Source organism: Collimonas sp. OK242 (assembly GCF_900107095.1).
Lineage (GTDB): Bacteria > Pseudomonadota > Gammaproteobacteria > Burkholderiales > Burkholderiaceae_D > Collimonas.
Map to the genome: position 1 here is coordinate 114,227 of NZ_FNOR01000014.1, position 53,587 is coordinate 167,813.

Annotated in this window: 47 protein-coding genes (1 of these 47 only partly in view); 12 read left to right on the forward strand and 35 right to left on the reverse strand. The window is 54.2% G+C overall.

Going from position 1 to position 53,587, the window contains the following annotated elements:
* The 19 genes from BLV81_RS16610 to epsL all read right to left on the reverse strand — a co-directional run.
* On the reverse strand, window positions 1-975 hold the 5' portion of the coding sequence (locus BLV81_RS16610) for an acyltransferase family protein (protein WP_092358259.1). 72 nt of this gene lie to the left of the window's left edge; the window shows 975 of its 1,047 coding nt (coding positions 1-975); it begins with the start codon at window positions 973-975; its stop codon lies beyond the left edge, outside the window.
* Window positions 976-1,016: 41 nt separating this feature from the next.
* Entirely contained in the window at window positions 1,017-1,961 is a 945-nt protein-coding gene (locus BLV81_RS16615; RefSeq protein WP_143036357.1) for a DUF535 family protein, read from the reverse strand.
* A 30-nt stretch (window positions 1,962-1,991) separates the two neighbouring features.
* Window positions 1,992-3,392, reverse strand: a complete 1,401-nt coding sequence (locus BLV81_RS16620) for a phosphomannomutase/phosphoglucomutase (protein ID WP_092358263.1) — start codon at window positions 3,390-3,392, stop codon at window positions 1,992-1,994.
* A gap of 39 nt (window positions 3,393-3,431) precedes the next feature.
* Window positions 3,432-4,862 (reverse strand): mannose-1-phosphate guanylyltransferase/mannose-6-phosphate isomerase, encoded by a 1,431-nt coding sequence (locus tag BLV81_RS16625; RefSeq protein ID WP_092358265.1) that lies wholly within the window; start codon window positions 4,860-4,862, stop codon window positions 3,432-3,434.
* Window positions 4,859-6,013, reverse strand: coding sequence for a sugar phosphate nucleotidyltransferase (locus BLV81_RS16630; RefSeq protein WP_092358267.1), 1,155 nt, complete (start codon window positions 6,011-6,013; stop codon window positions 4,859-4,861). The genes BLV81_RS16625 and BLV81_RS16630 overlap by 4 nt, the downstream gene beginning before the upstream one ends.
* An 88-nt stretch (window positions 6,014-6,101) precedes the next feature.
* The gene (locus BLV81_RS16635; protein WP_092358355.1) at window positions 6,102-6,848 is read right to left on the reverse strand and encodes a WecB/TagA/CpsF family glycosyltransferase; all 747 of its coding nucleotides are present in this window, start codon (window positions 6,846-6,848) and stop codon (window positions 6,102-6,104) included.
* A gap of 99 nt (window positions 6,849-6,947) precedes the next feature.
* Window positions 6,948-8,429, reverse strand: a complete 1,482-nt coding sequence (locus BLV81_RS16640) for a lipopolysaccharide biosynthesis protein (RefSeq protein WP_092358269.1) — start codon at window positions 8,427-8,429, stop codon at window positions 6,948-6,950.
* A gap of 52 nt (window positions 8,430-8,481) precedes the next feature.
* A complete protein-coding gene (locus BLV81_RS16645) occupies window positions 8,482-9,318 on the reverse strand; it encodes a glycosyltransferase family 2 protein (RefSeq protein ID WP_092358271.1) in 837 nt (278 codons plus the stop codon).
* A gap of 85 nt (window positions 9,319-9,403) precedes the next feature.
* Window positions 9,404-10,468 carry a glycoside hydrolase family 5 protein gene (locus BLV81_RS16650; protein WP_255365287.1) on the reverse strand — a complete coding sequence of 355 codons (1,065 nt, stop codon included), beginning with the start codon at window positions 10,466-10,468 and terminating at the stop codon, window positions 9,404-9,406.
* Window positions 10,465-11,553, reverse strand: coding sequence for an acyltransferase family protein (locus BLV81_RS16655; RefSeq protein ID WP_092358273.1), 1,089 nt, complete (start codon window positions 11,551-11,553; stop codon window positions 10,465-10,467). The genes BLV81_RS16650 and BLV81_RS16655 overlap by 4 nt, the downstream gene beginning before the upstream one ends.
* 62 nt (window positions 11,554-11,615) lie before the next feature.
* Window positions 11,616-12,737 carry a glycosyltransferase family 4 protein gene (locus BLV81_RS16660; protein ID WP_092358275.1) on the reverse strand — a complete coding sequence of 374 codons (1,122 nt, stop codon included), beginning with the start codon at window positions 12,735-12,737 and terminating at the stop codon, window positions 11,616-11,618.
* A 23-nt stretch (window positions 12,738-12,760) separates the two neighbouring features.
* Entirely contained in the window at window positions 12,761-14,029 is a 1,269-nt protein-coding gene (locus tag BLV81_RS16665) for a polysaccharide polymerase (protein WP_092358277.1), read from the reverse strand.
* A 112-nt stretch (window positions 14,030-14,141) separates the two neighbouring features.
* Entirely contained in the window at window positions 14,142-15,017 is an 876-nt protein-coding gene (gene epsG / locus BLV81_RS16670; RefSeq protein ID WP_092358279.1) for a chain length determinant protein tyrosine kinase EpsG, read from the reverse strand.
* Between the two features lie 28 nt (window positions 15,018-15,045).
* Window positions 15,046-16,437 carry a chain length determinant protein EpsF gene (gene epsF, locus BLV81_RS16675; RefSeq protein ID WP_092358281.1) on the reverse strand — a complete coding sequence of 464 codons (1,392 nt, stop codon included), beginning with the start codon at window positions 16,435-16,437 and terminating at the stop codon, window positions 15,046-15,048.
* Between the two features lie 61 nt (window positions 16,438-16,498).
* Window positions 16,499-17,287, reverse strand: coding sequence for a polysaccharide export protein EpsE (gene epsE, locus BLV81_RS16680; RefSeq protein ID WP_176992870.1), 789 nt, complete (start codon window positions 17,285-17,287; stop codon window positions 16,499-16,501).
* A 51-nt stretch (window positions 17,288-17,338) separates the two neighbouring features.
* Window positions 17,339-18,289, reverse strand: a complete 951-nt coding sequence (locus BLV81_RS16685; RefSeq protein ID WP_255365288.1) for an EpsD family peptidyl-prolyl cis-trans isomerase — start codon at window positions 18,287-18,289, stop codon at window positions 17,339-17,341.
* Window positions 18,290-18,382: 93 nt separating this feature from the next.
* Complete coding sequence (locus BLV81_RS16690) at window positions 18,383-18,853, reverse strand: hypothetical protein (protein ID WP_092358285.1); 471 nt, start codon at window positions 18,851-18,853, stop codon at window positions 18,383-18,385.
* 194 nt (window positions 18,854-19,047) lie between these two features.
* Window positions 19,048-20,430 carry an undecaprenyl-phosphate glucose phosphotransferase gene (locus BLV81_RS16695; protein ID WP_092358287.1) on the reverse strand — a complete coding sequence of 461 codons (1,383 nt, stop codon included), beginning with the start codon at window positions 20,428-20,430 and terminating at the stop codon, window positions 19,048-19,050.
* Between the two features lie 11 nt (window positions 20,431-20,441).
* Entirely contained in the window at window positions 20,442-21,731 is a 1,290-nt protein-coding gene (gene epsL / locus BLV81_RS16700) for an XrtB/PEP-CTERM-associated polysaccharide biosynthesis outer membrane protein EpsL (RefSeq protein WP_143036358.1), read from the reverse strand.
* Between the two features lie 1,481 nt (window positions 21,732-23,212).
* On the opposite strand from epsL, the gene BLV81_RS16710 reads away from it, so the two are divergent.
* Complete coding sequence (locus BLV81_RS16710; protein ID WP_092358293.1) at window positions 23,213-23,926, forward strand: phosphatase PAP2 family protein; 714 nt, start codon at window positions 23,213-23,215, stop codon at window positions 23,924-23,926.
* 14 nt (window positions 23,927-23,940) lie between these two features.
* Here the strand turns inward: BLV81_RS16710 and BLV81_RS16715 are convergent, their stop codons facing one another.
* Window positions 23,941-24,636, reverse strand: a complete 696-nt coding sequence (locus tag BLV81_RS16715) for a haloacid dehalogenase type II (RefSeq protein WP_092358295.1) — start codon at window positions 24,634-24,636, stop codon at window positions 23,941-23,943.
* A 98-nt stretch (window positions 24,637-24,734) separates the two neighbouring features.
* Between BLV81_RS16715 and BLV81_RS16720 the strand changes: the two genes are divergently transcribed.
* Window positions 24,735-25,256, forward strand: a complete 522-nt coding sequence (locus BLV81_RS16720) for a thermonuclease family protein (RefSeq protein WP_092358297.1) — start codon at window positions 24,735-24,737, stop codon at window positions 25,254-25,256.
* A 130-nt stretch (window positions 25,257-25,386) separates the two neighbouring features.
* Here BLV81_RS16720 and BLV81_RS16725 read toward each other — a convergent pair whose 3' ends face one another.
* The 3 genes from BLV81_RS16725 to BLV81_RS23700 all read right to left on the reverse strand — a co-directional run bounded on the left by BLV81_RS16725 (window position 25,387) and on the right by BLV81_RS23700 (window position 28,347).
* On the reverse strand, window positions 25,387-25,752 hold the full coding sequence (locus tag BLV81_RS16725; RefSeq protein ID WP_092358299.1) for an Imm51 family immunity protein: 366 nt from the start codon (window positions 25,750-25,752) through the stop codon (window positions 25,387-25,389).
* Between the two features lie 688 nt (window positions 25,753-26,440).
* Window positions 26,441-28,090, reverse strand: coding sequence for a DUF2334 domain-containing protein (locus tag BLV81_RS16735; protein WP_092358301.1), 1,650 nt, complete (start codon window positions 28,088-28,090; stop codon window positions 26,441-26,443).
* Window positions 28,087-28,347, reverse strand: coding sequence for a hypothetical protein (locus BLV81_RS23700; RefSeq protein WP_143036360.1), 261 nt, complete (start codon window positions 28,345-28,347; stop codon window positions 28,087-28,089). The genes BLV81_RS16735 and BLV81_RS23700 overlap by 4 nt, the downstream gene beginning before the upstream one ends.
* 1,149 nt (window positions 28,348-29,496) lie before the next feature.
* On the opposite strand from BLV81_RS23700, the gene wecB reads away from it, so the two are divergent.
* The 5 genes from wecB to BLV81_RS16760 all read left to right on the forward strand — a co-directional run bounded on the left by wecB (window position 29,497) and on the right by BLV81_RS16760 (window position 36,617).
* Window positions 29,497-30,687 carry a non-hydrolyzing UDP-N-acetylglucosamine 2-epimerase gene (wecB, locus tag BLV81_RS16740; protein ID WP_092358303.1) on the forward strand — a complete coding sequence of 397 codons (1,191 nt, stop codon included), beginning with the start codon at window positions 29,497-29,499 and terminating at the stop codon, window positions 30,685-30,687.
* A gap of 63 nt (window positions 30,688-30,750) precedes the next feature.
* Complete coding sequence (locus BLV81_RS16745) at window positions 30,751-32,874, forward strand: glycosyl transferase family protein (RefSeq protein WP_092358305.1); 2,124 nt, start codon at window positions 30,751-30,753, stop codon at window positions 32,872-32,874.
* Entirely contained in the window at window positions 32,871-35,096 is a 2,226-nt protein-coding gene (locus tag BLV81_RS16750) for a bacteriophage N4 adsorption protein A (protein WP_092358307.1), read from the forward strand. The genes BLV81_RS16745 and BLV81_RS16750 overlap by 4 nt, the downstream gene beginning before the upstream one ends.
* Before the next feature lie 40 nt (window positions 35,097-35,136).
* Window positions 35,137-36,060: an alpha-amylase family protein gene (locus BLV81_RS16755; RefSeq protein WP_255365289.1), complete on the forward strand. Its 924-nt coding sequence runs from the start codon at window positions 35,137-35,139 to the stop codon at window positions 36,058-36,060.
* A gap of 272 nt (window positions 36,061-36,332) precedes the next feature.
* Window positions 36,333-36,617, forward strand: coding sequence for a hypothetical protein (locus BLV81_RS16760; protein WP_092358309.1), 285 nt, complete (start codon window positions 36,333-36,335; stop codon window positions 36,615-36,617).
* A 320-nt stretch (window positions 36,618-36,937) separates the two neighbouring features.
* Here BLV81_RS16760 and BLV81_RS16765 read toward each other — a convergent pair whose 3' ends face one another.
* Window positions 36,938-38,542, reverse strand: coding sequence for a flavin monoamine oxidase family protein (locus BLV81_RS16765; protein ID WP_092358311.1), 1,605 nt, complete (start codon window positions 38,540-38,542; stop codon window positions 36,938-36,940).
* Window positions 38,543-38,655: 113 nt separating this feature from the next.
* Complete coding sequence (locus BLV81_RS16770; RefSeq protein ID WP_092358313.1) at window positions 38,656-40,593, reverse strand: thiamine pyrophosphate-binding protein; 1,938 nt, start codon at window positions 40,591-40,593, stop codon at window positions 38,656-38,658.
* A 665-nt stretch (window positions 40,594-41,258) separates the two neighbouring features.
* On the opposite strand from BLV81_RS16770, the gene BLV81_RS16775 reads away from it, so the two are divergent.
* On the forward strand, window positions 41,259-41,726 hold the full coding sequence (locus tag BLV81_RS16775; protein ID WP_092358314.1) for a hypothetical protein: 468 nt from the start codon (window positions 41,259-41,261) through the stop codon (window positions 41,724-41,726).
* A gap of 117 nt (window positions 41,727-41,843) precedes the next feature.
* Here the strand turns inward: BLV81_RS16775 and BLV81_RS16780 are convergent, their stop codons facing one another.
* From BLV81_RS16780 to BLV81_RS16795, 4 genes are all read right to left on the reverse strand, one after another.
* Window positions 41,844-42,647: an MORN repeat-containing protein gene (locus tag BLV81_RS16780; protein WP_176992864.1), complete on the reverse strand. Its 804-nt coding sequence runs from the start codon at window positions 42,645-42,647 to the stop codon at window positions 41,844-41,846.
* Entirely contained in the window at window positions 42,616-43,716 is a 1,101-nt protein-coding gene (locus tag BLV81_RS16785) for a hypothetical protein (RefSeq protein WP_092358317.1), read from the reverse strand. The genes BLV81_RS16780 and BLV81_RS16785 overlap by 32 nt, the downstream gene beginning before the upstream one ends.
* Window positions 43,717-43,768: 52 nt before the next feature.
* A complete protein-coding gene (locus BLV81_RS16790) occupies window positions 43,769-44,131 on the reverse strand; it encodes a hypothetical protein (RefSeq protein ID WP_176992865.1) in 363 nt (120 codons plus the stop codon).
* A 92-nt stretch (window positions 44,132-44,223) separates the two neighbouring features.
* The gene (locus BLV81_RS16795) at window positions 44,224-44,535 is read right to left on the reverse strand and encodes a hypothetical protein (protein ID WP_143036361.1); all 312 of its coding nucleotides are present in this window, start codon (window positions 44,533-44,535) and stop codon (window positions 44,224-44,226) included.
* 857 nt (window positions 44,536-45,392) lie between these two features.
* On the opposite strand from BLV81_RS16795, the gene BLV81_RS23705 reads away from it, so the two are divergent.
* Entirely contained in the window at window positions 45,393-47,855 is a 2,463-nt protein-coding gene (locus BLV81_RS23705; RefSeq protein WP_143036362.1) for a cellulose-binding protein, read from the forward strand.
* 133 nt (window positions 47,856-47,988) lie between these two features.
* On the opposite strand, the gene BLV81_RS16805 is transcribed toward BLV81_RS23705, so the two are convergent.
* Together BLV81_RS16805 and BLV81_RS16810 are read right to left on the reverse strand one after the other, a co-directional pair.
* Window positions 47,989-48,540 (reverse strand): hypothetical protein, encoded by a 552-nt coding sequence (locus BLV81_RS16805; RefSeq protein ID WP_092358323.1) that lies wholly within the window; start codon window positions 48,538-48,540, stop codon window positions 47,989-47,991.
* 55 nt (window positions 48,541-48,595) lie between these two features.
* Window positions 48,596-48,787 (reverse strand): hypothetical protein, encoded by a 192-nt coding sequence (locus tag BLV81_RS16810; RefSeq protein WP_092358325.1) that lies wholly within the window; start codon window positions 48,785-48,787, stop codon window positions 48,596-48,598.
* A 111-nt stretch (window positions 48,788-48,898) separates the two neighbouring features.
* Between BLV81_RS16810 and BLV81_RS23940 the strand changes: the two genes are divergently transcribed.
* Window positions 48,899-49,069: a hypothetical protein gene (locus BLV81_RS23940; RefSeq protein WP_176992866.1), complete on the forward strand. Its 171-nt coding sequence runs from the start codon at window positions 48,899-48,901 to the stop codon at window positions 49,067-49,069.
* Here the strand turns inward: BLV81_RS23940 and yegQ are convergent.
* Together yegQ and BLV81_RS16820 are read right to left on the reverse strand one after the other, a co-directional pair.
* Window positions 49,066-50,427 carry a prephenate-dependent tRNA uridine(34) hydroxylase TrhP gene (yegQ, locus tag BLV81_RS16815; protein WP_092358327.1) on the reverse strand — a complete coding sequence of 454 codons (1,362 nt, stop codon included), beginning with the start codon at window positions 50,425-50,427 and terminating at the stop codon, window positions 49,066-49,068. The genes BLV81_RS23940 and yegQ overlap by 4 nt on opposite strands.
* Window positions 50,428-50,521: 94 nt before the next feature.
* Window positions 50,522-50,740, reverse strand: a complete 219-nt coding sequence (locus tag BLV81_RS16820; protein ID WP_092358329.1) for a hypothetical protein — start codon at window positions 50,738-50,740, stop codon at window positions 50,522-50,524.
* 838 nt (window positions 50,741-51,578) lie between these two features.
* Between BLV81_RS16820 and BLV81_RS16825 the strand changes: the two genes are divergently transcribed.
* Window positions 51,579-51,803 (forward strand): hypothetical protein, encoded by a 225-nt coding sequence (locus tag BLV81_RS16825; protein ID WP_092358331.1) that lies wholly within the window; start codon window positions 51,579-51,581, stop codon window positions 51,801-51,803.
* Here the strand turns inward: BLV81_RS16825 and BLV81_RS16830 are convergent.
* Entirely contained in the window at window positions 51,767-52,348 is a 582-nt protein-coding gene (locus BLV81_RS16830; protein WP_092358333.1) for a dihydrofolate reductase family protein, read from the reverse strand. The two genes, BLV81_RS16825 and BLV81_RS16830, sit on opposite strands and share 37 nt — an antisense overlap.
* A gap of 285 nt (window positions 52,349-52,633) precedes the next feature.
* Window positions 52,634-53,068 carry a YybH family protein gene (locus tag BLV81_RS16835; protein ID WP_092358335.1) on the reverse strand — a complete coding sequence of 145 codons (435 nt, stop codon included), beginning with the start codon at window positions 53,066-53,068 and terminating at the stop codon, window positions 52,634-52,636.
* Window positions 53,069-53,305: 237 nt separating this feature from the next.
* Here BLV81_RS16835 and BLV81_RS16840 point away from each other — a divergent pair.
* A partial coding sequence (locus BLV81_RS16840) for a transposase (protein ID WP_143036363.1) occupies window positions 53,306-53,587 on the forward strand: 282 nt, incomplete at its 3' end.

Consider the following 53,587-nt stretch of genomic DNA (forward strand, 5'->3'; position numbering starts at 1 on the left):
CGACAAAGCACTGCTGACGACACTCCATTCGATGCCATAGGCGTAGTCGTTCGGAATCGTATGCAAGGAAACCATGACGCCACGTACCAGGCTCAAGAAAATGAAATGCACCGGAAAAATTGTCAGGGTGTTTTTCGATATCCAAGCGCTTGCTCTCGACACAGGAAATAACGCGGAAACCGCAAACGTAGCGATAATCCCCAGCAAGGCGGTCGGCATATACAGCGCCGGCCATCTGCCGAAATGCATGTTGGCGAAATCGACCTTGCCGTTGAGTCCCTCCGCATAAACAAGCAGCGCTGCCGCAATGATAAAAATGAGGAACAGGTAGCCCGGCTTTATATTGCTGAAGAAATTCTTCTCGCGAACATACTGTCCAACAGCGTAAAACGATAGCGCTACCCACATGCTGTCCAGACTTAGGGGAAGTCTAAAGGGCGAATCTTTCCAGAATAGCGTAATGACAAAAGCAAGGGCTACACAGATACAGGTCGCCGCCGTCAATGTCAGGAACTTGCGTAAGGCGTGATAGCTTATCGCCGTCATGATCAGGCAAGGGAAAAACCAGAGGGGGGGATCAACAAAAAGATCGGATTCCAACCCCGTAAACAAGCCGGCGACGGGGGAATACCATGCCTGGCCGGCAGTCAGCAAAGCCTTCGCGCCGATGTTGCGCGTAGCAAGCCAGTACAGAAAAGCGAGCAAGAAAAACAGGAAATAAGGAATGGCCAGGGTTTGCAATATCTTTTTGGCATAGCGGGAAATGGCCGCATCCAGTTTGCTTGGCTTGATCAGGAATCCGGAAATGAAAAAAAACAAGGGAACGTGAAAGCCGAATATCAGCGTCACAAGATAGTCGGGCAGTCCCCTGCTGTGACCGAGAACAACCAGGACCATGCCGATGGCCTTGGCATTGTCGATAAAGCCGTAGTGATCAGATGAAGCCTGATTGCGTGGTGAAGGATAGCTCGACAAAAATGGTGCCTTTATTCAGTGTGGAAAAATACCGTTTCTTCTCATGTATTCGGGATTGAACAATGGATGGCTTGCCTGACAAGATATTGCTCAACCGAACAGGCCACCTTATCTCTGATTTCATTTTTAAAAGCGCGTTTTTTTTGCGTCCTTTTACGATGACGGGTTTTGATTGAATCCAGCGGGCTTTCTATGTACGGCAGCTGAATTTTATAAAAGTTTTTTCGCGGGACAGGATCGCCATATTTTCCAAAAAATTCATCATATGAAAAATAAAATTTTTCATTCTGCGAAATCTGGCTTTTGCTGGCAATGCCTACCATCGTCTTGAAACCGAGAGCCAACCCCACGCCATTCATTGCAGCCATCAACAACTGGGCCGGCTGAATCTCATGGCAAATTTTTGTTGCCTGCTGAATTCCCTGGAAACCGTTGATTCCCTGGACACTGGATACACACATCACATGATCGTCGGGAAGCTCAAACAAGCTGCCATCGGCTATGACAAAAATCACACGATAAATGCTCACCATATCGCTTTTGAAGATCAAGCACAAATCCCCTTCATGGTCGACCGTGTGCGGAAAAGCCATCACTATTTCAAATAAAACTCCGTCGATATATTGCCCCCAAAGCAGCACAGGAGAATGTGAAATTCTCTCTAAAAAATCAATTTTGAAATGATTCTGGAGATATGAATAATGCGAAATCAGTATCAACAAACCGGTTCTTGCAGGGATACTAAAAGAGATGTAGTTTCTCAAGTACTTGTAAGTCAGTTCCGGCTTGCTAACGATCAATTGCCTGGTTTGCTGGTGACTGAGGATGCGGATGAATTTCAAATGTTGCCGGATATTTAAAATGAGCAGCAGTCCTCGATGCCATGTCTTTAATTTCAGCATCGATCCTCTCATCAAAATATTCCGGGTAATTCTTGATGTATTGGCAATAAAAAATTTAAATGGCAGTTTTGAGATAGAGATCACGAAGAACTCCTTTTCGAATTTTTTATTTATCTAAGCAGTCATTTGAAAAGGCAGAACGGCATCCGGCTTCGCAGCCAGAATCACACGTTTGAACTCCGCCTGTATGCGCGCCAAAGCAGCTTCCGATTCAGCCTCGAAGCGCATCACCACTACCGGTGTTGTATTTGACGAGCGCGCCAGTCCAAATCCATCCGCATATTCGACGCGCAAACCGTCGATCTTGATGATGTCCTCGGCCCCTGGGAATTTTGCCTCTTCCTGCAGTTTTTCTATCAATGCGAAATTCTCGCCTTCGTGCATCTGCAGTTGCAACTCGGGCGTACTGATAGACTGAGGCAATGCGTTCAGTACCGCAGAAGGATCACTTTCGCGGCTCAGCAGCTCTAGCAAACGGACACCTGCATACAAGCCGTCATCAAAGCCGTACCAGCGATCCTTGAAGAAAACGTGGCCGCTCATCTCGCCGCCGAGCGGCGCTCCCGTCTCCCGCATCTTGGCCTTCACCAGCGAATGTCCGGTCTTCCACATCAATGGCTGGCCGCCATGCCTGTCGATCCACGGCGCCAGATGACGCGTGCATTTAACGTCGTATAAAATATCCTGGCCGGGATGGCGCGTCAGCACGTCTGCGGCAAACAACATCAGCTGGCGGTCCGGATAGATGACCTGGCCGTCTTTGGTGACTACGCCGAGACGATCGCCATCGCCGTCGAAAGCCAGCCCAAGTTCCGCGTCGCCGGTTTGCAGGGCATGAATCACATCCTGCAGATTCTCCGGATGGGCCGGGTCGGGATGATGATTGGGGAAGGTCCCATCCACTTCACAAAACAGCTCTTGCACCTCGCACCCGAGTGCGCGATACAAATCGCCGGCGAAGGCGCCCGCGACGCCATTGCCGCAGTCCACCACGATTTTCATGGGGCGAGCCAACTTGACGTCGCTCAAGATCCGTTGGAGATAAGCGTCCCTGATATCGTGGCTACGGTAGTTGCCAGGTTCCGCCAGCGCTTGCCTGGACGGGGCGGCGCTGACGATCTGCTGATACAAGGCCTGTATCGTCTCGCCATAAATCGCCTCGCCAGCCAGCACCATTTTGAAACCGTTGTAATCAGGCGGATTATGGCTGCCGGTCACCATCACACCGGATTGGGCGCCCAGGACATGTGTAGCGAAATAAACCATCGGTGTGGCGACCATTCCCAAATCAATCACATCCACGCCGGCTTTTTGTAAGCCGGCCGCCAGCGCGGCGCTCAATTCAGGGCCGGACAAACGTCCATCGCGGCCGATGACAACCGTATTTTCACCTTTTGCGCGGGCCGCAATACCGAAAGCCAGGCCGATTTTTTTCGCGATGCCGACATCTAGTGTTTTACCAACAATGCCACGGATGTCATAGGCTTTGAATATCGAGTTTTTGAGTGGAAGCATAGTTTTCATGTGAGTGAGAAATAAATGTATCGAGACGTTTCAACTGCGTTTATATATATCGTCGAAGCGAACGATGTCGTCTTCGCCCAGATAGCCGCCGGATTGCACTTCGATAAGGTGCAAAGGCATTTTTCCGGGATTTTCCAGGCGGTGCTTGACACCGATCGGTATGTAAGTTGACTCATTCTCGGTAAGAAGTTTTTCCTCGTCGCCGCGAGTAATCAGCGCCGTTCCGGTGACTACCACCCAATGCTCGGCACGGTGGTGATGCATTTGAAGAGACAGTTTTCCTCCGGGATTAACAGTAATGCGCTTGACCTGGAAACGGTCGCCGGCATCGATGCCCTCATAATTGCCCCAGGGCCGATACACGCGCATATGGTTCATGTGCTCGGTACGGCTATTTTTCTTGAGGTCTTCGACAATTTTCTTGACGCCCTGCACCTGGTCTTTGTGCACCACCAATACCGCATCCTTGGTTTCCACCACCACCAGGTCCTGGACGCCGATCACCGCGACGAAGCGATTCTCTGCACGTATCATCGAGTTCTGAACATCGTCCGTGTACACGTCCCCACGCAACACATTCCGCTCGGAATCCCCCTCGGTCTCCTCCAGTATTTCCCACAGCGCGGACCAGGAACCGACATCGCTCCAGCCTATGTCCGCCGGCAGCACTACCGCGTGGCGAGTGTGTTCCATCACAGCGTAGTCGATCGACTCCGGCGGGCAAACGGCGAAGGAGGCTTCGTTCAAGCGGCAAAAATCGAGATCGTGGTAAGCGCCGTCGAACGCTTTTTGACAACTATCTGCAATCGCAGGGCGATACTCCCGCAATTCTTCAAGGTAGCGCGCTGCCTTGAATAAAAACATGCCGCTATTCCAGCTATATGCCTTATCTGCGACAAAAGTCTCTGCGGTGGCGCGGTCAGGTTTTTCGACGAATCGTTCGACGGCATAACACCCTGCGCCACCTTGCGCCGCGGCTTTGCCCCGGCGAATATAGCCATAGCCGGTTTCAGGGCCGGACGGCACCATGCCGAATGTGACGAGTGCGCCGTTTTCCGCGGCTTGCCGCGCTTGCAGGACGGCAGCGTGGAAGGCCGCCACATCGCCGATAACATGGTCGGCCGGCAACACCAGCATCACGGCGTCTTTATCCTGTTGCAGCAGGTAATGCGCCGCGACCGCCACCGTCGGCGCGGTATTCTTGCTTTCCGGCTCCAGCAGAATATCGAGCGGGACAACATCGATTGCACGCAGTTGCTCAGCCACCAGGAAGCGATGCTCGTTACCGCAGGTCAGCAGCGGCGGCATCAGCTCCGGCCAATCCGCGAGGCGCAACAGCGCTTCTTGCAGCATGGAGTTGTCTGAGCATAGCGGCAGCAGTTGTTTCGGCAATGCCTCGCGTGAAAGCGGCCATAAGCGCGTTCCGGAACCTCCGGCCAGGATGACGGGATATATATTCATAGTTCGCTCAGTGACAAAGACGGTTTATTTTCCGAGTGCCTTTCCGGCAGCCGGTCGCGTGCATCGCCCCAGTCGTCAGTGCCGGCCTCCGGCAGCTTGCGCATGTTTCCGGCGCGGTCAACGCTATATTCCTTGACCACAATGACTTCATCCAGATGCGCGTTGTCGAGTATGCGGGTGTATTCAAACAACACACTGCGCACCACCTCCGCTCCGGAACATATGTGGCTGCCATGGCCGATCCAGGTCGGACCGACGATCTTGCAACCGGCCTCGATCTTGCATCCGGAACCGATATAGACCGGACCTTCGATGGTCGTTCCATCCCAATCTATGCTGGTGTTGAGGCCGACCCACAGGCCATCTGCGATCTGCGTGCCGGGCACTTCCAGTTGCGCGACTTCGCCCTGCAACACGCTTTGCAGCACACTCCAGAAATCGGTCACGGTACCGATATCGATCCAGTTGAAAAAGCGCTGCTGGGCATAAAACGGCATCCCCTTTTTCGCCATCAGCGGGAACAGCTCGGAACCGATATCGAACACGGTGTCGGCGGGAATCAGATCGATGACTTCAGGCTCGAATATATATATGCCGGTGCTGGCGAAATTGGAGAGAGCGTCGTTCATGTCCGGCTTTTCCTGGAACGACTGTATGCGCCCATCCTGGTCCGCCACCACGACACCGTAGTTGTGCACCTTGTCCCATGGCACTTCCTTGGTGATGACGCTGGCCAACGCCCCTTTCCGCTTGTGTTCGAACAGCGCGGAGGTAAGATCGAGATCGATCAAGGCATCGCCGCATATCACGATGGTGGTTTCGTCGAAGAAATTGGCAAACTCCTGGATTTTCTTGATGCCGCCGGCCGAGCCCAGGGGCTCCGGCACTACTTCTCCGCTGTCGTTGACATAGCCTTCGAAGGAATAGCCGATCTGTACGCCGAACTGATTGCCGTCGCCAAAATATTCTTCTATTTTTTGATGCAGGTAACTGACATTCACCATGATGTCGCGCACGCCGTAACTGGCGAGATATTCGACCAGGTAGGCCATTACCGGCTTGCCCAAAATCGGAATCATCGGTTTGGGTAGATCGTAAGTTAATGGCTGAACACGAGTGCCCTTGCCGGCAGCTAAAATCATTGCTTTCATGTTTTCTACCTCACTAATTTGCATTAAAAAATAAGATCCGGCGCTTCCGGCTGCTATCGATCTGCCGGCAAGCGCCTGACCAGTCACTTCAAGTCTGTCGAGTTCCTTCGCGATATTTGCGGCACAAAATCAGGAACGTCATGATGTCGATGGTATAGCGGCGCAACAGCCGGCGCGGCTCAAGGCACAGCCGATATAGCCATTCGAGCCGGGTGTGTTGCACCAGGCGCGGCGCGCGCGGCTTGTAGCCGCCCCAAAAATCGAACAGGGCGCCAACGCCGATCACCACATTTGCATTCAGGGCCTGGCGATTGGCGAGTATCCATTCCTCTTGAATCGGGTTGCCAAGCGCCACCAGAACGACTTCCGCTTGCGAGTTGTTGATCGACTCAACCAGCGTTGCGCGATTGATTGCCATGCCGTCATACCCGTCGCAGCTGCCAACCACCATCTGGTTCAAGGTCCTACGGACATGATCGGCTGATTTTTTGAGTATCTCCGGCTTGCCGCCCAACATGAACACGCGCATGGGTGTTCTCGCAGCGCAAAATAATTGCGGCACGAAATCCGTGCCATTCAAATTTTCCTTGAATGCTTCCCGGCGAAAAAGATAGGCCGCGATATCCATGCCAACGCCATCATTGACTACCGTCACGGCATCCCGCTTGATCTTGTCAAGCAGATGGCGGCATTGAACAATGAAATTGGTATTAGCGAAAAACAGTGTCGCTTTTTTATTAGCCCGCACTGTGCGTAACAAATATCGGCTCAACGCTGGCGAAGTCGTTGTAACAACTGGAAAACCGGCGATCGGAATGATCTTTTCTGCTTTCATGTACAGCCCCTTCTTAACAACAATACCCAAAACAAAAAATGCAAAAATCTTAGTCCGCACATCCTCGGCGCCTGGCCATCGTGCAAGCGCTGCGGTCACCTACCGCACGAAAAACCGACGCAAGCGGATCACCGACAGCAACACCTCGTGCCAGGAGCCGTTGACCGCCCTGATATGCCATCCTGTGATAATTACCATCAGCGGATACAACAAACTCGCAACAAAAACCCCTCCTCCAACCAGGGCCACATTGGTGAAGTGCTGTTGCATCAGCAACAGATAAGCAGCTAAACCAAGGAGCAAGATGGTGCTGCCCACCAGAGGCGGCGCCAGCGCGTACCAGGTCGTGCGCAAACTCAATCCGAGCTCTCGGCTCAGCAACAATTGCGACACCGGAAACACCAGCAGATAAGCGGCGCAGAAAGACAAGCTCATGCCGAGCAGGCCGAACCGGTAAAAAATCGCAGCCAGGCCGGTCGCGAGCGTCAGTTGCGCGATACCAAGCAACACCGGGACACGATTTTTCCCCAAGGCGAAAAACAGATAGTCATTCAGTTGCACAATCGACGAGATCAGATATAGCAGCGCCAGGGCGCCTACCGTCGGCGCCGCCGGCAACCATTTCTCACCGAAAACCGTGACCACCAAAGGCGTCGCCAGAACAGCCTGAAAACACAGCAAGGGAGCAACGCAAAACAAGGTAATGCCGAGAATTTTCAAGTAACCGCGACGCAGCGCCGCCAGATCCATCCCGGCGTCGGAGAACACCGGGAGCGCGACCTTGTGCATCGAACTGGAGATGACCAGATATACAGACGATGTCACCCGCTTTGCCAGGTTGTACAGGCCAGTGGCATACGGGCCCAGGAAAATTCCCACCAGCAGGGAATCGCCATTGGTGTTGGCAAATCCGAGCACGCCGCTCAGTCCCACTTGTCGAATATCATTCCAGTATTTACGCGTCAACGCGCCATCAAACACCATGCGCGGCAGCCAGCGGCTCTGCATCACGACCAGCACCAGCGCCAGGCCGGACGCTGTCACCTGTTGCACCACCAGGGACATCGCCCCCCAGCCGCTGGCGGCAAGCGCGATACCGACAGCACCGCCGATGGTTACTGAAAAAATCGAGCGGATTGCAAGCTGGCGGAACATCATGCTGCGCACAAGCCGCGCCTCATAAGCGCGCACCAGGCCGAAGAACAGGATCGAGACGCTCATCCCCTGCAGCACCGTCTTCAACTCCGGTGCCCGAAACAGAGAAGACACCATCCCAGCCGAAAAAAACATCAATCCGGCGAGCAGCAGACCGACCGCTGTGCAACACGTAAACACCCATGAATAAAGCCGGTCGCTTGGCATGGCGGAGCGCACGATGGGCATGGCAATCGCGTCGAATACCACCAGCCTGGTGAATAAGATGAACAGATGCGCAATAGTCAGCAGGCCAAATGCGTCTGGCGTCAGAAAGCGCGCCAGAACCGCAAAGACGGCGAACGACAGTATTTGCTGCGCAAGGTTATCCACGATCGACCAGATCGATCCCGATGCCAAGCCGCCGCGGGCGCTCTTCTGATTCATCTTGCTCCTAATCTTATAAAAAATTCAGACACGAATACTCGCTCCGCCCGCGCTAACCGCGCCAACCTTGCATGCGCGCCAACACGCTGACGTATTTGAATCGCGCTTTCGGAAAATCGCCTTTCGCCACCGCCAATAAAATACCGACGCAAGTGCGCAGGCAAGTGGCCGGGAAGTACCAGAGCGGGTAATCGTTGATCCGCATCACGTGGCCGATTCCAGTCTCGTATTTCTTCTGCCGGCTGCAGGCGACGGCATCGAAATCGGTGGTCTTGACCGGATGGTGCAAGGTCAAGTCGACCAGAAATTTCAACTTGAAACCATGCCGCAGACTACGCAAAAGATAATCGGTCCCCTCCGCGGCCCCCCAGACCGTACCGGCGCCGACGCCCAGCAATTCGTTAAACGGCCCTACCGCATCGACCACGCGGCGGTGCAGAAAAATACTGAATTCAATCGCTCCGCGCCAAACGTTATAGCGATTCAACAGCATGCTGCTTTCCAGCCAACGCCCCTCGGTGCGGCCGTCGCCGTCGGTAAATCGTCCGGTAATTCCATCCAGTTCCGGATGACTGTCCAATACGGTGACGACCTTTTGCAGCAGGCCTGGCGGATACCAGCAATCATCGTCAGGAAAGGAAATCACATCCCCATCCGCCAGTCCAAGACCGACATTGCGTGCGCGCGACGCGCCGTGCGCAACCGAGCGCACATGCCGAATGGAAAATTTCTCGCGATAGGACGCCAGGATAGGCAGCAGCCTGTCGTCTTTGTTTTGATCGACCACGATCAATTCGAAGTTCCGATAGTCTTGGGCGTCCAGCGATGCCAGAAGCCGGGCGACTTCATCTGAGCGTCCTACCGTGGCCAATATCAGTGAAAATTTCATTTAAATTCCTTTGCTCTTCTTGCGCCTCGGATGCATAGCCAAAATATCAAGCGCAATCCGCTGCGCCCTGCCTTGAATTTCACTGCTACATGTAATTTTTCAAAATGGCCGTTTGCGGCTTATCGCCGCTGTCATCGGGCTGGATACTGAACGGATAAGTCCCCAGCCACTTGCCGGCGGACCAGTAAGTCCAGCCGCCCCAGGCAGAGTTCCCCTTCATTCCCTCCATAATTGCCGTCAACGCCTTTAAACACGGGTCATTGACAGCCACCCCGAATTCACCGAGAAACAAGCGCTGCCTCGTCGAGTTGGCCCAAACGGTGACGTTTGCCATGATCGCGCTCAAACGGGCGGGGTCGACGCAACTATTGGCGGTGCCGGAGGAATCGGCGTCCGCGTACTGATGCACTTCAATCATGTAATTGTTTGCCGGATCGCGAAACGACCGGAATGCATCGGCATTCGACACGCCGTTATCTTTCGCGTCCCAGGAATGCGCGCCGCTCCAGCCGCCGCCGGGAACCATGATCAGATGCTTCGAGCCGCGCCTGCGCAAGACGTTCAGCGTTTCCTGCGCAGTCGAGGCCCAGGCCGCCACCGACATTTTTGCGGGTTCATTCATCAGATCGAACGCGGTGTTGGCTGGATCCTTGAACGCCGTCAGCAAACGTGTCCACAAGTCGATGAAGGCTGCGCGCGGCACCTCTGACGAACCGATAGGATTGCCGCGATACTGGCCGAAATTGTGAACATCGAGAACAATGCAGACTCCCAGCGATTGCGCGGACGCGACACTGTCCCTTATCCTTTGCAATTCCCCCGGATCAAGCGCGCCGAATAATTTCGGTTGTATCCGCTCCCACAGGAACGGCAGGCGAAAGGTGTTCATCCCAAGCGATTGAAAATGCTGCATGTCAGCCAGGTCGGGATAGACGTAATCTTTAAAGACCGTCCCAGGTAATTTGTCCGCAGCGAACTCGGCGCCGCTCAGGTTGACGCCGGCCATGCGTTTGCCATCCAGGCAGCCGGCAACTGCCAAGTCGCAAAACAAGACACATCCGACCGCCGCCGCGATGGCCAGCGTCCGGCGCCAGATTGCAGGGATCCGGGAAACGCTGCCGTGCGCCCTATTTGGAAAAAATTTCATCATCTGGTTTCACTTTCAACGGAGAGGGGTTGTGGACGGGTCGCCAGTGGCAATAGCGGAATGAATTTTTGTTTGAATGCACTCCCCATGAACCTGATTAAGCGTGCTCCCGGCTTTTCAATCAATTGAAAGTTGAGCCACGAAAGCCCGAGGACAAGAACCACAAAGGGGATCAGTAAAACCATCTGCAAAGGAGACGGAGACGGAAGAAATTTATGACAAACATAAATGATCGGCATATGCAGCAAATAAATCGAGAAACTGCATTCCCCGCATAAAACGATTGCCTTGTTTTCGAAGAAAAACTTGCCTAGTGCGGATGGAAACGAAAAGCCGAACACCAGGAAGGAACCGAAAACGGCTGTCAAAATGCTGCTATAGAATTCCTTGTTGCTCGCAAAAGGAAGGGCAATCCAGCCGCCCTCCATCAACCCCATCGATGCCAGCAACAGCGCATGCAGGACGAGGATAGCTTTGCCGTCCTGGTTCGCAGTCCCGATTCTCGAGCGAACGATTCCGGCAATGACGCCAAACAGGAAATAGTGAAGTTTCGCACCGACAAAAGTACCTGGAAACATATCCCGGTACGACAAAAAAATCAGGGCGCCGAAAGTCAGGAATAGCAGGCCTGCGATATCGACGCGCGTCACGTAGCGACTGGCCGCAGCCCAGACAAGTACGAACAGAAAATAGAATTCGACCTCGGGCGTGATGCTCCAGAACACCGACACATTGCCTGAGAAAAAAATGTGGCGAAGAATGTTTTTACTCGAAATGTCATACACGAAATTCGGGTCGATGTATGTGTAGATAAGAAATGAGAACAGCAAAATGACAAGATAAGCCGGTGCAATTCTCGAAAATCTGGATATCGCGTAGTCGGCCACGCTCAGGGCTGAAAATTTCTTTCCAAGATAAAGATAGGCCATGAGAAAGCCGCTCAATGAAAAGAAAACCATCACGCCGATTTCACCGGAAAAATTGATTTTCCAGGGAAGCGAGAACCAACTCACCGTATGGCCGTACACAACCAGCAGCGCCGCCAGTCCGCGCAAGCCTGTGATTGCATCGATTCTTGTTTTATCCATGGCCGGTATCAACTATCTTCAACAGAGGTTTTCAATGTGCATATCCATTTTTTTCAGTGGGCTTAGCCCGCCAGGTCTTTGTAGACATCGATATATTTGTCGGCAATATGGCGCCAGTTGTAACGGTCCGCGAACTGCTGCATCTGCACCCGCCTGAGTGCGTAGTCCGCGTGCGTCTCTTCATGCAATTTCAACAGGCTAGCTATGTTGTCTTCAGCGTTTCCTGCCGAGAGCAGAAGCCCGATCTTTGATTGCTCGATCAAATGGCGAAACGGCGGGATATCGCTTAGCACTGGCGTCAGCCCGGCGCTCATCGCTTCAATTGGCGCAATGCCAAAACCTTCATGCCGCGACAGGCAAATGAAATAGCTGGATTGTCCGATCAGGCTCGCCAGTTCGTGATCTGACGGGTTCGGCACTATCTGCACCAGGCCCGTCAGTTGCTGTTGATACACCACGGTGCGGAGTTCGTCCGCGGTGTGATCGTATTCACGGCCGGCGATGATCAGTTTCCAGCCTGGTTCGCGCACTACCAATTGCTTGAACAAGGCCAGCGTTTCCAGCAAACCTTTATTGACAGACCACCGGCCGAAATAAATCATTGTTCTCGTGGGCGCTGACGCCGCCTGGCCGCTGTACTTTTCGACATTGACGCCGTTTTCAATAACGGCCAATTTTGGCGGACTGACGATTTTGGCAAAAATATCGCCATCGTTATCACTGGTGGCAATGATCTTGTCGTAAGCCATCGAAGAAGTGCGAGTTATTGTATTGAAGTAGATTTTTTTTAGTTTCGATGCAAACTTTGTATGAAAAAATCCGCCGTGAGTCGACGCCACCAGAGGCCGGCGATGCAATGGTTTGGTAACGGCCAGATAGTCGAAAAAGAAATCGACGCCATGCACATGAATCACATCGGCGTCCGCCACATGCTGCAGCACCTGGGGACACAGCGGATATCTGCTGGTACCGTGAAACGGCAGGCGCACCACGCCAACGCCGTTGATCTGCGCTTCAGGGGCAAGAAATTCAGCGGAATTCCTGAACAGCCGGTTGAGCGTAACGATTTTTGGAATCTGATCGTGATGCTCGCGCTGCTGTTTGGCGATATTCTGGACCACATCTTCCATGCCGCCTATGGAGGGAGAATACTGACGCACGATGTGCACGACTTTAATAGACATATTTGATTTCCTTTGATTTCTTGCTAGGCGCCGGATGGCTGTGACGCCGTTGCCGGACGCGCCGGCACGGCATCTTTCGCGCGACCTGCGGCGCAGCCGACCAGGAACCACAGAATGCCGGCGGTTTTCAACGCGAACAGAGAAGTTCCGCTCACACACAAGATCAGAGACATATACAGCGTGATGTAAGCCCGGAACCGATCGCCTCTCTCGTCTTCCATTTTCAGCATCCAGAATGCAGCCCATAAAAAGATGCATAACAGCAGGCCGAGCCGCGTGAGCAAGGAGGGATAGCCCATGTCGCCAAAGCTGATATTGAATCCGTCCAGGCCGAATATCATTCCCAGATCCAGATTCGACAATGTTTTCCCGCTTACAAAGAGCCGGCCAAGAACGCTGTCGCTGTAATGGCCGCCAAAAACCGTCGCGAGCAACAGCAGCAGCGTCACGCTAAGGAATGGCATAACGATCAGCCAGGTATTGGTTCTACCCAGCGGCAAGCAGCGCATCACGACCAGCGCTGCAACCGTGATCATGCCGTAGCGCGAGTCGCTTAATACAATCATTGTGGCGGCGGCCAGCAGGAAAAAAATCATCTCCTTGATCTCGCCGCGCCGTTTCGATAACCCCCAGGCCGCGATGATGACTGCAAAATTGCCCAGCGAAACGGGTTCCAGAAAGATCGACGATATCCGGTGGTTGCCGATCAACGATGGCAAAATCGTGCGGCCTATCCCTTCCGGCCGTATCCCGTTCAGCCCCAGCACGCTATCTTTTGCCCAGTTGGATCCGGCCGCCAGATTGCCCTGGCTGACGTAATAGGAAAAAATATTGAAGACCTGCGAAAACAGATCGAGGAAGAATAATTCGAAAAATCCGAAAGCCAGCACCAGAAAAACCATCAGCTTAAGCAGGCGATCGGTATATTTAACATTGCCGATTTCCCGTCCGAGCCCGTAGAACAGGATAGGAATCATCACATCCCTGAACCCCTTCGGGTCCAGCTGATTGCGCAAAATCGCCATCAGGAGCAAGTAGGCTGCCACCAGGGATGCGACAGCGACGAACTCAAGCCGGATACGCTTGATCAACACAGCAATGCATGCGATGTAGATGGCGGCTTCAGTAAGTCCCACCCCGGCAACAGAAATTGCATGAACGTTCGTATGAATCGCACATAAGACCGCCTGATACACCAGCGCGACCGTCAGAATCCAAAACACCGCTCTTGCGGCGGGCAAACCGGCTTGTCGAGGAAAAATAAAATTCCTGATGTTTGTAAAAAAAGGCATACGGCTTTTGTCCACACTTATGTCCACGACTTATGTTCGATGACGATGCAGCTTGCAGCCAGACGTGGAAAACCGCGCTCGCCCCGACTACAAGAATTGATTTTCCCGTTCATCAGAAACTGACCATTACCGAGCCGACGACTTCAGTGCCGCTGCGCCGGAGTTGCTCGCTAAACGCGGCGAGATCGGCGACACGGGTGTGATCCTTGCGCACCACCAGCAGCACGCCGCCGGCGCGTGCGGCAATGGTCAAGGCATCCGCTGCGCTTGAAAACGCCGGCGTGTCATACAAAATGATGTCGAAGCGGTCGCACAGCGTTTCATTCATCACAACGAAGTTGGGACGATTGATCAATTCCTGGGGATTGGGCACTAACGATCCCGCGGGTAATAACGACAGGTCGATGAACGATTCGGCCATCGCCAGCATATCCAGGCCGGCGCGTCCGGCCAGCACATCGGCCAGCCCGCGTCCCGCCGCCAGATTGAATATCTTGTGCTGGCATGGGTTGCGCAAATTGGCATCGACCAGCAAGGTCTGCTCGCCGAGCTGAGAAAACACGACGGCCAGATTTGCCGCCAGCAAGCTGGTCCCATCGCCCGGATTGACGCTGGCAATCGCCAAGGTCTTGCGGCCCGGACGGAACCAGCGCAGCATCAACTCGCTGCGTACCGAACGCAGCATTTCGACTTCCGCACTGAACGGCTGGTACGCGGCCATTAGCGTCGCCGGATAATTTCCACCGCCCGCCTGCAGGTAGGGATAATCAAATTGACGCGCCAGCACCTGCTGGATATCGGCCTCGCTAACCAGCCCCAGGCGTTGCGCCGCTTCGCCGAAGCGTAGCCCTTCTTCCTTTTGCAGGCGGCGCACGCTTTCCACTTCTTCCAGTGTCAGCTTGCCTTGCTCAACCAGCATGCGACCCATGTGGATGTCCTTCCGGGACGCCGCACCGGCACTGACGATAGAACTTACCGGACCGTTCATTTTCTTAACCTTTCCAGCGTGTGCGCGATCATCGCGTTAAAAATAACCTGGAGAATGCAAATCTCCGCGGCGGCCTGCCCCAGGCGATGGTGCCGAGCACTGGCGCCTTTAGCACATTGATCAGATCGGTGCTAGACCGTACGCGACGATTCGCCAATTCCGCCAATACCGCCAGGGCCAGCCCAAGCATGGCGCCGAGCAGTATCGACAACACCACGTTCAACCGTACATTGGGACTGATAGCAAACAGCGGCGCCACCGCCGGATTGAGTACCGAGACATCGGACTGATGCGATTGCCCTTCGAGCTCGGTCTGCGTCAGCCGTTGAGCGGCAGCATCGTATGCATGCTGCGCACTTTCAACATCCTTGACCAGCACCGATAGCCCGTCGCGGGCGTGATTGAGCTGGAACACTTTGGCAGTCTGGGCCGTCAACGCGGCGCGTACCTCCGCTTCGCGCTGACGCAAGATGCGGCCGTTATTCGCAACCGCGTTATTGGTTGCGCCGATGCTGCTGTTCAGTTCGGCGCGCAACCTGTCGACCTCGGCTTTGGCGGCCTGGTACTGCGGATGATTCACATCCAGATTCTGAGATAGCTGCGCAAATTTTCCTTCCGCCAGCGCCAATGACGATTTCAGATTTTGAACCAGCATATTCGATACCACATCCGGTGAATCTCTACCGCCGCTGCCCATCGCCTGCCTGCCGCGCGAGGATGCTTCCGCCGCCTGCCCTTGCGCTTGCACCAGCTGACTGGACAAATCGTTCAAGCGCGCCGTTTCAACGTCGAGACGGTTGTCGGTGCTGACCAGGCCGTGCTCCTGCTGGTACGCGGACAGCTTGCCTTGCGCATCTTCCAGATTGGCGCGCAAGGCCGCGACTTGCCCTGTGAAGTATTTGGCTGCCTGCTGCAGCGGTTCGACCTTGATTTGCAAATTGAGCTGCTGGTAAGCGGTGGCGAAGCCGTTAGCGACCTGTGCGACGAAGGCCGGATCGCCCCCCTTGGCGGAGATTTCGATCATGCTGCTTTCTCGCGACGGCGCCACCTCTACCATTTTCAGCAAGGTATCGGCCAGCCATTCCCGGATCGATCCGTTGCCGTGCGTGAGTTGCTGGAAACGTTGCTTAAAAGCTGGCTGGTCTGCCAGGCCAAGATTGTCGACCGCTTTCAAGGCCACCCGCCGACTGGTGACAATATCGATTTGCGTGGCCATGTAGCCGGACGCCAGTTGCGCCGGCAGCACGCTGCCAGAGACCGGATCGGCGCCTTTGTAATTGAGCAGCACCGTGGTCGAGGTTTTGTACGTTTTTGGCAACGCCAGGCTGACCGCCGCTGTGGCAAGGACTATCACAAGCAGCGTCAATACAATGATCTTGTAGCGCGCCCGCAGAATGGTGAGAAGCTGAGAAAAAGTCATGTGAGCTCCTTTCGAACAGCAGAATAAAAGGGCGGCAAAACGTCCGCGTGGATGAGATAGTTCAAAAGAAGCTCTCTTTCACATACACGACGTCGTCCGCCTGCAGCGTCTCTTCGTGACTTGCATTGATTTCTACCAGGTTGCCCTTGGCGTCGCGGCGCTTGATGCGGATGCCGCGCTCGGTGCCGCGCGGAGTAAGGCCGCCGCCGATCGACAAGGCCTGGACCACCGTCATGTTGTGTTCCAGCTTGTATCCGCCCGGATGCTGCACTTCGCCGTAGATATAGAACTTGGGAGCGCGGTCCACGAAAATCACGTCGCCGTTGACCAGGTCAACATTCGACTTCATGTCGGCAGACTGCATCATCTCCGTCAGATTAACGATTTGCTTGCTGGTTTTCCCGTTTCGGGTGCGGACGACGGTGGCGGTATCGCCGCCTTCCGGACCAACGCCTCCTGCCACCGCCAGCATATCGGTCACGCTGCGCTTACCGGCAACCGGATAGCGGCCGGGATGCAACACCTGACCCAGCACCGACACCTGCTGGCTCTGCAACTCGGTGACCATGATGTTGACTTCGGCTTTGCGCAAAAACCCGCCACCTGTCAGCAGGCCTGAAATCTTCTTTTCAGCGTCCGCGGTAGACAGACCGCCGATACTGACGTCACCGATGAGCGGGAAGGTAATGCTCCCTGCTTCGCTTACCTTGGTTTCCAGACTCAGGTCGGGATTCCCGAATACGGAAATTTTCAAGGCGTCGCCCGCCCCCAACGGCGTATCGGCCGCAGTTGCGGAAATGGCGTACATTGCCAGCAGTGTCGCCAGCAAGCATGCATAGACTCGTTTCATCATTATCGTCACCCTGTTAAATTATTTTCCTCTGCCACATCTTTGTCTTGTTCATTTGACTTCTGCTACTTCGCGCCTGCCCTTCCCGCTCGGCTCGGCCGTCACCGGCGGCTCGTCCGTGATCAAGCCAGCGCTCTTGTCGACGTATTCGAGCTTCGCCGAGGAGCGCAAGCGCGCGATTTCCGTGGCGGCCACTTCCTGCATTTTTTTATTGAGCAGATAGCGCTCGATCTGCGCTGCGGCGGCGTCTCCCGTCACCGGACTATCTCTTAATTCGGTTAACGCGCAGAGCAGGTTCTGCTTGCCGTCTTGCATGACAAATAAATGATTTCTGCCCAGATTCTTGATTTTTCCAATGATTTGCTCAGGCAAGTCGCCGCTGGTATAGGTAAGCTGGGTTTTCACATACGCGATGTTGTGCTGCTTCAGCCAGCTCTCCATCTGATCCAGCGACCGCGTCGTGTCCATCTGCGACTTGAGCGCGCCGCTATAGTCCTTCGCGGCAATAGTCAATTGTTCGATATCAAGAACCTTGCGATGTGCAAATAATTCCGGGTGGCTTTGAAAATAAGCATCGATTTCGGCTTTGGAAGGCTTAGCCAGGTTCGCTCCTTTGGATTCCAGATAAGCTTGCACAATCGCTTGCGTCTTGAATCGCTCAATGACCTGCAGCAATTTAGGATCGCGATCGAGTTTATTGCGCGACGCTTCCTCCAACAGAACTTCGCGGTCAATCAGCGCCTCCATGGCCTGTTTCCGCATGGCTTGTCGCTGCACGGCATTTTCTTCCGCCGCGCCGCTTGCATATTGCAACTCCGCGTCAAGCTGAGTTGCCGTGATTTCATGGCCATTGACATTGGCAAGTACCTTGTTGGTCTTTTTTTTCTGATCGCCGCAGGCAGACAGACTCATTGCAGCCAGCAACATCAAAATACCCAGACCCTTTACACGCACCGCGCCGCCAATGACAGGCATATGGCCGAACCGTTCAAAGCTGCTCAAAATTCGCTTCCTATCAATAAAACAGATTTCATCTATGCACTCTCTCCGCACTTTTCTTCCTCGGGCTGAAGAAAACCACTGCCCGACGAAACATCAGCTAGCAAATTGCCCGATGTGTTTCGGTGCAGAAAAGAAACCGATAGATGTCCGCATGGGACGGCGGCGCACCTGATACAGCACGAAGCAGAGCCCGACCAGGAGCAGCGCCCAGCTTCCAGGTTTTTGCCGCGGTTGCACCTCGAAATCCTTGAGGAAATAAAACAGCAAATCGTCTGAATTATTTAATTTGGACGACAGTTTCCCGGTGGCGCGGCCATCATCGGCATTGCGTGAAAACGTCACCGGAATTTTATTGGCGCCGCGCCAGGCGCCGCTCTCTTCGCTCATTGCGCCAAAAGCAAGGGGAGCGATCGGCTCAGCCGGTGTCGGACGGGACGCCAATGTCGTTGGCATCGCCCGATTCGGATCCGCGCGCTCGACCTTTGACGGATAGGCATCGATTGCCAGCAGATGCTGCGCGCCGGCATCGGGCGCATTGAGTTGAAACACGGGCGTTGCTGCCATGGCAGCATTGCAGCAAACAACTAGTGCGAAACTCATTAACAACATGACTCTTTGCATGATCTTCTCTCCTAAAAACGCATCGAACGCAGCATTGACTTGCGCTGCAGGACAGCAATGAAACTGAGCGTTCGTTACCGAAATATTTTCTGCAAGAATTTCTATGTCTTGCGAGCATTGCCTTCAACGCCGGCGGACTAGTACGCGCCGTCCTTTTTCAACACTTCCTTGACGGTGCGGACGATGATCCACAGATCCAGCGCCAATGACCAGTTACGCAGATATTCCAGATCGAACTCAATCCGCGAGCGCATTTTGTCCAGGGTATCGGTCTCCCCGCGGTAGCCGTTTACCTGCGCCCATCCGGTGATTCCAGGTTTCACCTTATGCCGCAACATGTATCCCTGGATCAGCTTGCGATACATCTCGTTGTGGGCGATAGCATGCGGACGCGGACCGACGATACTCATGCGGCCTTGCAGCACGTTGAAAAACTGAGGCAACTCGTCAAGCGAGGTCCGACGAAGGAAACTGCCAAACCGTGTTACGCGCGCATCATTTTTTTTTGCCTGATTGACCACGGCGCCGTCCTCGGCGACGGTCATTGAGCGGAATTTGTAGACCACGATCTCCTCCCCGTTCAATCCGTATCGGCGCTGGGCGAAAATGATACGGCCGGGCGAAGAAAGCTTTACTCCTATCGCAATTGCCAACATGATCGGCAGCAGAATGATCTGGATCAACAGCGCCAGCACAATGTCGCTGCCGCGCTTGACCACGCCGCGCAGACCGGTGAACGGCGTTTCGCAGATGCCGATCACTGGGATGCCGCCGACATGATCGAGGCGCGCCTGTATGAGTCCGAAGGTGTAGATGTCGGGCACGAAGTAAACCGAAGCGGTCGTATCCCGCAGCTCCTCCATCAAGGCCAGCACTCTCGGCTGCGCCGACATCGGCAAACAAATGAAAATGGTTTTGATCCTGTGCTCGCGCACATAAGATCCGACGTCTGCAAAGGTGCCGAGATACGGACTGTGCAGCTCGGCCGGCCGGCTGGCTTGATCGCGATCATCGAAGAATCCGCGCATGTCGATGCCAGTGCTGCTGCCGGATGTCAGGCATTTGAGAATATCCGCCCCGGGTTCATTGCAGCCGACGATCACCGCCGACCTGGCCTCGACCTTTTTCCCCAAATTGAATGCCAGCACATGTGCTGTCAAGCGGCTCAGCAGAAGCGCGCAAGGCGCAAGCGCAAACCAGGTCCATATGACGCTGTCGGAGAACTCATAGCGCAGCCCGGTAACCTGTCCCATCAACGCCAGGACGGCAGCAATGATCACCCAGCCAAAGAAGATATCGCCGGCATACCCAAGCTGCCTGCCGATATGCAAGGTGCGGTACAGGTCGATCTGTTCATAGATATACGAGGAAATGAAGAAGGCGATAATCATCAGCACCAGATAATTGCCGGTGAAAACTTCTTCCTTTGCCACAATGACCAGATACAAGGAGCCAAGAATAATGGCCGGATCAAGCAGGCGCTTAAAGAAGGAAACCAGCGGGATGTCATTCTCGGTCATTTTTTCCTGCCTCAATACGCATAGCGCGTGTTCAGCATCACGCCGTTATCCACATACCCGCCTGGCGTATTGGTCAGGGCTCGTGTGCTGCGGGTGCCAGACAACTGCACTTGCCAGCGCTGCGTCGGGTTGTAAACCATTGTCAGCCCCGTGTTGCGCAACGCATCGTTTTGATTCGGCGCGCCGGGAGTGCCGGACGCTATCGTTTGACTGAAATCCCTCTTCTGATATTTGAATTGCGCTATGAAGCGGATTTTCTCGGAGTACTGCCAGGCCGACGCGATACTGGCGCCGTGATTCACGGAATAGACAGTGGACAGATCGTCCACGGCGCCAATCTCCCGCCATCCGGCGACGGTAAGATCGATCTTTCCGGTAGGCGACCAGTCAGCCGAGACACGTGAATTTATGCCGCTAAAATCTCTGATAGAAGGTGCGTCTTGCTTCCTGCTGACCCAGCCGCCTAAAAAATGCAGCTTTGTCTTGCCGCTCAACAACCAGTCAACCTTGCCCTTCACTTCATCCTGGTCGTAACCGTTGAACACCGTCAGACCGGCGTCTTGTTCCGGATTCGGAAAATTGGCGCGCGTATGGCGCAACTGGACGCCGATGGTGCTGCCGGTGGCGGCCAGGTAGTCGAGCCCTACCTCGGTTTGATTCTGCGTGTTATTTGCCGGCTGTTGCGACGCCAGGTCATACGACAATTTACTGTGCACCAAGCCGCCGCGTACCCGCCAGCTCGGATGGAACAGCCAGGAGCCGTCAACATAGGCGCTCTCTTGTGTCCGCAGATTTTTCTCCAGTAAATGGAAATCGATGAAAGGGGTCAGCCCTTGCGAATAAGTGACGCCGGCATTGCCCTCAACGTGCGGGCCTGCATGCCAATTCCAATTGGCCGCCACATTTTTGTCCGTATGATCAAGTTGGCGGAATCTGTCGTATTCGACATTGGCGACATTCACACTCGCCGTCAGATGCTGTTGGCTGATGGTCTTGTCTGCGATGAGGCCTAACTGCAGTCTGCGTGTGTAATCCGAGAGATTGCTGCCTATCCCCATGGCTTGCGCAGCGGCGCTATTTTCCAACCCCAGCAGATTGTCGTCGTAGCTGATGCCGTAGCTAGCATATGGCCTGATGGCATCGGGCGTTGGCGTGATGATGTCTGGCGGCGGTATGACGTCCGTGGGAACGAGGTCGTTAGCGACGGCCAGCACCGGTACCCAGGAGCACATCGGGATCAGGAAAATTGTTTTCCATCGAAGCCGGAAAAATTTCGCACGACGGTTTATTTGTTGGTTCATGACATACCTTTTCTAGTGCATGGATTCGCGCCAAGCATTGATCGGCTCAGCTTCACTGAACATTTGATGAAACTTTTTTTTGCAAAAAGGCTGGCAAAAAATAATTAAAAAAAGTTAATTCAAATCAGTTCAATCTTGTCGGAAGAATGAGAACTGGCGAAGCATTGCATCTTTCGAAAGATCCAAGCCGGCGGTGATCGCAGCACGTAAAGTAAGCTAATAAATCCACTAGCTCAGTACGGGAACGTACATAACACTAGCGATCAGCGCCGTTATTCTTCATGGCCGGATTGAAATTGCGTAAAAGCCGTGCGTCGGCATCTACATCAAGTTTGGCCAAAGACACGAAGACACAAAGACAACTACAGAAACGGAAAGAAAAAATGATGGAAAGGATGCGAGGCGTGCCTGCGATTCATGCAAGTGTCCTTGCGCAATGTTTGTCGCACCGTTACCGGCTTCCGGCGTACGCTTGCGCTCACCTTATGGGCAACTACCGTGTGCCTCGTTGGTTTGACGGAATTGCAGTTTGAATTTGATGCATGGCGCACCAAAGAGAGGTCTTTTTTGCATGATCTTTCCTTTAACAAAATACATATCAAACCTAGTACCGGCTGATATCAGGAATCCGAGTAAAGTCGGGGATGATCTCCATGGCCCATGCTTTTTTTAAAGCAGGGAGAAAGGAATTGACTCGACTTTTCGACATGAAAATGAGTTGCACGATCCATGCTGCATCACAACATAAACACGTCAACTAGAGACTTCAATTTATCCTGCGGGTTCATTACAGAACAAATTTCTTACACTTTGTCACACATCGATTTTCATATTAACAACTAGAACACCGATCGCATCAGCCCATGGCGGCATCAAAATTTCAATCACAAAAAATATAGGAATTTGACATAGCTTCGAACATAAAAATTGCATGCAATATGTTGTTAAACCCTTATAGAACGGTCGATGCAGACGAGCAACACAAAAAAATAAAATGAGCAGAATGAGAAAGATGAATGAAATGTGTGAGATATTATTTATCCAATTTTCATGCATCAGCATCTCAATAATTTCCGATTGGCAATCTGCTATTGAGGTTTATGAGCATCTTGGAAAAATAGTTATTAGCTACCAGTATCGTTCAAATGTTTAATTGTGCAAGGCACAAATTTGTAAAATATTCAGCTCATCAAAAATGATTATGCAAGGCAACAAAATTGCAGAAGAGAACAATTTCCCGGGTTTTCAGGCGAACGATGAAATCAACATGGATGGCGAAAATCGCTGCCCTGATTTTCATCAGAATGGCCTGCTTCTTTTGTAACGCCTGCTCAAAAAAACAGTGCGGCAACAGACATATGGACTACAGTCATTGCCAGGTCGACCGCAACAGTTGCTGAGGAAAAATCGAAGAAGATGGAATACGCTCCAGGCACTGGAGTCGGATATTCAAACAGTACGATCAAAGGGAGGTGAGTATCATGTGGAACAATTATCTGAATCTTTCGGTGTTGAATTGGCTAGGACAATTCACATCGATGTCAGCGCCGTTCAATCAAATCGTTCACTATATTTCCGGCTCGGATCTGTTCAAAGGCCTGCCCATCATGGGCATGCTTTGGTATTTCTGGTTCAGGGATGCAGATCCAAAATCAAACACCAGGGAAATCATTATCGCGACCCTGATCGGTTGCGTCGTCGCCGTCTTCATTGCCAGAGGCGTGAACAACATCGGCCCATATCAGCCGCGCCCGTTTGCAAACCCTGCGCTGGCGCATCATACGTATATCGGACTGCCGGTACCGGAAAGCCAGGCTTTGTATATATGGAATTCTTTTCCCAGCGATCACGCCACTTTGTTTTTCAGTCTGGCCACAGGAATTTTCCTGATTTCAAGAATGGCCGGGTCCCTGCTCTATCTCTATGTGCTGATCTTTATCGGCCTGCCACGGGTGTATCTCGGCTTGCATTACCCTACCGATATTTTGGCTGGTGCGCTTTTGGGAATCGCATGCGTGGCGCTTAGCACACGCGCCGGCGTGATCAAGCTATATGGCCGGCGCTGCAGCATGCTGTTGAATCGTTATCCCGCCGCCTTTCAGGCAGCGCTGTTCATCATTACGGTTGAAATAGGCACGCTGTTCTATGACGTTCGAATGCTTCTTGAGGGAATCGTCAAATATTTTCCCCGATAAGACCGAAGCCTTGCTTACGATCGAGAGACGATCTGCTGCGCTGCCATCCAGTCCGCCAACTGATCCAATCCCTGCACGACATGATCGGGAGACTGCCCAAGCTCGTCAAACGCGTTGCCGGCCCGGTTGATCCAGCATACGGGATAACCGAAATGCCGCGCGCCGGCGGCATCCCATGCATTTGACGAGACGAACAGAAGCTCCGAACGATCGCAATGCAACTGCTGCTCGGCCAGCTTGTAAACACTGCTGTGCGGCTTGAAGATTTGTGCGTCGTCGGCGCTGATCAGATGCTTGAAACGAAGACCGAGGTCGGAAGCCGCTACCACGCTGCGTATCGAATTGACGGAACCGTTGGACAGGATGGCGAGCGGCAGTCCCATCGCCTGCAGCCTGGCCAGCGCGTCCGGCACTTCGGGATAAGGTTTGATTTTGAGATATTCCTTGCAGAGCGCGATACGCGCAGCATCGTCGAGCGGCAGCTGAAGCTGCCTGGTCGCAAACACCAGGGCATCGCGAGTGGCGTGTTCGAAATCGACATAATCGCCCATCAGGCTGCGCAACCAGGTGTACTCAAGCTGCTTCTGTCGCCAAACTGTGCTGATTTCGCGCCCCCGGCCTCGGTGATAGGCATCGCAGGCCGCTGCGACTGAATGCACATCGAACAGCGTGCCGTAGAGATCAAATACGATACCTCTTATATTCTTCATTGGTCCCTCCCCTGTATGCTGTCAGATCGGCAGCGCCAAGCCAGGTCCGCTTGCCCCTATGCTGCTTTCGATGACCGTTGAATGCTACTACAGTGTAAATGAGAATATCGCTTGCCACTTTGCTGCTACTCGCACCGCTGCTCGCACACGCGTATGAAGTGATCAGCGTGGGCGACGGCGACAGCATGACGCTGCAGGTCGGCCCGCGCCGGCTCAAGCTGCGCCTGGCCGGCATCGATGCGCCGGAAATAAAACAAGCGTTCGGCCCTCAGGCCAGGCAGTCCCTGCACCAGCTATGCTTCGGCAAGGATGTGCAATACGAGGCGGAAGCCATCGACCGCTTCAACCGCACCATTGCGACGGTGCGCTGCAACGGCATCGATGCAAGCCGGGCCCAGCTTGAGCGCGGCATGGCCTGGGCCTTTCGGCAGAAGGATCGCAATCTGAAGGCGCTTGAGACAGCGGCACGCAACAAAAAAATTGGATTATGGTCAGATCCGCATGCTGTCGCGCCTTGGCGTTTCCGGTATGCCGGCTCCCAGGATGCAACTTGCCATGTGGGGGCGCGTGGCGGCCGCTATCGGTGGGTGAACGGGCGCAAGATGTACGGCTGTCCATAAATGGCGGCCAGAAAAGCAAAACGGCCCGCGTTAAGGGCCGCTTTGGACTAGCTTATCGCGCAAGCAGAGAGATCAAATGCGAAGATGGCAAAAAATGGGCCGGAATGTCGCTATCCGGCCCGGCCTTAGCTTAGGCCGGCAACTTGGCACGAAACAGAATATCTCTAAGAATGTGATCGTCATCGAAAACGATTTTTAATGCGTGGCCAAGCACCGTCAGACTCGTTTTTCTTCCAGAAATTGAAAGCAGGCTGGCGTCGGAATCGAAGGTGAATTCATTGGCCAATTGAGGGAATTGTTCCGCGATGACTGCTTGCGCAACAGAGTTCCAGTCGCGGCCGTTGCCAGTCCAGCCTTCCTCCGCCCGTTCCTTGAATATGTGTATTTTCTCCTCGAAATTCGAATCGAATAAAACCAGTTCTTTGCAGTTGCTGTCAATGAAAATGAACGGCGCAAACGTTGTATCGTCAACTGACTCAGTTTTTCCTTGCGGCATGCCAGCTCTCGATGAACCCGGGACCATGCATACTGTTGGGTCGACCTTCATTGAATGCCTCTCTCTCTTTCAATGTGGCTGAACACAGAACCTCGCTAATACGTCGCTATATTATTTATACAGACGCATTGCCAAGTTATTAAATACTAGTTAATTTGACAGCAAAATACATTAACAAGATTCAATTTTGACAAATATATTTCGATCCCACATGGCGTCACGGCGCAATCAATCCAGATGGACGGATTGGGTGTGTCAGCTTGCCTGATGCGGGTATTCTTTCGATTTCAACCCTTTACCGCCGGCGGCATAAAGAGTGAGAACAGGACGAAGGATATGTTCAGCGCCAAACTGCAGCGCGTCTAATTCCCGACAACATCGATCGCCTCGCTGCACTGCGTTCTGGAAAACAGCGGGGTTTCCGAGATTGCCGGGATTGGCAACGAAGGGATATTTGCCCAGAGCCGCTTCGCGGGCAGGACAGACGGATTTCCACCGCCGAATAAAGCGGAGAAATTTTTAGTGGCGAATACATAGCACTGCCGTGAGTGACATCGCTGCCACTCACGGCGCATGCGTTTTACATCCTCGGCAGCCGGCGCAGCGCCCCCGAGTGTATCAAGTGCTTTTGCTTGCGAAATTTCTCCTATCCTGTAGACCAGTTCCGGACGCAAATCGGCAGCACTGCCTATGGAAGTGTGCTGGGATCAGCCCAGGTGTACCCCAATCCCGTAATACCTTGAACTATGCTTTTGAAATCGCTGAACCCGGTAGTAACCAGCGGCGCCAGCGACGACTCCAGCCAGAATGGATGAAAGAAGAAAGACGCGAACCCGTCCCTTACCACCAAGGCATATTGGGCATTCAGATAAAGATCTTTCCAAGTGTAGACCACGTTTGAAAACGGATCGATAGAGCTGATGTCGTATTCAATGTTCCCCAGATTTTCCGGCAGAACCCGCTGGCCGTAGTAATCTTGCTTGATGATGTAGGGGAAAAACTGTCCGACTTCAAAATCCTTGCCCTGGGCCAGGGTGAAGTTAGGCGTGTCAGAGGTGTAATACACGGCGCGCTGATAGGTTGTTTTGAATACCTGCGGCACAGCCTTCATGGCCAGCGGTGATGCCTGATAATGCGGGGTCTCCCAGGCAAATGGAATGTAACCGTTAAGCAGGAGTTCTGTCTTTCCCGCCTGGAGACGTCCCAATGCCCAAGCGGTCGAATCTTCGGCCACCGGGGTATTCGCCACGGCATTCCAGAGTTCAAAATCATCGGCGCTGACCGCTGTATTCTTATTCCGCATCGAGTCGTATTGATGGGTATACCCATGCATCAGAACTTTCCCGCCTCGCGCCAGCGCGTAATTCAACGACCTCTTGAGCGTCCCGGCCTGCGACAGCGGCACTTCTTCCGCAACCCCGCCGTTGTACACGCCTAGCGGGTCCATATAATGCGGGATGGTCGCGACCGAAAATGGAATGTGCTTGCTCACCATATAGTCCGACAGCGTTTTCATTGTCCCGTAATCCACCAATGCATCGACATCCTCCAGTCGTACCAGAGCTTTATGGCTTACCGGCTGATTGTCGGCGAATATGTCGTGCAATATATCGCACAGGACCAGATAGCGGTCGCGTGGGCCGATGTATGACAATGGCAGGTCAGCGAAATACCAGAAATTGCCGGAGCGGACAATATACGGCACCTGTGCGGAAGTGGCGCTGTTCTTAATATTGACCACTGCCTGCGCCAAGGCGGTATTGATGATTTGGGTGACCCCGACATCGGGATCGGCGTTCACGGTACCGCTTGTGGCATCGTAGGCGTAGTACTTGACCATCGACATGCCCTTATACAGCACGGTATCGAAGAAACCAGGCGCCGGACTGGTCGACGTGGGCGTCGCGTTCAATCCTTGCAAGCCGCTAAAACTGAATCCGTAATGCGTATTGAAATTGTATGCCGCGTTCCATGCGAACTGCCATATGTTGTATTTGAACCAGACGATGGTTTTCTGCGTGGCGGAAACATCGTTGAGAAATGCAGCCGGGATCGGATTGTTATAGTACGAACCCAAATAGAAGGTGGTCTGATATGACTCAAGTTCGCCGGCGGTATAGTTTTGTATCGGCACCAGATCAACGGTGCTATTGAAGTGTCCGATGAGATTGCGCAGCATGATGGCATAAGCGAATCCCAGCTTCTGATACTGATCAGGGGAAGGGGCGTCATATACAATCAATACTTTTATCGGTGTAACTACCTGCGCACTTGCCGGCGACGGATTAAGCAAAAACAGCTCGGCAATCAATATAAGAATGGCTGTAATCTTTTTCATGATTGACCACCTGCTTTTCCGCTTGATTGAGACTGTTGAACATCGCTGGATTTATTCTTCTTGATGTCGCCTTTGTGATGATGACCGTGTTGTATGTCTTTGTCTGGCACCTCGCCCGGCACAATCACCGTGTTGATGACCGGCTTCGGAGGGGGCGTAATTTGGACATCGCTTGCAGCAGCGGATGCAGTAAAAGCGATCGCCGTTCCCATGCAAGCTATAAGCATGCACGACAGCATTTTTCTCCTGGACTTCATGACTTCCTCCCTTGAGGATGAGTAGGTTAACGCCAGGCCGCTCCCGCAAATCGGACTGGAATATTGCAGCCTGAAACTAACTATACGAACTATGTACGCGGGATATAAGCGAGAAGAGAAAAGGACGGGGAGTGGCTTTCAACCGGCCGGCATGCGCGGGTTTTCTTGACGACAGTCATGATCCGTCTCCCTAAAATGCAGGCGCGGGCTGACACAGAAAACGCGCCGATTATTTCCTGTGAACATGTCAGCTTTCAACTCCCAACTTGTTATCTTAAAGTATAGACGGAAGTTCTACTTTAACTAGGACTGCGTGCGTCATCAGTGCAAAAAATCGCCGTCGGCATTACCATTTTCCACCACGCAATAAACATATTTTTATTCAAGAAAATCGCCGCAAAAAAAACTGCCGTCAACATTATTTTCCATTGCGTGTTTGAATCATGCCGCGTTGCCCTCAGGTATTCCAGCTGGAATGCGGGCTCGCACGGTGACGTCCGATTTGCTTTTATTCTGTGCGGCGATGCTACGCGAAGCATTGGATTTCGACATTCCCTGATCCTATGAAATTCGGAGCATGCTAGTCGCGGCCACAATGCCGGTGCATCCGGGCTTAGCAAGTCGATGAAGAGCGAGCTGGTTTGTTGTCGCATCAAAATATAATGCCAACTAGAAAATGCATTACGCCATTTTGAACAGGGTGGAAAATGCGTAATGCAATATTTCCCGTTTAAGGCTTGCAGGCGCCGGTTGTGAAGCCGGCTTCCGGTCTTGCCAGCCGTCGTGCCGGAACAGCAAACCGGGCTGCCCTCCCCCGTTCAAATCACGACCGGCACGGACGGCTTTCATATTACTTTTAAGCTTGATCGTGATTTCTGTTCCGCCGCTCCCCGTGCACCGAGAACCAATAGGAGGTTCGCGCTTATGCCCACACTGGCTGCGGGCGCCCCGGTCGGTAACATCATGCCAATTGTCCAGGTGTTTCCTTATTTAGTTAAAGTGAGTGATTTTTAAAAAAATCTCTTGTTATAGGCAAGAAATAAATGCATTCTATGCATTAATATCCGTTTCGTTACAAATAGTCACAATCACTTACGCGGCAAGGACAGCAATGCGTCTCTGAATTTATGCTATAGGGAGTAACGGGCTATGAAAATCCTCTCCATATTCGGCACTCGCCCAGAAGCCATCAAAATGGCGCCGGTAGTCAAGAATCTCGCTTTGGAAACAGAAATCGAGTCCCTTGTCTGCACCACCGGGCAACACCGCAGCATGCTGCGCCAGGTATTGGACATTTTCGAACTGGAAACGGATTTCGATCTGGACCTGATGGCGCCGAACCAGACGCTGAATGGCCTGAGTTCCCGCATTTTCGCGGCGCTAGATCCCCTGCTGGAACAGGTAAAGCCGGATCGCGTGCTGGTCCATGGAGATACGACGACTGCAATGGCGAGCGCCGTCGCCGCGTTCCATCGCGGGATTCCGGTGGCGCATGTCGAGGCTGGATTGCGTACCGGCAATTTGAAACAACCCTGGCCGGAAGAGATGAATCGCAGGATGGTCGACATCGTCAGCGACTTGCTGTTTGCGCCCACTGAAGGATCGAAACAAAACCTGTGCAAGGAAAATCTGGCAGGGAAGATCTACGTCACCGGGAATACAGTGATCGATGCCTTGATGGCTTCCAGTTCGCGGATTTCGCTTGACGAAGAATTACGCAGCAAGCTCGATGCACAATTCCCCTTCCTTCAATCGGGCCGCAAGATGCTGTTGGTTACCGGACACCGCAGGGAAAATTTCGGACCCGGCTTCCAGAATATCTGTACCGCGCTGGCCGAGCTGTCTGCGCGCGCCGACATCGACATCGTCTACCCGGTGCATCTCAATCCCAATGTACAGCAACCGGTATCGGCGGCCCTGTCTCACCTGCCCAACGTGCATCTGATTGCTCCGCTGGATTACCTCTCGTTCGTGCGCTTGATGCAGCGCGCACATGTCATTCTCACCGACTCCGGCGGAGTGCAGGAAGAGGCGCCGTCGCTGGGCAAGCCGGTGCTGGTGATGCGCGACGTCACCGAAAGGCCGGAGGCGGTTCTCGCCGGCACGGTCGAACTGGTAGGTACCGAGGTAGAGCGCATCGTGGCGGCGGTCCACAAACTGTATGACGACGATCTCGCATGGAGGGCGATTAGCCAGCGCCACAATCCCTACGGGGACGGTTACGCGTCGCAGCGTATCGTGGCAGCCCTGCTCAATCGGACCGTGGCGGAATTCGCCGCGGAGCCGGAAGCGCCGCCTCAGGTCGCAATCGATGGACAGGAGGATTTCGTGCTGATCTAGCCTCCCATGTCATGAACATTCCTTCCGTTGCAAAGTCTCCTTACATTGATTTTTCAGGGCACCATGACAACCTACTGGCAACATTTCCTTGCTGATTACTATACGCTGCTGGAACTTACCACCTGCGTAGTCGCGGTATTGTTTCTGGTGTCAGCGGCTGACGATCTGTTTGTCGACGCCTGGTACTGGATCCGCCAGTCTTACCGCCTGCTGACCAGAACCCGCACCTATCGGCCGGTCACGGAGCGGCAACTGGAGGAACACGCCGAGCAGCCGCTGGCGATCATGGTGCCGGCGTGGCTAGAGTACGATGTGATCGCCCAAATGATCGAAAACATGGTGACGGTTCTCAACTACCGCAACTATGTGATTTTCGTCGGAACCTATGTCAACGATGCGCGCACCATAGCAGAAGTCGAGCGGATGCGCCGCCGCTATAAGCAATTGCATCGGGTCGAAGTGCCCCATGCGGGCCCGACCTGCAAGGCGGATTGCCTGAACTGGATCATCAAGGCGATTTTCCTGCACGAGAAGAAGAACGGTTATCAGTTTGCCGGTGTCATTCTTCACGACAGCGAAGATGTGCTGCATTCTCTTGAACTCAAATTCTTCAATTATCTGCTGCCGCGCAAGGACATGATCCAGCTGCCCGTGATGTCGCTCGAACGCAAATGGTCCGAGTTGGTGGCGGGAACCTATATGGATGAGTTCGCGGAGTCCCATGCCAAGGACATCGTTGTCAGGGAAAGCATCAGCGGCATGGTGCCTTCGGCCGGCGTCGGCACCTGTTTTTCGCGGCGCGCCCTGCAGGCCTTGGCCAGCGACAATCAAAACCAGCCTTTCAACACCGACACGCTGACGGAAGACTATGACATTGGCGCGCGTCTGGCGAGCATAGGGATGACATCCATATTTGCGCGTTTTCCCGTGCACTTTTCGGTCAGTCGCAAAACCTGGTTCGGTTTCGGAAAAGAGCGCCAGGTCACGCTCAAGATGCCGCTATGCGTACGCGAGTATTTTCCCGACCAATTCAGGACGGCCTACCGGCAAAAAACCCGATGGGTATTAGGCATCAGCCTGCAAGGATGGGCGCAGATCGGCTGGCGCGGCTCGTTTGCCAACAAATACCTGCTGTTTCGGGACCGCAAAGGCATCGTCACGGCCCTCGTCAGCGTGCCCGCCTATCTGCTGCTGCTGCAGTTCCTGGGGTTCTGGATCGCAGGCTATTTCGGATTCTGGAAGCCCGCCTCCGAGTCGCTGCTGGAATCGCAGAAATGGATCCATTATGTGCTCTACGCCAACCTGATCGCACTGGCGTTGCGCGCCTCGCAACGCGCCTATTTTGTCGGCCGCATGTACGGACCCGTACACGGATTGCTTTCCGCGCCGCGCATGGTGGTTGCCAATTTCATTAACTTCATGGCGGTGGCTCGGGCCTGGAAGTTGTTCCTGGAGCACCTGATGTTTGGGAAACGTCTGGCATGGGACAAAACCATGCACGATTTCCCCTCCGACGACCAGCTCATGCGCACGCGCCGGCGCCTCGGCGAACTGCTGGTGTCCTGGCAAGCGATCACCGAGGACGACATGAAAAAGGGCTTGCAGGAACACTCGGAGATGCACCTCCCGCTTGGGCACATACTGGTGTCCCGCGGCTATATCGACGAAGAAACCCTGGCAGAAGCAATCGCCTTCCAGTCCGATCTGTCACGCGCCGAAATCAGGATCGCCTCCTCCTTGCCCGCAGCAGTATCGCTTGACATGTGCGTAAGATTGGGCGCGATGCCGATCGGGCAGGACGCCGACGGCAGGCCGATTATCGCAGTCGGCAAGCCGCTTGCCGACGATGCGCTCAGGGAGCTTGCGTCAGCCTTTGGCGCACAGCCCGTGCAACATATCGCGCGGGACAGCGAGATACTCTCTGGATTACGCCTGGCCACGGCCGAAATGAATGCAAAAATCATCAAAATGGAAAGGAAAGGTATGTCGCTCCTTGGCGAATTGCTGGTCCAGAATGGAAAAATCACGCGGGAAACGCTGGAACAGGCGATGCAACACTATGTCTCCCAGCAACATGGACGCATCGGCGACTATCTCGTCAGTCGCGGGCTGGTGTCGCGCGAGGTCATCGAGGAAACGGTTCAGCAGCAAATGGCTCTGCTCAGATTGGCATTGGGAGTGGCATGAGAAAATATCCGGTTTCGCTGCATTTCCTGGGCCGCAGTCTTGCCGCCTTCACCTTGCTTGTGGCCACCGGCGCCGGCGCCGCAGAGCGGCCGCTTAGCGGCCAGGCATATCGGTTTGCCGATGAGGCCTACAAGGCTTTTGCACAAGGACAATATGATACCGCAGCGGCCAAGGCGCGCGCGGCGATCCGCTTGCGGCCGGATGTCGCGCGCCTGCGCGACCTGCTGGAAAAGGCTGAGTTGGCGCGCGGCACGGCGCAGGCGCAGCTTGCCTTCGACGCTTCCGCGGCGTCTTACCAGGCCCTGGCGCGCCGCGACTTTGCGCAGGCGATAGAACAGGCGCGCAAGGCCGTGGATTATCTGCCCGCCGTGCCGGCATTTCACATCGCCCTGATCAATGCGCTGGTCGCGGCCGGCGAGCTGGCGCAAGCGGAGCAGGCAGCCTCCGACACGATCAAACCGGAAACGCCATCGAGCGAAGCGCTGCTCCTGCGCGGCGCCATACGCCAGCAACGTGGCGCAGTCGAACCTGCGCAAGCAGACTTCGATCAAGCCCTGTCGATTGCAAGCCCGGCTACGCAGCGCGGCATCCGGCTGGTGGCTGCCGACGCCGCGCTGGCCAATCGCGACCCGCAGCGGGCGCTGCGCCTGCTCGAACCCCTGCCAGGCGGCGCGGACCAGGAAGCGGCCACGCGGCGTGCGCTGGCGACAATCATGCTCGGCCGATCCGACCCTAGCCATGCCGCGCTGGCGTTCAGCTTCCCGCTCGTCAGTTGCACCTCAGGACCGGACCTGGTCTCGGCATGCGACATCAATCCCGGTACGGCGTCCGCGGATCCGGGATTCCTGCTTGCCGATCAAGCGTATCGAGCTTTCGCCGACAAGAACTACGCGCTGGCGAGCAGCAAGGCCGGCGCAGCGATCCAGTTGTCTCCTCACGATCTTAGCTATCGCCGTTTGCACGTGCAAGCGCTGAGCGCGCAGGGATTGCTGGCCGAGGCGGAACAGGCTGCAAGTACCTCCCTGGCTGAGTTTGGAAACGATGCCGACATGCTGCTGGCGCGCGCAGACATACGCAAACGCCGCGGCGACACGGCTGCCGCCAACGCTGATTATGCTGCCGTGCTGAGCGCCCCGGACAAAACGAACAGGACCGAGATCGCGGCGCTGGTCGGGCTCGGCCGGAAAGAAGAAGCGCGCGAGCGCCTGGCAGCAGCGGTCCGCTCGCCAGAGAAGGGATCCGAGCTTGAACTGGCCTATCTCGCCCTTCAGGCAGGAGATAACCAGGATGCGCTCGACCTGTTCGGCCGTGCCGAGGCACAGGGCACGCTCACCGACGCCGCCCGCCACGATGCAGCCTATGCCGCAGCGCGCCAGGGCCGAAATGAACAGGCAATCGGCTACTTCAACCGGACCGTCGACGCAGCGCAAAGCGGCCATCTGGCGATGGATGCACAGCAAATCTACGACGCGCGACGCGAGGCTGCCGACCTGGAGCGCCGCTGGGGCGCACGTGCAACATTGAGTCATAGAGGCGTCGCCGCAGCAGGGGTCGGCGTGCCGCATGGCGGCACGATCGATGGCACGGACATAGCCGCCGAAGCATACTGGCGCCCGTTTGGCTTGCAAAACGGGACGCTGGTGGAAATCTATGGCCGGCTCAACGAAACGTTAATTGGCGGATCGGGTGTCCGAACCGGATCTGCTACGGCCCAGGCCGCGCTCGGCGCACGCGTGAAACCGTTCAGCGAGATCAACGCGATACTGGCGCTCGAACGTCTGGTGGCATTGGGCAACGCCACCAACGGCGACTGGCTTGCCCGGGCCGGCTTCTCCTCGGACGCCGGACTGGATTTACACGCAGATCAGAGCAGCTGGCTGAGTACCCACGTGTATGCCGAAGCCGGACATTACTTCCAGCATCCGCAAAGTTACGCCACCCTTGAAGGGCAATTGGGGCGTAGCTACCGGCTGGGCGCAAGCGGGTCGACACTGGTCCTGTTTCCGCACGTCGTGATGGGTGCAGACTATGATTCCAGCCTCATCGAGCACGACAAAAAGGCAATCGGAAGCGGCCTCGGAACCAGTATGCGTTATTGGTTCCGGCAGGACTACTATGACGCGCCGCGCTCCTATGCCGACCTGTCGCTCCAGTACCGCTGGCGCCTTGCCGGCGACAAGCGGGCCGAAGGCTGGTTCATCCGGTTCAGCGTCTCGTATTGAGCAAGCGATGCGCCGGCGCCCTTGATCAAGGAAGCGAACCATGAAGATTGACGTCGCCGTTCGCAATGTGTATTCGAAGACAATCTTGCGCAAGGTCAATCGGCGCAGCATGTTAGGCATGCTTGTGCTGGCAACCCTCTGCGGCTGCCAGGACGCGCCGCAAGCCAGGCTCAAGCAATCTCCGGCTACGCAGGTGCGAGGAATCGTGTGGCAGCTTGACGACCAGACCTTGCATCCTATGGGGAACTGGGAAAGGCTCGGGGCGCGTGAACTGCTCATCCAATGGACAGCCGTGGACGGCGTCAACTATCTGCCAGGCGCCGAGGGCCGCACTGCTGCACATTTGCCTGATTGGCAGCGGATTGCGGCTGAGCCATGGGCAAGCAAAGTGATCGTCGGACTGGCAGGCCGCTTCGACGAAACGGCCGCCCGCGCAAATGTTGCCGCGCTAATTGAAGAGTCGGGCAAGCTTGCCGCGTTGCCGACGCCGCTGCATGTGGCGGGCTGGTTCTTTCCATTAGAGGTCGATTCGAGCTGGTCCGATGCAGCCCGCCTTGGCCCGCTGCTGGCGGCCTTGCCTCGGCCTTTGTGGATCAGCGTGTACGACAGCGCCAATGTCGGTGCGGACACGCTGTCGCATTGGCTTGCTTCGTGGCTACCGCCGGATGTCGGCATCTTCTTTCAGGACGGCGTCGGCATCCACGCGCGCGACGCAAGCGTGGCGCGGCATTATGCGGACGTGCTGGCGGCTCGCTTCGGAAAACAGCGGGTGCGCATCATCGCCGAAGCGTTTCGTCCGCGCCAAGGAGGAGGCTTCCGTCCGGTCACCGCCGAGGAACTCAAACCGCAACTGGCCGCCTATGACGGCTTTTCCGTTTACTTGTTCGATGGCCCGCATTACGTGAGCCGCGATCTGGTGAATGAGCTGGCCGGTCCTGAAAATGCTGCAGGAAACGGGGGCTGAAGCGGTGGCGGCAACGGACTGCCGGCAGAGTCGGCAAGGTATCGCCAATTCATGTTGGGCAGCCATCACCCTGGCCCATTCGAAGCAGATATTGTTTTAATCACCTTGCATTTTCTGAATATTGATGCATTGTTGTTTTACGTAAATAATCGCGTGGGAATTGCGCAACAGCATAGTTAAATGATTTCAATTGTTAGCTTTTTTACTAGATTTTTTTGCCATAAACGATTTAATATCAAATCGTCTCCATACAAAAAAAAAGAGGTGACGACATGGGATGGTTTAACAAATTGGCGACCAAATATATTCTGACGCCGGAAAAAATGGCGGAAAATGAATTACGCGATACACGCCTGGGATTGTATCAATCAGAAAGGCAGTTGCTGGAAGCGGAAATGCGAGTCGACTACTATCGCAATGTCCTAAGCTTCCTCGAAGCGATTAGCGTCGACGGCGTAGAAAGTGTCGCCGAATCGCAGAGATCCAAACTGCCCTCACAACCGCAAATACCGCAGCGGCGTGCACCAGATCTGAGTTCTTACCGCGGCGGAGCCTGACCTTAGGCTCGCACGGGTTTCATGCGGCGCAAACGATCAGGCATGGATCACTGTTCATGCATGCTCGTTTTCGCTGCAACTCGTGCCGTAACTCTCGCGACGGCTGCAGTAAGAAACTGATTACACGTGTCAAGCTAGCTTGATTGCGGTCGGTCAGCGCCGCCCATTGCGAAACGGTAGCTCGCGTGACCGAGTGTCACAACACTTAGGAGAAAAACTCGCTGCAGTGCTCAGCAGCGCACGAAATCAGTGGCAATGAAAAGCCCGTCCGTTTCCGTAATGCTGTTTCCGGGCTTTTCATTGTTCCATCCTTGACTGGATTACGGATTCTTCAATTTCTCCAGCCCAAATTTCTCCAGCATCATGTCTGCAGTTTGCAGCGCACCCTCCACCCAACCCTGCGCATCGGAATAGGCTTCGCCGCAAATATACAAGGGTTGCCGGCCGATCGGCTGGATGATTTTTTGTTTCACTTCCCAGCTTTTCACGCCGATGTTCCAGCTATTCCAGCCGCCGCCGAAGGGATCGTCGCCCCAATCGCGGAAACAGGCATCTTGTACCTTTGGGGTGTAACTCAAGCCATGCATGGTCGCCAACTGGCGCGCCACTTCGGTAACCATGCGGTATGGCGCCTGGTACTGATCCCAGGCCAGCTCCGGATTCTGTTTGCGATTTTCGGCCACAAACGGCTCATTCACTTTGGCGACATGCTGGCCCCTGGCTTTGAGTTGATGCCGCTGCGGCCGCAAGCCGTCCCAGAATCCGGTATTGTCGCCATCGTCATAGCTGGCCAGTAGCATGGCGGGCCCGGTTTTGACGGGCGCACCATTGCTTTTCGGCCAGTAGTAGGTTTGCCGCACCGGAATGTCGGTCACGCTGCGTCCCGCCTCTACCGGCACCACGCTGCCGTCAGGCTTGCTATATCCGGCTGCGCGCCACCACGGACTGGCATAGGTGGTAAATAATTTAAACAGCGGACGCGGCGTGACAGTAGAGATCAAACCGTTGATTTCCTGCAGGATCGGGCTGCTGTCGGCGAGCAGATCCAGCGAGCGGCGCGGCATGGCCAGGATCACGGAATTGGCGCGGATCGACTTGCCGCCGACCTGGAACTCAACTGCGCCATCCAGGCTTTCAAGCGCCGACACGCTGCTGTTCAAACGTACTTCACCGCCTGCCTCGACGAATAATTTAGCCAGAGTCAGAGGCACTTCCTGGAAGCCTTTGGTGAACCCCTTGTAAATTGGCTGCACCCCGAAATCAGACAAATACCAAGGAATGGCATCGGCTGCGTTCCAATTGCACATAGTCGAGTCATACCCGCCTGCATCCAATGAAAATTGATACGATTCGCCGTTAATCACTCGCATCAGCACATTCCAGAATCCCTGTTGATACAGGGGCTTGCCGGAAAAACTGGCTTGCTGCGCCATTTCGCGGCGCTGGTCTTCGGTGAGATCCGGATTGGTAATGCCCGGCACTATCTGCTCAATCGCATTGATCATGATGGAACCGGCGGTTTGCCCGTGATTCGGAAAGCCTAGCCGGTACGGAACCTCATCCGGATTGGTAGTGAAGTCGGACAGACGTAGATAGGTGCCGCGCAGATAGGCGATGTTTTGCGGTTCGTCGACGGGGAAGGGATACAGCTTGATTTGCTCGCTATCCGGCAGCAACTTATTGAGCGCATCAATCAGGGTGCTGATCAGCGGCTGTACTTTGGGCAGAATCCGCATGCCGCCCAGTTCCGCCACCATATCGGGAATGCCGGGCGGCGTTACCGAAAGCAAGCGCCCGCCGATATGATCGCTTCCTTCAAACACCACGATTTTTTGTTTCGGGTTGGCTTGTTTCAGCCGCCATGCGCTATATACCCCGGAAACTCCGCCGCCGACGACGGCGATATCAATTTTTTCATCTGCCATGATGCGTAATCCCCTTTTTTGTAAGTCAATCGAAGAACAAATCCCAGGACTCTGCCGGACAACATGCAGATACCCGACTGCACCCTGAGTGCCACATTCGCTGCTGACGCTGACTAGAAAATGACCGGCGTGTTCTGATTGTCGCCAGGCCCTGCGGCAGCAAGCAACTGTCCGTGCTGATGGAACAAGTTCAAGGCGGGCTGCACCGGTGCTCTTGTTTGGCTTGCTTGTCTTCCGGTGTCGTCATCCGTGCTGGGCGGCGGTGGCGGATTCTGGGCGGTGCGCATATCCAGAATATAAGCTTGCTGATGCTGCAGAACATGATCCATGCCGCGCCGCACGGCTGCCTTGACTTCTTCCGGAGTGCCTACCACTTCACCGGCAAGACCGCCCAGCGCTTTTGCAATGGCAACAAAATCCATCACCGGACTTTGTATGCGCAGATAAGACGGGTCGGTATTGTAGTCTTTGGGGTGCCATTCATAGCCTGGCGCGGTTCCGTACGCGGCTACCAGCTGTTGCAAGCCGTTTTGCAGGGTATGGTATTCATGGTTATTGGTGATGATGTACAGCACCGCCAATTTGCGATGCGCCGCGGTCCACCATGTTTGCGGATAAAACAGCGACGAACCGTCGCCCACTGCCGCCACCACAAACTCGGTATCGATCTGTTGCCAGCCTTGCGGGCTTAACTTGATGCCGAGCGACGCCGGCATCGACCAGCCCAGCGAACCGCCGCCAACGCAGTAATAACTGATCGGTGCGGCGCCTTCCGTACCGAACGGCAGCAGATACTGGAACGGCGCCGGATCGGAAACCGCCTCGTGCACATAGACAAATTTCCGGTTCAGATTGCGTTGTTTGATTTCTTCACGCAAAGCCTGAGCAATGACTACCGCCAAAATATTCGGCGCCGCCAGTGCTTCAACAAAATACTTGTCCCACTGCACCCGCCGCTGCGCCGCGAGCACGGCCAATTTCGCGTTACGCGCGGCGGCCGGCGCAGACGGAGCGCCGCCTACCTGCGCATTGATGAGTGGCAGCGTTGCTTTGATATCGCCAAACACTGCCGCTTCGCCATAATAATTTTTGCCTATATCCCAAATATTATTGCTGAGGTAAACCTGTCTGACAGCTGGGGGAATTAGAGCGCCATCCGAATATTTAAAAATCGTGATCTGCGCCTGGTTGCTAAAGCCGCACAGAAATGCAACGTCATGATCCTTGAATACATTTTGCACGCCGGCTTGAGTACCCGGAAGCTCACCCTGCCAATGGCTATCGTCATTCGGGAAGTTCGCCACGGCGCTGAAGGTTTGCAGCAATACGGGCGCCCCGATCAATTCCGCCATTTGCTGCAGTTCCGGCCAGGCGTTGGCATAGCCGACCGCATCGCCGGCGATGATGATGGGATTTTTTGCCTCTTTGAGCGCATTGGCAACCTGGGTAATCGACTCCGGTGCGCCGGTGAAGTGCGGCGAAATACGCGTTACGCCTTTGATCTTGTCGTTGGCGCCGATTTCGCGCATGGTGAACTCCCACGGAATCGATACGAACACCGGGCCGTTGGGAGCCGCCATCGCTTCTTTAAAGGCTCGTTGCAGTACCAGCGGAAGTTCTTCGGCGGCACGCACTTCATGCGCCCATTTGGTGTATTGCCTGGCTAAATCAACCAGATTGGACGCCAGCAGCGGCTCCTGGGTAACCAGTTCATTTTGCTGTTGGCAGCATAAAATCACCAACGGCACCTGCGAGCGTGAAGCATTGAATAAATTGCCGATGCTATGTGCAATACCTGGCGTGACATGTACCACCAGCACCCCTGGCAAACCGGTCATGCGCGCAGATCCCATTGCCGCACCGAGTGCGATGTTTTCATGCAGGCACTCGATGTACTCCACCTTATTTTCCGGATAAGAAGTGCCATCGATAATTGGAATTTCATTGGTCCCCGGCACACCGAAAATATAGTGAATACCGAGTTCGCTTAAGATGTCGAATACATAGTCGCGCGCCCAGCGCGTCGGTGCCTGCCCATGGTTGTTCGCCATTTGCTCCCCCTATTTAGACTAAGTTATCCAGCTAAAATGGCTGGATCGCACATGCATCTATCCATGCCGTTCCCGCAATGACGGCCTGCCTTGCGTCCCTGCCTCAATACCGCGATGAGCTGTTGGCAAGGGCAAAGCGACACCTCCGCCGATCCGCGGTCAGCGCCCGCGGATATTGGCAAACACGGCCTTCGCGTTCGTCAACTGCGCCGCCATCGTTGCAGAAGCGTAGTCAGGCGATGAATGACGGGATGGGAAGCATTGCAGGCAATTGTAAACTTGTATTTCCACGGAGAAACCTGCCGCAATTGACAGGTAGGAAATCTCTCTTATTCTGCATATCCGCAGAACAATGACATATAGGCAATGACAGCAGCAATAACGCCAGGCTAAGCTAGCCTGACTAGTCATCTTTGATCTATTTCACTGCTATACGTCAGCACTATTCGCTGGCTGATCAACTCGAGGCAGCATCGTCTCGCGCATCAGTACCGTCATTCGGTCAAGCACATTGCGCCACAGGCCAACACCACCTGCTGGGCATTCACTCAATCGAGGAAGCAGAACCCGACTTGCGATTTAGTAATTTTTTGCCTAAGCTTTCGTACAGATAGGGAGTGGGCGTCTGAACTGGTTGCCCAGTACGATAGAAACGGGAGGCACTAATGACGAGCGATCCGGCTGGCGGTTCAATACCGAACCCTTGGTTCATTTGGCCATGGTGGCTAAGTCAAATTATGGCCTCGGCGACGCGCAGCCCTTTTGCTGCGGGTTTTCTGAATGAGCCCATTTTGCCCAATGGGACTTTTGCAGGCGTTGTTATCAATCAAAACAACTCTAGCGACCCGCAGGCTGAGCGCGACATCGTCAGCGAACAGAGCTACGGGAGACAACTAGGTCGGTTGATGGATGCCGTAGCAGTCTTGATCAGCGAACGGCCGGCAGAATCTAAAGAATGTGCTGAACTGAAAGATCTACTGGAATTGAAAGAAAAGATCGATAAGATCAAGAATAAAGCCGCACGATCCCGCTTCGAACGTGTAAAAACTGACCTTGCGAGATTAAAGCTGAATGCTCCGAAGGAGTACCAGGAGCGGATCGACGAACTCGATGCTTTGCCGCCGTCTGTATGAAATCCAGGAAGTGCATTTGTCGCTGTGGCAGAGCTTAAGAGAGATCATCGCTTGCCGTCATACTCGCTACACCGTTTCGTTTCTGGCGTACAGAAGCTATTTTGGAGAAGCGGCGAATTAGGGCCCGCGGCCTGGCTCAGGCCGAGCATTTAAGGTCGGCGGGTAAATTTGCGACAGCTTGACCCACCTCTGAGCTACCTGTGCGCCGACGGTATAGTCGATACCCGAACGTTGTCGTTGATAGTCGAAACGAGGGATGCCAAGCAGGCCAGTTTCCTCGGTTTGCACCAACACCAAGCCGTCTTTACGCTTAATTTCGATGACCAATCCCAAATTCGTCTGATCGCCGGGCTTAAGAGTTTTGCGAAACGCCTCCGTTGTCTGGTCTTGCTGCGCCGTGGTTGCGGTCGCAGCCATTGGCACTTGATTCAGTTCTTGCAGAAAATCGTCATGATAACGGACTTGCAAATGTCGACCTGATTGCGCCTCTGTGTATTGTCCTATCCCGTCTTTCTTGCCCGCTCTAAAGGAACCTTTAAACACATCGCCGTTGCGCCAGACATAAACACCATCTCCTTCAGGTAACCCGTCTTTTATCCCCCCGGTATAACGGTCGCCGTTGATGTAGCGAATTTCCGCTTTATCTTCAAGCAACCGGCCTTGTTTAAATTGGCCTTGCAGTTCGTCGCCATTGATGAAGCGCACCACACCACGGCCATCGCTCAAGCCTTTCAGACAAGATCCTTGGTATTGATAGGCAGGCCAAGCTTGGCTGTCGGTTAAACGGCAAGCGGTGTCTGCAGCGAGCGGAGAGGCGCTAGCAGCAGTAGCAAGCAGGCTTAAGCACAGGGGGCCGAGCGTTAACAAGCGCCAAGCCCAACCTTCCCTATCAATAGGGAAGGTTTTTCCAAAGCGCCACATAAGCATCCGGGTTAACATAATCCGAGGTAGAAAATCCGGCTTCCTTCAACAAGCGATCACGTAGGTCTCCGCCAGTTTCTGAATATTGACCGCTGAGGGCATAGGCGCTAACCAAGGCATTAAATTTTTGCTCTTTCTCCAGTGGTGTTCTTGCGCGGCGGATTTGTGTAAACGAAAGGGTATGGCTATTGGCAATGGTTTGCATGTTTTGCGCCTCCTGAGTTTGGATAAATTCTCGCCGCGCCGTTTGCACTGTCTCGGAGTCTTCAATGCCGCCGGGTACACATTTCCAGTATGGCACCGGAACCGCTTTACCCAGCGTTTCAATGATGCCCAACTCCACTAGAAGGCGTACCGAGGCATGACGGGCTTCTATACGCGATATTGAGTCACTCCAGCCGATGGAATTACCATTGATGCTAATGTCATAGTTGTGGTCGACACTATCGAGATTGAGCACCATCGCATTGGTTGATGCAGTGTGATTGGCAATCGAAAACATGGTGGTTTGGTTGGCGTAAAAATCCATCACGATACGAGTGCTGGTCTTCTGTTGATTACGCCCGAAGTCGACATTGAGCAGGCCCTTACCGCCGCCGGATTCAGTGGATAAATTTTGCGAGTGTTTGCTGTCGTAGACCGCGCGGTCAAACTCAGTCACCGCACCGTACAGCGTAAAAATCGTATCGTAACCAAACGCCCGACTTGGAATCAGCGCCGCCCCGCCAATATTGAACAACTGCGCTTCCTCTATCGTCGGCCGGTAGATAATGCTGAGTGGCCCACCGATCTTAGAGAGGGTACTCACGGCCATATCGCGCAAATCAATGGGGATTTCCTCGTCTTTGGAAGCACCCGTGGCGTCTTTCACCACGCCGACTTCAATCGGCAGCGGTTGATCAATATAAGCGCTCAACATCCGGCCAAAACATGGCAGGCTGTCGTTAAATGCATTAATCCGTTGTTTGGGGATGCTGTACGGTTCAACCACCAGGGCCTCGCCGCTTACGCAAGCGGCGAGTAAAACCGTGCTTAAAAAGTAAAAAATAGCGCGAATAAAATGCAGCATGAGTATGTTATTTCCATTAATTTACTCGAATAGGAAACATTTTATGATTTCATTATTTAACCGCGGCATCTTTATTGACAATAGTTGAATTAGAGTGATCGGCTTTAATAATAATTGTTGCATTATTCATTTTTGCATTTGATCCAATATTAACGCTATTTACATTCGCGCTGCCGTCACTCTTTCCTTGAACAATTCGATGTTTTCCTCCTGACGCTCCCTCACGAGACTCTTTATTGGCACGATTCATCGCATTCGTAACAATGAATTGAGTATTGGTTAAAGGCTTCGTATTTTTTTGTTGTTGATTCAATTGTGCTTTATATGCATCATATGCAGTGCCATCAGCCAAGGCAAAACCATAGGGAGTAGATAAAATAATCAACAGGAATATATTAGAGAACGGGCGGATCATTTTATTTGCCTTCCAGTTAACAGGAGTCGCAGTATTTAAGCGCCTCCTGCATTTTCCATCAATGAAATCAATGAAAAACATTGAATATAAATCTATTTTCCAACGGTAATTGAATTCTGAGTTCCTTGACCAGTAATCGTATTATCACCGCCCTTCAGATCGATAGTATTATGAGAAGTTTTTTTTGTATCGTTAACCATAATTGAGTTTTGGACCGCTGAACCACCGACTGAGCCACCTCCCCCACTTAATGGCCCAATCTTTACACTGGCCTTTCCCGTGACTTGGTTAGTAATTTTATTTTTCGTATTTTCTTGCTTTATCGTATTAGTTGTATCGGCAAAGCCGATACAAGAAACCGTGCTGATAACACCGAAAACAACCATAGTTTTAACGAATCGCATGATGGCCTCTCTTCTCTGATTGAAAAAATAAATCCCGCATTCAATCCCTAAATGCATAAACACCTGATTGATTAAATTTCTCGTGCTGGACGAAGTTGGATGTCTGCAGGAATAAATTATGCTGACCGACGAAGTCGGCGCAAATAAATTATCGAGGGCATGCCCCTTAGGACCCAAGCTATGCTTGGGTCGGTATGAAGGGGAAGTAAGCAAAGCACAATATAAACCGCGCCCTCAAGACAGAGTTTCTGCAAGTGTGCTTCACTAAATTTTAGACCGCGATTTCCATACGGCAACTGTCAACATTAACAGGTGAAAATCCCGCTACGCGGCAGGAAACTCACATGGGCACTCCATTTTGATATGGCCTCGCGCACAAAATCCAGACACGAACTTGCGCGTGATGGCCGCTTCCATGTTGTGGAGGAAGCCCAACAATCGCTTGTACCCTCGCTCAGCAATTCCGGCACTGAGCAGATGAAGAGCCCCTCGAGCAGTTGACTTCGAGGAGCTTGAATCAAGCTAAAAATCACATCATTTTTGCTTAAATATACCGTCCAAAAACCAACAATCACGTAACGGCACTGCTCAGTGAGATTGTCGCTGCGCGCGGATGCCAAAGCGTTGGGCGACCGACTAAGCAAGGAATTCCTTACATGCATTTCGGGTTTTCCTGATTTGAATTTGCTTTGATATCACCCATTATTTCCAGGTGGAAATAAATGCATTTATTATCACATCAATGAAAAGGTGGTCAATGGGGCATTGCACTGCCCATGCCGGTGAAAAAAAACAATAAGCAAGTTCTCATAGCCTTGGTTTGCCCGCCGACAAAAATTTTACAAAGGATCATTTTCATGTTGCTTTTCAACAGAACGAGGTTGGCGGCTCTATTTGCCGCCGGACTAGCGTTACTCCCTCCGTCGTCGGCAATCGCGCAAACCACGGCCAACGTCACCGTCAACGCCGGCACCAGTCTGAACAAGATCCCCAGCGGCGCCTTCGGTGTGAACACGGCGGTTTGGGATGGCTACCTGCTCGATCCGGCCATACCCGCTCTGCTGTCGAAAGCCGGCATCAACGCGCTGCGCTATCCCGGCGGATCGACGGCGGATGTCTACAACTGGCAAACGAATTCGATTGTTACGGGACAGGGCGGTTATGCCAATCCCAGCAACACTTTCGATGCATTCATGGGAATGGTCAAGAACTCCGGCGCAACGCCGATCATCACCGTGAACTACGGTTCCAATGCCGCCGGCAACGGCGGAGGAACTCCCAGTTTCGCCGCTTCCTGGGTGCAATATGCCAATGTGACCAAAGGTTACGGAGTCAAGTACTGGGAAGTCGGTAACGAGGTGTACGGCAACGGCGGATATGGTTCGTCGTGGGAAACCGATCTGCACAGCGCGCGCGATCCGGCGACCTACGGCGCCAACGTGGCGCTGTTCGCCTCTGCAATGAAGGCTGTCGATCCGACCATCAAGGTTGGGGTGGTACTGACCGCGCCGGGCAACTGGCCCGACGGGCAGACGCCGAGCTGGAATTCCACCGTCCTGGCGAAGTGCGGCTCGGCGATCGATTTCGTCATCGTGCACTGGTATCCGCAAAATCCGGGCAGCGAATCGGACTCCGGGCTGCTGGCCTCGCCGCAAAGCGGTTTTAACGGCTCCCCCGGCATTGCCGGCATGGTTTCCAGCGTGAAATCGCTGATCAATCAGTATGGCGGCTCGAACGCATCGAAGATTCAAATCTTCGTCACCGAAATGAACTCCGTGTCGACGAACCCCGGCAAGCAGACAATCAGCGTCGTGAACGCGATGTTCGTCGCCGACGGTTTGCTGACATGGCTGGAAAACGGCGCGGCGAACGTGGATATCTGGTCGCTGCACAACGGCAGCACGGGCGGGAACATGTCTTCCAGCCTGTTCGGCTCGGCCACCTACGGCGATTACGGCATCCTGTCGAACGCCACCTCGGGCGAGCCTGCAGCCGATACGCCGGCGCCGACCTACTTCGGCATGCAGATGCTGACCAACCTGGGCAAAGCGGGCGACACTCTGGTTTCCGCCGCGTCGAGCAACAGCCTGCTTACCGCGCATGCAGTCAAGCAGGCCAACGGAAATCTGGCGCTGCTCCTGATCAATAAGGACCCGAACTATACGACCACCGCCAACGTGGCCGTATCCGGTTATACACCGGCTGCCACCGGCACGTCCTACACGTTTGGCAAATCGAGCAGCGCCATCGCCTCCGCTAGCGCCACCGGTCTGGGAAGCAGCTTCAAGGTCACGGCCCAGCCTTATTCGCTGACGACCGTCGTATTGACTCCGGGAAGCACTTCTCCGGGCTTCAGCCTGTCCGGCAGCGTGGCCAACCTCTCGATCAAACAGGGCGGCAGCGGCAGTTCCACGATCACCGTCGCGCCTTCCGGCGGATTCGCCGGCGCGGTATCGTTTGCGGCGAGCGGTCTGCCAAGCGGCGTCACGGCGTCGTTCAGCCCGACATCAATCACCGGATCGACCACGCTGACATTGAGCGCCGGCAGTTCGGCAGCCATCGGAACGGCAACAGTAACCATTACGGGGAAAAGCGGATCGTTGACTTCGCAGACGAAGTTCACCTTGACCGTCAATGCTCCGGCAGTAGCAAATTTCAGCTTGTCCGCAACCCCCGCGTCAGTGTCGCTTGCCCAAGGAGCCAGCGCGACTTCGAGCATCTCGATCGCGCCCGCAGGCGGGTTTAACAGCAGTGTCGCCTTGTCCATCAGCGGCTTGCCAAGCGGCGTGACTGCCAGCTTCAGCCCCGCAACGACCGCCAGCACGAGCACCTTGACGCTCAATGCTTCCAGCACGGCATCAACCGGAAACAGCACCGCCACCGTCACCGGCGCCGGCGGTTCGCTGAGCCATACAGCGACGCTCGCCTTGAGCGTCAACACCGCTTCCTCAAGCGGAGGCAGCGCGACATTTGCCGGCAATCCATCGGCCAACGGCCCCTGGTACGATGAAGACGATGTGACCCTCACGACAACAGCCCCGATCACCGCCTTGACGCTGACCATCACGGTCCCCGCCGCAAACGTAACCTATAACAGCAGCTATAACACCGTCGGTTCGGCAATCGTCACGAGCCACGCCAGCGGAGCCAATATCGTGTACACGTTCACGCTGGCCAGCGGCCAGTCGATCGGCGCGGGCAACTACACATTTGCGGCGCAATTGAATGGCAACGGCACGACACATAATGCCGCAAGCGATACATGGTCGGTCACTTATACCTCGGGCGGCGCGACCTATACAAAATCGGGTTCAATTTAATCGTGATAGTTACCATGCGGCGTCGCTGTTATCAATCAGGTTGGCAGCTCGGATAACGAGCAAATGAAATCAGGCCCCTAACCGCCTTCAGGCGGTTAGGGGCAAGTCCACTGTTGCATCCCATTTTTTGCGATTAATCAAAATCGATTCCCAATCGTCGAATAGCGGATAGTCCGTTCAGGCAGTAATAGCGCTGCGACAGCCCCAGGCCCAGGAGCGTTCCTGTCAGCGTATCGCGCCGCAATACCTGGCCGTACTGGTCACTGGTGTATTTCAGCGTCTTGAGATTTTGCCGGGTATTGGCTAAGGTGCCGTCGTTGTATGCACTGACCTGTTTCAGATGACCATTGACGTCATAAGTAAAATCCGACAAGCCCGGCTTCCAGTACACCGCATTCGGGTTGCCCGGATCCGTGCCGCGCAGGGTGGTCTGGCTTTGCTTTGCTTCATCCCACCAGACAAAACTGGTGTCGGTATGCACCCCGGCGCCGGCTGCTTTGGACGGGTCGTATTGGTAGCTGTGCGTGACCACGCCCTGATCGGCACCGCCGTAGTAGCCGCTGGCGTCTTTCAGGCGATAGTCATAGCTGGTGACCGTGGTGCTGGCGGTGCCGCCCACCGGCGATTGCACCACCGTGTCTTGCGTGAGCCGGTTATCGGCGTCAAACACACGGATAGCGATCACCGACAGGCTCTCGGCATCTCGACTTCATGAGCGCAATACTGGGATCAAACGCCATTTACTCATCTGCGCCACTGGCCGCCTGCTCGGCCTGAATATGTGCGCTGTTAGTGCTGGAGATGACATCGTTAGTCGGTGATGGTGAGAGCGTGGGTAGTTTTTTCTTTATTAAAGGCAGATTTTTGCGCTCTGTCCCATCGGGCAATACCGCCTGTTCTGCTGATAACCAGCTTCCGCTATCTTTTGTCATGTGCATGCTCCTGTCTGATTGTGTCGTAACAGCTTAGGACATCTGTCCAGGAAGTGCGTTGATGTACCTCAAAACAACGCCTTATTGATAGTAGCGCGAGCAGCTTCCATCATGGCCCGCAGCTTTTCGCAATCGGAGTTGACTCTGGAGCGGGCCAAGGCCGGTATGTCGCAAGTAGTAAAAAAATTTGACCGAATTGATACTGACCACAAAGACTACATCACCCGACAACAGATCAAAGACGTCATGAAAGAAGGCCCGTCGTCCAGAAATAAAATTTAATCGGCTTCAGTCAATATCCGCGAAATCAGAGCGTGTTCAAATTGACTTTCCAATGGGATCAATACGTCAATCCCGCTACCCAAGGCAACCTGAAGATCGACGCCATTTTTATCGCGTATTGTTTCGACGACCATTAAACGATTGCCCTGCGGATGGATCAGTTCCAGCGTGTCACCCACCGAAAATTTGTTTTTCACTTCCACCGTTGCCCAGCCTTCATTGATCTGATTGACCTTGCCAACGTAAATACTGCGTTTTGATTTGGAATGGCCATCCAGATAGTTCTGGGTTTCGTGACTGCGATGTCGCTCATAAAATCCGGTGGTGTAGCCGCGATTGGATAGGCCATCCAGATCGGCCAGCAAGGCTGGGTTGAAAGGCTTGCCGGCTACCGCGTCGTCGATCGCCTGCCGGTACACCTGCGCTGCGCGTGAAACGTAATACTGACTTTTGGTTCTGCCTTCAATTTTTAACGAATCAACCCCGATCTTCACCAATTTTTCGACATATTCCACAGCACGTAAATCCTTGGAATTCATGATGTAGGTACCGTACTCGTCTTCCGCTATCGGCATGAGCTCACCGGGCCGGTTGGCTTCTTCAATCAGATAAGTCTGATCGGCCAGCGGGTGACGGGGAATCTGGGCCGCGACGGAAAAAGACTGCTCGGCGTCGCGCAAGGCCTTATTGAATTCAAACGGGATCACTTTGACCTGGCCCGACTCATCTTCGCTGGCATTGGCCATTTTGTAATCCCAGCGGCAGGCATTGGTGCAGGTCCCCTGGTTGGCATCGCGATGGTTGAAGTAACCCGATAGCAAACAACGACCCGAATAGGCGATGCACAGGGCACCATGCACGAATACTTCGATCTCCATATCCGGGCATTCCTGGCGGATTTGGCTAATCTCGTCCAGACTCAGTTCGCGCGACAGAATCACCCGGGTCAGGCCTATTTTCTGCCAGAACTTCACGGTGGCGTAATTCACAGTATTCGATTGCACAGAGAGGTGGACCGACAATTCCGGCCACTTTTCGCGCACCATCATGATCAGCCCGGGGTCGGCCATGATTAGCGCATCAGGATTCAGCGCAATCACTTCTTCCATGTCAGCCAGATAACTTTTTATCTTATTGTTATGCGCCAGAATATTACTGGCCACAAACAGCTTTTTGCCACGCGTATGCGCTTCCCGGATGCCTGTTTTCAGATTTTCCAGTTTAAAATCGTTGTTGCGGGCACGTAAAGAATAGCGTGGTTGACCGGCATAGACGGCATCGGCGCCAAAATCGAAGGCAGCTCGCATGCGATCAAGATCGCCGGCCGGTAAGAGGAGCTCCGGGATGGCTGTTGTCATGATATTTTCCGTAAAAAAAGGAAACACTGTAAATGACAAATCGGATGATGAAATTGATCTGGATCACGGCTTGCTGAAATGCTCTTGATACAAATCAGTCCAACAGCACATCGGCATTATTATTCAAAGCGCCGGTGGCGATGATATTGGCATTTTGCCCGGCATTGATCAGGCTGCCGTTGTTATTCAGCGTGGCGCTCGTGATGTTGAGATTGCCGCCGCTGGTGATCATCGCCGCCTGCGAGGTTTCGGCTTGTTGCGCCACCCCGAAGAAGTCCTGGTTCAGGTCTTGCACGGTCTGCCCAGCAAACATGGCCTGCCGCGATTGCAGCCCGACTGTGCCGCCGCTGCGGACATTGTTCAGTTGGGCGGCGTTGATGCTAGGGTTTTGTGCAGTCCCCTGACGTCACCCCTTGCACGTAGCACCCATGTTTGCCTGGTTGCATATGGTTTCACAAAGGGGCCGCATGATGCACTATAATCATTACGTCCCCAAGAAAAAGGGGAACGGGTTTAGCGACTCGATTTACCAACAGCGGACATACCGCGCTACGCGGTTTTTTTTACGTCCGTAACGCCTTCGTGCGCCTTCAGCGGCGGGCCTTGGCGGGGGTACCTTCGGGTACGCCGGTTGCTGTTGGTACCGGTTCGCTAACCCCGCCTTGTGCCCGCCACCCTCATTTAGCGATGAGCGGCGGGTCTTCCACTACCAATGGAGGCCACCATGCCTAGCACCACCACGCCTAAACAATCCCCCTATCATCGACCAAGCTGCATCGCTAGCTGCGATTCGAGAACTGACAGACCACATTGCATTCACCGCGCGCCATACCGATATCCTGCTGCAATCCATCATCGATAAGCTCGATGCAAGCACCGGCCTGAATCAAGAGGCGCTCAAGCTCGTAGCCGCAATCGAATGCTTTGTCCTCTGCGCCCAAACGGCAAACACCGCCATTTCGCGCTTGTCGGACCAATCCATTGATCTACAGGCCCAACTGACGGCGCAAGGTGCAGCATGAGCGCCGACATCCAGCCAAAAGCCGCCCTCCCCCGCCAGCGTCCATCAGCCGTTCAGCGTTCTCAGCGACAAGGCCAGGCACATTCCCACGGCGGAATTCGTCGCGATCACGCTGGACCTTGCCCTTGGCATGCAAACCTGTCTTGAGATCGTCCATGCGGCAAATTTTCAACGCATCTGCAACGAAGAAGCCGAGGCCGGGGAGGAAATCGCCCCGGCGATCAGCGAGTACGGGGCCGAGGCTTTGCTGCGCTTCTCGATTGCAGCGGCAAAACTGCTGCACGAATCGGCTGATGGATCGATTACATGGATGAATAATTATGGTTGGTTCTTCAAAGGCCCAGCTGACTTGTAGTTATTGATAACGATGCCTGATGGCAAAGCCGTCGTGCTGACAAGTTCGAACGCGCGTGCCGGGATTCCTTCCGCAAAGAAGCGCTTCCCCGTGCCCAACAAAACCGGATAGACGATCAGCAAGACCTCATCCGCAAGGCCGTGTTCGAGCAGCGTCGAGGTCAGCGTGGAGCTACCCCAGAGGATAAGGTCCGGGCCGTCCTGCGACTTGATTCGGTGAATGGCCTCGACGATGTCCGGTCCAAGGCCCTCGACTGGACCCCATTCCAGATTCTCAGGTCTGTGGGTCGCGATGTACTTCGTCGCGGCGTTGAGGCGGTCAGACATAGGACTGCTGGGCGCCTTCGGCCAGAAGCCCGACCAGAGATCGTAGGTGCGCCGGCCGAGCACCAAATCGAAGCTCTCGCCCTGCACCGCAAGGAGTAGATCTCTGCCAGCGGGGGTGCGATAGGGCGCAGTCCAGTCGCTGTAGGGGAAATCGTCTTCGCCGGAGGACTGGATCACCCCGTCCAGCGAAATGTGTTCGAAAATTTTGAGCTTTCTCATCGCGAGTCTCCGTCGCTAACCGATGATGTGTTCGCTGAGTTCCTGGTCTTCGAGCGCTTGTGCGACATCACCTTAAAGCATCATCGCCCTGTTTGTCGAGCCCTTCTGGCTCTTCATTGGATTTCGTATCCCTCTGGGTTAGGTCCGTCCCAAGCCATGCAGTTTCGCATCGGTACCGGACTGCCATGACCGACGGCTTGTGGTCTATAGAAGACGACTACTTCCGATTCGAAGCGAGCATCCGCTATGACCCTGTGCGGTGTGGAAGAAATTTTTTCCGCTCGATCATGAATCCCGTCCGTCTCTCAATACGGATTCTCCCGTGCGTGGATTCGTCAGAGTTACGTTCTCGAGCGCCTTGATTTGCCACTCGGCTGCCTGCCGCGTCAGCACGGCAAGGATCAACGTGTCGACAGCGTGTGGCCCCGCTGGATGAGCCGCTCCGACCGCGAGGCGGCTCCAGAAGTGCATGACTACCGCGTCGTCGCTTATCGCGGCTACATCGATTAGCTCGTTCTCAAGCATGGAATCGCTGTAGATGGTTGCGTGAATGGGCGCATGCAGCTTGACGATCTCATCGACACCGCGCACATAGTGCCCGAACCGATTCACGAACGTCGCATCCTCATGGAACAGTGCTCCGAAGGATTGCATGTCGTGATTGTTCCAGGCGGTTTGAAACGCGTGAGGTGCGTCTTCGGGTTGTTTCATTTGAATCATGTGGATCCTCATAAGCGTCTATATGAAAGTACCCAACGTCTGTTTTGGGGGCTTACGGTCGGGCGGTCAAGGAAAATCCTGTTCAACCACGGAATGTTCGCTCATGGCCCAGACTGTGTAAAAACGGATCCAATCGGGATCCGGCTTCAAATATAACGTAACTTTCTTGTTTTTCGAGTAAACGAAATAAGCCTTGCCGTGTCCTAGCGATATCTCGTCATATTTCGGGTGATCGATATGGGGCGCTTCATCGAAGGCAGGGACCGGGCACAAGGCATATTGCTTCCAGAGCAGCTGGACGACTACGTTACAGAGAGCAACCCGGTACGGGTGGTCGACGTCTTCGTTGACGAACTGGATCTGGATAAAATGGGATTTGATGGTGTCAATCCCGCAGAAACCGGACGGCCTGCGTATCACCCCTCTGTACTCCTTAAAATCTACATTTACGGTTACCTCAATCGCATTCAATCGAGCCGGCGTCTTGAACGGGAAGTGCAGCGCAATGTGGAACTGATG

What these genes read in the sequence shown, in the direction of transcription:
- BLV81_RS16620 (WP_092358263.1), bottom strand. Translation starts at nt 3,392, where the DNA reads ATGCTTCCACTCAAAAACTCGATATTCAAAGCCTATGACATCCGTGGC.
- BLV81_RS16625 (WP_092358265.1), bottom strand. Translation starts at nt 4,862, where the DNA reads ATGAATATATATCCCGTCATCCTGGCCGGAGGTTCCGGAACGCGCTTA.
- BLV81_RS16630 (WP_092358267.1), bottom strand. Translation starts at nt 6,013, where the DNA reads ATGAAAGCAATGATTTTAGCTGCCGGCAAGGGCACTCGTGTTCAGCCA.
- BLV81_RS16635 (WP_092358355.1), bottom strand. Translation starts at nt 6,848, where the DNA reads ATGAAAGCAGAAAAGATCATTCCGATCGCCGGTTTTCCAGTTGTTACA.
- BLV81_RS16640 (WP_092358269.1), bottom strand. Translation starts at nt 8,429, where the DNA reads ATGAATCAGAAGAGCGCCCGCGGCGGCTTGGCATCGGGATCGATCTGG.
- BLV81_RS16645 (WP_092358271.1), bottom strand. Translation starts at nt 9,318, where the DNA reads ATGAAATTTTCACTGATATTGGCCACGGTAGGACGCTCAGATGAAGTC.
- BLV81_RS16650 (WP_255365287.1), bottom strand. Translation starts at nt 10,468, where the DNA reads ATGATGAAATTTTTTCCAAATAGGGCGCACGGCAGCGTTTCCCGGATC.
- BLV81_RS16655 (WP_092358273.1), bottom strand. Translation starts at nt 11,553, where the DNA reads ATGGATAAAACAAGAATCGATGCAATCACAGGCTTGCGCGGACTGGCG.
- BLV81_RS16660 (WP_092358275.1), bottom strand. Translation starts at nt 12,737, where the DNA reads ATGTCTATTAAAGTCGTGCACATCGTGCGTCAGTATTCTCCCTCCATA.
- BLV81_RS16665 (WP_092358277.1), bottom strand. Translation starts at nt 14,029, where the DNA reads ATGCCTTTTTTTACAAACATCAGGAATTTTATTTTTCCTCGACAAGCC.
- epsG (WP_092358279.1), bottom strand. Translation starts at nt 15,017, where the DNA reads ATGAACGGTCCGGTAAGTTCTATCGTCAGTGCCGGTGCGGCGTCCCGG.
- epsF (WP_092358281.1), bottom strand. Translation starts at nt 16,437, where the DNA reads ATGACTTTTTCTCAGCTTCTCACCATTCTGCGGGCGCGCTACAAGATC.
- epsE (WP_176992870.1), bottom strand. Translation starts at nt 17,287, where the DNA reads ATGAAACGAGTCTATGCATGCTTGCTGGCGACACTGCTGGCAATGTAC.
- BLV81_RS16690 (WP_092358285.1), bottom strand. Translation starts at nt 18,853, where the DNA reads ATGGCAGCAACGCCCGTGTTTCAACTCAATGCGCCCGATGCCGGCGCG.
- BLV81_RS16695 (WP_092358287.1), bottom strand. Translation starts at nt 20,430, where the DNA reads ATGACCGAGAATGACATCCCGCTGGTTTCCTTCTTTAAGCGCCTGCTT.
- epsL (WP_143036358.1), bottom strand. Translation starts at nt 21,731, where the DNA reads ATGAACCAACAAATAAACCGTCGTGCGAAATTTTTCCGGCTTCGATGG.
- BLV81_RS16710 (WP_092358293.1), top strand. Translation starts at nt 23,213, where the DNA reads ATGTGGAACAATTATCTGAATCTTTCGGTGTTGAATTGGCTAGGACAA.
- BLV81_RS16715 (WP_092358295.1), bottom strand. Translation starts at nt 24,636, where the DNA reads ATGAAGAATATAAGAGGTATCGTATTTGATCTCTACGGCACGCTGTTC.
- BLV81_RS16720 (WP_092358297.1), top strand. Translation starts at nt 24,735, where the DNA reads ATGAGAATATCGCTTGCCACTTTGCTGCTACTCGCACCGCTGCTCGCA.
- BLV81_RS16725 (WP_092358299.1), bottom strand. Translation starts at nt 25,752, where the DNA reads ATGCCGCAAGGAAAAACTGAGTCAGTTGACGATACAACGTTTGCGCCG.
- BLV81_RS16735 (WP_092358301.1), bottom strand. Translation starts at nt 28,090, where the DNA reads ATGAAAAAGATTACAGCCATTCTTATATTGATTGCCGAGCTGTTTTTG.
- BLV81_RS23700 (WP_143036360.1), bottom strand. Translation starts at nt 28,347, where the DNA reads ATGAAGTCCAGGAGAAAAATGCTGTCGTGCATGCTTATAGCTTGCATG.
- wecB (WP_092358303.1), top strand. Translation starts at nt 29,497, where the DNA reads ATGAAAATCCTCTCCATATTCGGCACTCGCCCAGAAGCCATCAAAATG.
- BLV81_RS16745 (WP_092358305.1), top strand. Translation starts at nt 30,751, where the DNA reads ATGACAACCTACTGGCAACATTTCCTTGCTGATTACTATACGCTGCTG.
- BLV81_RS16750 (WP_092358307.1), top strand. Translation starts at nt 32,871, where the DNA reads ATGAGAAAATATCCGGTTTCGCTGCATTTCCTGGGCCGCAGTCTTGCC.
- BLV81_RS16755 (WP_255365289.1), top strand. Translation starts at nt 35,137, where the DNA reads ATGAAGATTGACGTCGCCGTTCGCAATGTGTATTCGAAGACAATCTTG.
- BLV81_RS16760 (WP_092358309.1), top strand. Translation starts at nt 36,333, where the DNA reads ATGGGATGGTTTAACAAATTGGCGACCAAATATATTCTGACGCCGGAA.
- BLV81_RS16765 (WP_092358311.1), bottom strand. Translation starts at nt 38,542, where the DNA reads ATGGCAGATGAAAAAATTGATATCGCCGTCGTCGGCGGCGGAGTTTCC.
- BLV81_RS16770 (WP_092358313.1), bottom strand. Translation starts at nt 40,593, where the DNA reads ATGGCGAACAACCATGGGCAGGCACCGACGCGCTGGGCGCGCGACTAT.
- BLV81_RS16775 (WP_092358314.1), top strand. Translation starts at nt 41,259, where the DNA reads ATGACGAGCGATCCGGCTGGCGGTTCAATACCGAACCCTTGGTTCATT.
- BLV81_RS16780 (WP_176992864.1), bottom strand. Translation starts at nt 42,647, where the DNA reads ATGTGGCGCTTTGGAAAAACCTTCCCTATTGATAGGGAAGGTTGGGCT.
- BLV81_RS16785 (WP_092358317.1), bottom strand. Translation starts at nt 43,716, where the DNA reads ATGCTGCATTTTATTCGCGCTATTTTTTACTTTTTAAGCACGGTTTTA.
- BLV81_RS16790 (WP_176992865.1), bottom strand. Translation starts at nt 44,131, where the DNA reads ATGATCCGCCCGTTCTCTAATATATTCCTGTTGATTATTTTATCTACT.
- BLV81_RS16795 (WP_143036361.1), bottom strand. Translation starts at nt 44,535, where the DNA reads ATGCGATTCGTTAAAACTATGGTTGTTTTCGGTGTTATCAGCACGGTT.
- BLV81_RS23705 (WP_143036362.1), top strand. Translation starts at nt 45,393, where the DNA reads ATGTTGCTTTTCAACAGAACGAGGTTGGCGGCTCTATTTGCCGCCGGA.
- BLV81_RS16810 (WP_092358325.1), bottom strand. Translation starts at nt 48,787, where the DNA reads ATGACAAAAGATAGCGGAAGCTGGTTATCAGCAGAACAGGCGGTATTG.
- BLV81_RS23940 (WP_176992866.1), top strand. Translation starts at nt 48,899, where the DNA reads ATGGCCCGCAGCTTTTCGCAATCGGAGTTGACTCTGGAGCGGGCCAAG.
- yegQ (WP_092358327.1), bottom strand. Translation starts at nt 50,427, where the DNA reads ATGACAACAGCCATCCCGGAGCTCCTCTTACCGGCCGGCGATCTTGAT.
- BLV81_RS16820 (WP_092358329.1), bottom strand. Translation starts at nt 50,740, where the DNA reads ATGTTTGCTGGGCAGACCGTGCAAGACCTGAACCAGGACTTCTTCGGG.
- BLV81_RS16825 (WP_092358331.1), top strand. Translation starts at nt 51,579, where the DNA reads ATGCAAACCTGTCTTGAGATCGTCCATGCGGCAAATTTTCAACGCATC.
- BLV81_RS16830 (WP_092358333.1), bottom strand. Translation starts at nt 52,348, where the DNA reads ATGAGAAAGCTCAAAATTTTCGAACACATTTCGCTGGACGGGGTGATC.
- BLV81_RS16835 (WP_092358335.1), bottom strand. Translation starts at nt 53,068, where the DNA reads ATGATTCAAATGAAACAACCCGAAGACGCACCTCACGCGTTTCAAACC.